The 57,096-nt window shown below is 73.7% G+C and carries 49 protein-coding genes (1 of these 49 only partly in view); 19 read left to right on the top strand and 30 right to left on the bottom strand.

Translation table 11 applies throughout. The features are described 5' to 3' along the window. The 8 genes from AB0D67_RS25335 to AB0D67_RS25300 all read left to right on the top strand — a co-directional run. A protein-coding gene (locus AB0D67_RS25335; RefSeq protein WP_362940560.1) for an MFS transporter crosses the window boundary here: on the top strand, nt 1-627 show its 3' end. 978 nt of this gene lie to the left of the window's left edge; only the last 627 of its 1,605 coding nucleotides appear in the window; its start codon lies off the left edge, out of view; its stop codon occupies nt 625-627. A 7-nt stretch (nt 628-634) separates the two neighbouring features. Then, nucleotides 635-1,255, top strand: a complete 621-nt coding sequence (locus tag AB0D67_RS25330; protein WP_362940557.1) for a TetR/AcrR family transcriptional regulator — start codon at nt 635-637, stop codon at nt 1,253-1,255. A gap of 69 nt (nt 1,256-1,324) precedes the next feature. Beyond that, nucleotides 1,325-3,322 (top strand): right-handed parallel beta-helix repeat-containing protein, encoded by a 1,998-nt coding sequence (locus tag AB0D67_RS25325; protein ID WP_362940554.1) that lies wholly within the window; start codon nt 1,325-1,327, stop codon nt 3,320-3,322. Then, on the top strand, nt 3,319-3,720 hold the full coding sequence (locus AB0D67_RS25320; RefSeq protein ID WP_362940551.1) for a hypothetical protein: 402 nt from the start codon (nt 3,319-3,321) through the stop codon (nt 3,718-3,720). The genes AB0D67_RS25325 and AB0D67_RS25320 overlap by 4 nt, the downstream gene beginning before the upstream one ends. After that, nucleotides 3,717-5,198: a hypothetical protein gene (locus AB0D67_RS25315; RefSeq protein ID WP_362940548.1), complete on the top strand. Its 1,482-nt coding sequence runs from the start codon at nt 3,717-3,719 to the stop codon at nt 5,196-5,198. The genes AB0D67_RS25320 and AB0D67_RS25315 overlap by 4 nt, the downstream gene beginning before the upstream one ends. Continuing rightward, nucleotides 5,198-5,770, top strand: a complete 573-nt coding sequence (locus AB0D67_RS25310; protein WP_362940650.1) for a TetR/AcrR family transcriptional regulator — start codon at nt 5,198-5,200, stop codon at nt 5,768-5,770. The genes AB0D67_RS25315 and AB0D67_RS25310 overlap by 1 nt, the downstream gene beginning before the upstream one ends. A gap of 235 nt (nt 5,771-6,005) precedes the next feature. Next, nucleotides 6,006-6,422 carry a prevent-host-death protein gene (locus tag AB0D67_RS25305; RefSeq protein ID WP_362940545.1) on the top strand — a complete coding sequence of 139 codons (417 nt, stop codon included), beginning with the start codon at nt 6,006-6,008 and terminating at the stop codon, nt 6,420-6,422. A 98-nt stretch (nt 6,423-6,520) separates the two neighbouring features. After that, nucleotides 6,521-6,844: a cytotoxic translational repressor of toxin-antitoxin stability system gene (locus tag AB0D67_RS25300; RefSeq protein WP_362940542.1), complete on the top strand. Its 324-nt coding sequence runs from the start codon at nt 6,521-6,523 to the stop codon at nt 6,842-6,844. Nucleotides 6,845-6,871: 27 nt separating this feature from the next. Here AB0D67_RS25300 and AB0D67_RS25295 read toward each other — a convergent pair whose 3' ends face one another. The 8 genes from AB0D67_RS25295 to AB0D67_RS25260 form a co-directional block, all read right to left on the bottom strand. Then, nucleotides 6,872-7,228, bottom strand: a complete 357-nt coding sequence (locus tag AB0D67_RS25295) for an MmcQ/YjbR family DNA-binding protein (RefSeq protein WP_362940539.1) — start codon at nt 7,226-7,228, stop codon at nt 6,872-6,874. Between the two features lie 130 nt (nt 7,229-7,358). After that, on the bottom strand, nt 7,359-7,583 hold the full coding sequence (locus AB0D67_RS25290; protein WP_362940536.1) for a DUF397 domain-containing protein: 225 nt from the start codon (nt 7,581-7,583) through the stop codon (nt 7,359-7,361). Next, entirely contained in the window at nt 7,568-7,909 is a 342-nt protein-coding gene (locus AB0D67_RS25285) for a Scr1 family TA system antitoxin-like transcriptional regulator (RefSeq protein WP_362940533.1), read from the bottom strand. Before AB0D67_RS25285 ends, AB0D67_RS25290 begins: the two co-directional genes overlap by 16 nt. Before the next feature lie 70 nt (nt 7,910-7,979). Then, nucleotides 7,980-9,764, bottom strand: coding sequence for an NAD+ synthase (locus AB0D67_RS25280; protein WP_362940530.1), 1,785 nt, complete (start codon nt 9,762-9,764; stop codon nt 7,980-7,982). 123 nt (nt 9,765-9,887) lie between these two features. Next, nucleotides 9,888-10,832 (bottom strand): hypothetical protein, encoded by a 945-nt coding sequence (locus tag AB0D67_RS25275; protein ID WP_362940527.1) that lies wholly within the window; start codon nt 10,830-10,832, stop codon nt 9,888-9,890. 156 nt (nt 10,833-10,988) lie between these two features. After that, nucleotides 10,989-13,127: a sensor histidine kinase gene (locus AB0D67_RS25270; protein ID WP_362940524.1), complete on the bottom strand. Its 2,139-nt coding sequence runs from the start codon at nt 13,125-13,127 to the stop codon at nt 10,989-10,991. Nucleotides 13,128-13,129: 2 nt separating this feature from the next. Further along, entirely contained in the window at nt 13,130-14,668 is a 1,539-nt protein-coding gene (locus AB0D67_RS25265) for a BTAD domain-containing putative transcriptional regulator (RefSeq protein WP_362940521.1), read from the bottom strand. Between the two features lie 468 nt (nt 14,669-15,136). Further along, nucleotides 15,137-16,558 (bottom strand): MFS transporter, encoded by a 1,422-nt coding sequence (locus tag AB0D67_RS25260; RefSeq protein WP_362940518.1) that lies wholly within the window; start codon nt 16,556-16,558, stop codon nt 15,137-15,139. Between the two features lie 47 nt (nt 16,559-16,605). On the opposite strand from AB0D67_RS25260, the gene AB0D67_RS25255 reads away from it, so the two are divergent. Beyond that, nucleotides 16,606-17,583: a DUF5937 family protein gene (locus AB0D67_RS25255; protein ID WP_362940515.1), complete on the top strand. Its 978-nt coding sequence runs from the start codon at nt 16,606-16,608 to the stop codon at nt 17,581-17,583. A 76-nt stretch (nt 17,584-17,659) separates the two neighbouring features. Here AB0D67_RS25255 and AB0D67_RS25250 read toward each other — a convergent pair whose 3' ends face one another. From AB0D67_RS25250 to AB0D67_RS25240, 3 genes are read right to left on the bottom strand one after another with little or no spacing between them, the layout of a single operon-like run. Then, on the bottom strand, nt 17,660-18,730 hold the full coding sequence (locus tag AB0D67_RS25250; protein ID WP_362940512.1) for a terpene synthase family protein: 1,071 nt from the start codon (nt 18,728-18,730) through the stop codon (nt 17,660-17,662). A 44-nt stretch (nt 18,731-18,774) separates the two neighbouring features. Then, nucleotides 18,775-19,314, bottom strand: coding sequence for a hypothetical protein (locus tag AB0D67_RS25245; RefSeq protein ID WP_362940509.1), 540 nt, complete (start codon nt 19,312-19,314; stop codon nt 18,775-18,777). 35 nt (nt 19,315-19,349) lie between these two features. Beyond that, nucleotides 19,350-20,270: a hypothetical protein gene (locus tag AB0D67_RS25240; RefSeq protein WP_362940506.1), complete on the bottom strand. Its 921-nt coding sequence runs from the start codon at nt 20,268-20,270 to the stop codon at nt 19,350-19,352. A 292-nt stretch (nt 20,271-20,562) separates the two neighbouring features. On the opposite strand from AB0D67_RS25240, the gene AB0D67_RS25235 reads away from it, so the two are divergent. Beyond that, on the top strand, nt 20,563-21,924 hold the full coding sequence (locus tag AB0D67_RS25235; RefSeq protein WP_362940503.1) for a glutamine synthetase family protein: 1,362 nt from the start codon (nt 20,563-20,565) through the stop codon (nt 21,922-21,924). A 153-nt stretch (nt 21,925-22,077) separates the two neighbouring features. On the opposite strand, the gene AB0D67_RS25230 is transcribed toward AB0D67_RS25235, so the two are convergent. Beyond that, on the bottom strand, nt 22,078-22,374 hold the full coding sequence (locus AB0D67_RS25230) for an STAS domain-containing protein (protein ID WP_362940500.1): 297 nt from the start codon (nt 22,372-22,374) through the stop codon (nt 22,078-22,080). Further along, entirely contained in the window at nt 22,374-26,543 is a 4,170-nt protein-coding gene (locus tag AB0D67_RS25225; RefSeq protein WP_362940497.1) for a SpoIIE family protein phosphatase, read from the bottom strand. Before AB0D67_RS25225 ends, AB0D67_RS25230 begins: the two co-directional genes overlap by 1 nt. Nucleotides 26,544-26,979: 436 nt before the next feature. On the opposite strand from AB0D67_RS25225, the gene AB0D67_RS25220 reads away from it, so the two are divergent. Continuing rightward, nucleotides 26,980-27,705, top strand: a complete 726-nt coding sequence (locus AB0D67_RS25220; protein WP_362940494.1) for a hotdog fold domain-containing protein — start codon at nt 26,980-26,982, stop codon at nt 27,703-27,705. Nucleotides 27,706-27,830: 125 nt separating this feature from the next. Here the strand turns inward: AB0D67_RS25220 and AB0D67_RS25215 are convergent, their stop codons facing one another. Beyond that, a complete protein-coding gene (locus AB0D67_RS25215; RefSeq protein WP_362940491.1) occupies nt 27,831-28,703 on the bottom strand; it encodes an alpha/beta hydrolase in 873 nt (290 codons plus the stop codon). A 301-nt stretch (nt 28,704-29,004) separates the two neighbouring features. Here AB0D67_RS25215 and AB0D67_RS25210 point away from each other — a divergent pair, with 301 nt between their 5' ends. Continuing rightward, the gene (locus AB0D67_RS25210) at nt 29,005-32,109 is read left to right on the top strand and encodes a bifunctional [glutamine synthetase] adenylyltransferase/[glutamine synthetase]-adenylyl-L-tyrosine phosphorylase (protein WP_362940647.1); all 3,105 of its coding nucleotides are present in this window, start codon (nt 29,005-29,007) and stop codon (nt 32,107-32,109) included. 216 nt (nt 32,110-32,325) lie between these two features. Next, entirely contained in the window at nt 32,326-33,525 is a 1,200-nt protein-coding gene (locus AB0D67_RS25205) for a hypothetical protein (RefSeq protein WP_362940488.1), read from the top strand. Nucleotides 33,526-33,551: 26 nt separating this feature from the next. Here AB0D67_RS25205 and AB0D67_RS25200 read toward each other — a convergent pair whose 3' ends face one another. The 5 genes from AB0D67_RS25200 to AB0D67_RS25180 all read right to left on the bottom strand — a co-directional run bounded on the left by AB0D67_RS25200 (nt 33,552) and on the right by AB0D67_RS25180 (nt 38,896). Beyond that, nucleotides 33,552-34,559, bottom strand: coding sequence for an LLM class flavin-dependent oxidoreductase (locus AB0D67_RS25200; protein WP_362940485.1), 1,008 nt, complete (start codon nt 34,557-34,559; stop codon nt 33,552-33,554). Nucleotides 34,560-34,565: 6 nt separating this feature from the next. Continuing rightward, complete coding sequence (locus tag AB0D67_RS25195; RefSeq protein WP_362940644.1) at nt 34,566-35,369, bottom strand: NlpC/P60 family protein; 804 nt, start codon at nt 35,367-35,369, stop codon at nt 34,566-34,568. A 101-nt stretch (nt 35,370-35,470) separates the two neighbouring features. Next, nucleotides 35,471-36,550 (bottom strand): sigma-70 family RNA polymerase sigma factor, encoded by a 1,080-nt coding sequence (locus AB0D67_RS25190; RefSeq protein WP_362940482.1) that lies wholly within the window; start codon nt 36,548-36,550, stop codon nt 35,471-35,473. 229 nt (nt 36,551-36,779) lie between these two features. Further along, complete coding sequence (locus AB0D67_RS25185; RefSeq protein WP_362940479.1) at nt 36,780-37,463, bottom strand: response regulator transcription factor; 684 nt, start codon at nt 37,461-37,463, stop codon at nt 36,780-36,782. Next, the gene (locus tag AB0D67_RS25180) at nt 37,460-38,896 is read right to left on the bottom strand and encodes a sensor histidine kinase (protein WP_362940476.1); all 1,437 of its coding nucleotides are present in this window, start codon (nt 38,894-38,896) and stop codon (nt 37,460-37,462) included. The genes AB0D67_RS25185 and AB0D67_RS25180 overlap by 4 nt, the downstream gene beginning before the upstream one ends. Nucleotides 38,897-39,194: 298 nt before the next feature. Here AB0D67_RS25180 and AB0D67_RS25175 point away from each other — a divergent pair, with 298 nt between their 5' ends. Continuing rightward, entirely contained in the window at nt 39,195-39,806 is a 612-nt protein-coding gene (locus AB0D67_RS25175; protein ID WP_362940473.1) for a hypothetical protein, read from the top strand. Nucleotides 39,807-40,166: 360 nt separating this feature from the next. Continuing rightward, on the top strand, nt 40,167-40,634 hold the full coding sequence (locus tag AB0D67_RS25170; RefSeq protein WP_362940470.1) for a hypothetical protein: 468 nt from the start codon (nt 40,167-40,169) through the stop codon (nt 40,632-40,634). A gap of 219 nt (nt 40,635-40,853) precedes the next feature. Here AB0D67_RS25170 and glnA read toward each other — a convergent pair whose 3' ends face one another. Further along, complete coding sequence (glnA, locus tag AB0D67_RS25165) at nt 40,854-42,278, bottom strand: type I glutamate--ammonia ligase (protein ID WP_362940467.1); 1,425 nt, start codon at nt 42,276-42,278, stop codon at nt 40,854-40,856. A gap of 475 nt (nt 42,279-42,753) precedes the next feature. Between glnA and AB0D67_RS25160 the strand changes: the two genes are divergently transcribed. Next, a complete protein-coding gene (locus tag AB0D67_RS25160; protein ID WP_362940464.1) occupies nt 42,754-43,215 on the top strand; it encodes an RDD family protein in 462 nt (153 codons plus the stop codon). Between the two features lie 187 nt (nt 43,216-43,402). Here AB0D67_RS25160 and AB0D67_RS25155 read toward each other — a convergent pair whose 3' ends face one another. The 9 genes from AB0D67_RS25155 to AB0D67_RS25115 form a co-directional block, all read right to left on the bottom strand. Beyond that, a complete protein-coding gene (locus AB0D67_RS25155; RefSeq protein ID WP_362940461.1) occupies nt 43,403-44,230 on the bottom strand; it encodes a class I SAM-dependent methyltransferase in 828 nt (275 codons plus the stop codon). Nucleotides 44,231-44,240: 10 nt separating this feature from the next. Beyond that, nucleotides 44,241-44,921: a DUF4191 domain-containing protein gene (locus AB0D67_RS25150; protein WP_362940458.1), complete on the bottom strand. Its 681-nt coding sequence runs from the start codon at nt 44,919-44,921 to the stop codon at nt 44,241-44,243. A gap of 163 nt (nt 44,922-45,084) precedes the next feature. Then, the gene (gene lipA / locus AB0D67_RS25145) at nt 45,085-46,014 is read right to left on the bottom strand and encodes a lipoyl synthase (protein ID WP_362940455.1); all 930 of its coding nucleotides are present in this window, start codon (nt 46,012-46,014) and stop codon (nt 45,085-45,087) included. A gap of 239 nt (nt 46,015-46,253) precedes the next feature. Further along, nucleotides 46,254-46,931, bottom strand: a complete 678-nt coding sequence (lipB, locus tag AB0D67_RS25140) for a lipoyl(octanoyl) transferase LipB (RefSeq protein WP_362940452.1) — start codon at nt 46,929-46,931, stop codon at nt 46,254-46,256. A gap of 28 nt (nt 46,932-46,959) precedes the next feature. Then, nucleotides 46,960-47,697, bottom strand: coding sequence for a peptidase E (locus AB0D67_RS25135; RefSeq protein WP_362940449.1), 738 nt, complete (start codon nt 47,695-47,697; stop codon nt 46,960-46,962). A gap of 66 nt (nt 47,698-47,763) precedes the next feature. Further along, nucleotides 47,764-48,657 carry a TIGR01777 family oxidoreductase gene (locus tag AB0D67_RS25130; RefSeq protein ID WP_362940446.1) on the bottom strand — a complete coding sequence of 298 codons (894 nt, stop codon included), beginning with the start codon at nt 48,655-48,657 and terminating at the stop codon, nt 47,764-47,766. Nucleotides 48,658-48,835: 178 nt separating this feature from the next. Continuing rightward, nucleotides 48,836-50,305, bottom strand: a complete 1,470-nt coding sequence (gene sucB / locus AB0D67_RS25125; protein ID WP_362940443.1) for a 2-oxoglutarate dehydrogenase, E2 component, dihydrolipoamide succinyltransferase — start codon at nt 50,303-50,305, stop codon at nt 48,836-48,838. 39 nt (nt 50,306-50,344) lie between these two features. Beyond that, on the bottom strand, nt 50,345-51,724 hold the full coding sequence (gene lpdA, locus AB0D67_RS25120) for a dihydrolipoyl dehydrogenase (protein WP_362940440.1): 1,380 nt from the start codon (nt 51,722-51,724) through the stop codon (nt 50,345-50,347). 218 nt (nt 51,725-51,942) lie between these two features. Further along, complete coding sequence (locus AB0D67_RS25115; RefSeq protein WP_362940437.1) at nt 51,943-53,430, bottom strand: leucyl aminopeptidase; 1,488 nt, start codon at nt 53,428-53,430, stop codon at nt 51,943-51,945. 128 nt (nt 53,431-53,558) lie between these two features. Between AB0D67_RS25115 and AB0D67_RS25110 the strand changes: the two genes are divergently transcribed. The 3 genes from AB0D67_RS25110 (at nt 53,559) to AB0D67_RS25100 (ending at nt 56,038) form a co-directional block, all read left to right on the top strand. Continuing rightward, complete coding sequence (locus AB0D67_RS25110) at nt 53,559-53,906, top strand: GntR family transcriptional regulator (protein ID WP_179818577.1); 348 nt, start codon at nt 53,559-53,561, stop codon at nt 53,904-53,906. Next, on the top strand, nt 53,903-54,880 hold the full coding sequence (locus AB0D67_RS25105; protein ID WP_362940434.1) for a hypothetical protein: 978 nt from the start codon (nt 53,903-53,905) through the stop codon (nt 54,878-54,880). Before AB0D67_RS25110 ends, AB0D67_RS25105 begins: the two co-directional genes overlap by 4 nt. 237 nt (nt 54,881-55,117) lie before the next feature. Next, nucleotides 55,118-56,038, top strand: a complete 921-nt coding sequence (locus tag AB0D67_RS25100; protein ID WP_362940431.1) for a CPBP family intramembrane glutamic endopeptidase — start codon at nt 55,118-55,120, stop codon at nt 56,036-56,038. A gap of 113 nt (nt 56,039-56,151) precedes the next feature. On the opposite strand, the gene AB0D67_RS25095 is transcribed toward AB0D67_RS25100, so the two are convergent. After that, nucleotides 56,152-56,976, bottom strand: coding sequence for an adenosylcobinamide-GDP ribazoletransferase (locus tag AB0D67_RS25095; protein ID WP_362940428.1), 825 nt, complete (start codon nt 56,974-56,976; stop codon nt 56,152-56,154). Nucleotides 56,977-57,096: the final 120 nt, after the last annotated feature.

Raw genomic sequence — 57,096 nt, 5'->3', positions numbered from 1 at the left:
ATGGTCCGCCGCTTCGGCGGCAAGCCGACCGCCACCCTGAGCATGCTCGTCGTGGCCGGCGTGCTGGCCTCCTACGCGCTGATGGACCAGAACACGCCGCTCGTGGTCATCGAGATCATCTTCTTCGTCCAGGGCGCGGCCATGGCCAACATCATGCCGCCGGCGACCACCGCGATCATGGAGGCTCTGCCCCGGGAGAAGGCCGGCGTCGGCTCGGCCATGAGCAACACCGTCCGGCAGGTCGCGGGCGCGCTCGGCGTGGCGCTGCTCGGCTCGGTGCTGTCGGCGACCTACCGCGACGAGATCGCCCCCGCGCTGGCCGGGCTGCCCGAGAGGCTCCGGGAGGTCGCGGGCGAGTCGCTGACGGCCACGATGGGCACGGCCCAGAGCCTCGGCGCGCGAGGCGCGGCCCTGGTGGACCCCGCCAAGGCGGCCTTCCTGGACGGCATGCACGTCACCGCGCTGGTCTCGGCGGCGATCGCGCTGATCGGCGCACTGGTGGCGCTCAGGTGGCTGCCGTCCGGCGACGGCGGCGCGACCGCCTCCCCCGCTCCCTCCGCTCCCTCCGCCGTCCCCGACTCCGCAATCGGGGAGGGGGATCTCGGCAGGAAACCGGCAGTAGTGTAGACGTGCGATGAGCACGACTGACGAGACGCGAGCGGCCCGCCCGGCGGGCCGTCCCCGCAGCGCCCGGGCGGAGCAGGCGATCATCGACGCCACCCTCGGCCTGATCGGCGAGGGCATGAACATCGCCGAGCTGTCGATCGAGGCGATCGCCGCCCGGGCCGGGGTCGGCAAGACCACCATCTACCGGCGCTGGGCCAACAAGGAAGACCTGTGCGTCGACGCCCTGGCCCGGCTCAAGTCGCCGCTGCCGGAGCTGCGGGGCGACTCGGTCCGCGAGGACCTCGTCGCCTACCTGGAGGTCGTCGTGCGCGACGCGTGCGACGCGCGCAGCCGGTGCGTGATGAGCATCGTGATGAACGACGCCGAGCGGCACCCGCGTCTCGTCGAGCGGATCCGCAAGGCCACGATCGAGCCGCGCCGGGAGGTGCTGGCCGGCGTGCTGCGACGGGGCATGGCCACCGGCGAGATCCGCGCCGACCTCGACCTGCCCGTCGCGATGGCGGCGCTGATCGGCACCGCCATGTGGTACATGCGGGACGCGAGGTCCGGCGGGCCCGAGGAGCCGGCGACCGGCATCGCCGAGCGGATCGTCGACCAGCACCTGGCCGGTCTGGCCCCCGCCGCCTGAGCCCGGCCCCGGACAGGGGCCGGAAAACGGGTCTGGGCAAAAGATGAACATTGTTCTACTCTCGCGGCCATGCGTCCGTTACGCGGGGCCGCGACCATCGTCGCGCTGGCCCTCGTCCTGTTGCTTCCCGCCTCCGCGGCCCTCGCCCACGAGGAACGCCCCGTGAAGCTCCCCGACGGCACGGGCAGCGTCCCGGTGCACCGTACCGGGGAACCCGACCTGTTGGTCTGCAAGAGCGACCGCGCCGACTTCGAGAGGCGGATCGCGGACTTCCCGGCCGACCTCAGGCGGCGCAACCTGGAACTGTTCGACCGCTGCCAGAAGCAGGGGTACCGCCACCTTCAGGAGGCGGTGGACAAGGTCGACCGGCCCGGGACGGACATCGCGATCCTGCCCGGCGTCTACCTGGAGGAGCCCAGCCTGCCGGAACCCACCGGCGCCTGCGCCCGCCTGCCCGCCCGCTGGTCGGCCTGGGGCTACCAGATCCTCTCCTACGAGCAGCAGCGGCAGTGCCCGCACAACCAGAACCTGGTCGCCATCCTCGGGATCAAGGACCTGCAGATCGAGGGCACCGGCGCGAAGCCGACGGATGTGATCATCGACGCCCAGTACCGGAAGCTCAACGCGATCCGCGCCGACACGGCCAACGGGATCTACTTCCGCAACTTCACCGCCCAGCGGACCACGTTCAACTCGATCTACATCCTGGCCGCCGACGGCTTCGTCATCGACACGATGCTCACCCGCTGGAACGACGAGTACGGCTTCCTGACCTTCGCCAGCGACCACGGCCTCTACACCGACTGCGAGTCGCACGGCAACGGCGACTCCGGGCTCTACCCGGGCAGCGCCTCGGACATCAACGACGGCCGGGGCCACGACGTGCCGCGCCACTCCATCGAGATCCGGCGCTGCAGGAGCCACGACAACATGGTCGGCTACTCAGGAACCGCGGGCGACTCGGTGTACGTCCACGACAACGAGTTCTACGACAACATGGGCGGCGCCTCGATGGACAGCGCGTTCGCCGGGCACCCGGGCCTGCCGCAGAACCACGCCCGCTTCGAGCGCAACCGGATCCACGACAACAACCGGGACTACTACCGGTACGTCGCCGACGGCACCTGCGCCAGGCCCGCGGCCGAACGCGGCTACGAGCGGGGCGTCGTCTGCCCGCAGATCGGCATGCCCCGGGGCACCGGGATCATCACCGCGGGCGGCAACTGGAACGTCTTCCGCGACAACTGGATCTGGGGCCACGAGTCCGCGGCCTTCGACCTCCTCGCGGTGCCCGCCTTCATCCGCGGGGAAGGCGCCCTGGGCAAGCAGTTCGACACCTCCCACCACAACCTCTACGAGGACAACCACCTCGGCGTCACCCCCGAAGGCGCGAGCCGCCCCAACGGAGCCGGCGTCTCGTGGGACGGGCAGGGGACCGGCAACTGCTGGCAGGACGACGCCGGCCCCTCCACCCCGTGGGCACTGCCCGCCTGCGGCTCCGCCGGGCCGTCCCGGATCCTCGGCGAACCGGTCAAGGTCGCCAAGAGCTACCTGTGCAACGACTACAGCATCCGCGAGCGGCGGCTCCCGGCGGGCTGCGAGTGGTACGGCGCGGCGGGCCCGGCCAGGGTCGAGGTGCAGCTCGCCCTCGCCGGCTCCCTCGCGCTCGGCCTGGTCGCAGTCCTGCTCCGGCGCCGCGCGCTGCGCTCCCGGGCCGGCCTGGCCGTCACGGTCGCCGGGATCGCGGGCCTGACCCTGGACGTCCTCGGCGCGGCCTACGGATACACCCTCCTGCCCGCCGCCGCCCTGGCGCTGATGGGAGCGTGGTGGACGGGTGCGGGCCTGCTGTGGACCGGCAGCCGGGGGTTCGGCCGGTTCACGGTCGTGCTCGGAGTCCTCGCCCTGGCGGACGCCTTCGACAAGGCGGTCATGATGATCCCGCTCCTGCCGGTCGGCCCCGGCTGGATCCGCGGACTGCTGTGCGGGGTCTGGATCCTCTGGGCCGTCGTCCTGCTCGCACGCAGACCGGGCCGTACGGCGATCCCCGCCGGAGAGGCGCCCGCGTGAGGCGGTGGGCGGCGGCGGCCGTGGGCGCCTGCCTGCTGCTGGCCGCCTGCAACGTCTCCACCGGCCACCACAACCCCGGCACCGACCACAGCGTGGCCACCGCGCCCCCGCCGTACGACGCCTACGGCGCCCCCGAGGGGCCGACCGTCGAGATCAGGGTCGCCGGCGGCCGGGTGACCCCGCCGCCGGGCCGCGTCGAGGCCGCCAGGGGCCAGGCGATCCGCCTGGTCGTCACCTCCGACGTCGCCGACGAGCTCCACGTCCACGGCTTCGACCTCACCCGCCGCCTGGAGCCGGGCCGGCCCGTCACCCTCGACGTCGTCGCCGACCGCATCGGGCTGTTCGAGGTCGAGACCCACGAGTCCGGCCTCGTCCTGACCCAGCTCGTCATCCGATGACGGGGATCCTCGCCCACGTCACGGCCGGGCCGCCGATCAACCATGCCGACGGGGTCCTCGCCCATGCCGTGGCCCTGCCGCCGGCCCGCCACGCTGCCGCCGGGATCCTCGCCCACGGCGTGGGAAGCCGGCACGACCTGCCGATCCCGCTGTTCTACGCCTTCGCCGGGGCGTTCGCGGCATTATTCGTGTCGTTCCTCGGGCTCGCCCTGCTCTGGGCCGACTCCCGCTTCCGCGGCGGGACGGCCGGGCGGCCGGTACGGCTCCCCGAGGGGGCCCGGACCCGATGGGCGCTGCGGATCATCGGGCTGGCGGGGGCCGCCTTCACCGCGGCCTGGATGCTCCTCGGACCCGGCGACCCCGGCCGGAACCCGGCCGCCCACCTGGTCTACGTCGTCCTCTGGACGGGACTGATCCCGGCGTCGCTGCTGCTCGGCCCCGTCTGGCGGCTCCTCAACCCACTGCGCACGATCCACCTGCTGCTCGGCGGCAGGGACAGGGGGCCCGCGCCGTTCGGCTACCGGCCCGCCGCGCTCGGCCTGACCGCCTTCGCCTGGATGGAACTGGTCTCGCCCGCCCCCGCCGCACCGGCCACGCCGGCCGTCTTCCTCACCCTGTACGGCGCCGCCCACCTGGCCGCGGCCTTCCGGTACGGGACACGGTGGTTCGACCGGGCCGACGCCTTCGAGGTCTACTCCGCCCTGATCGGCCGCCTGTCACCCCTGGGCCGCAGGGACGACGGCAGGCTGGTCCTGCGCAACCCCCTCGACGGGCTCGACGGCCTGCGCCCGGCCCCGGGACTGGTCGCCGTCGTGTGCGTGCTGCTCGGCACCACCGGATACGACGGATTCTCCGACTCCCCGTGGTGGGTGAACCTCCTGCAGACCGGGCCGCTGGGCCGTACGGTCACCGGGACGCTCGGCCTGCTCACCGCGATCGGCCTCGTGGCGGCCCTCTACCGGGCCTGCACCGCCGCGGCCGGCCTGATCGGGCGGGCCGGACGGGTCAGGAACGGAGCCGCCGTACCCGTGCCGTCCGGAGGAGCGGGAGACGCGGCGGGCGGCGGGGACGGAGCGACCGGCAGGAACGGAGCGACCGGAGGAGAGGATGCGGCCGGGGGAGTCGGGGTGACCGGGGGGCGCGGCATGGCCCGTATGTTCGCCCACTCGCTGGTACCCGTCGCCGTCGGCTACCTGATCGCCCACTACTTCTCGCTCCTCGTCATCGAGGGCCAGCGGGCGGTCATCCTCTCGTTCGGCCTGGACCGGACCGTGGATCCGGACGTGGTGGGTCCCGGCGCGATCGCCTCCGTCCAGGTACTGGCCATCGTGATCGGCCACGTACTCGGCGTGGTCACCGCCCACGACCGCTCCGTACGGCTCTTCCCCCCGGACAGAGCGGTCGCCGGGCAGATACCGCTGCTGGTCCTGATGGTCTGCTACACCGTCGGGGGGCTCATCCTGCTGTTCGCGGCATGATGGACGCCGTGGGATCCTCCGTACGCAGAAACCCGGTCCAGCAGCGCAGTGTGGAGCGGGTGAACCAGATGCTCGACGCGGCGGCGGCCCTGCTCGACGAGGGCGGCTACGACGCGCTGAGCACCCGGGCGGTGGCGGCCCGCGCCGAGGTGCCGATCGGCTCGATCTACCGCTTCTTCCGCGACAAGCGCGGCCTGGCCGACGCCCTGGCCCGGCGCAACCTGGAACGTTTCCTGGCCCGGATCGAGCGGCGGCTCACGGGGACGGTGGACCGGCTCGACATGGTGGACCTGGTAGTGGACGAGTACGTCGAGATGAAGCGCACGGTCCCGGGCTTCGCGGTCATCGACTTCGGCGAGAACCGCGCGGTGGCCGAGTCCCTCGCCGGCTACCTCGCCGGCCGGTCCCTCCCCGGCGCGGGCGACCTGAACCGCACCCTCCTCATCGCCGTCGAGGCCGCCGACGCGCTCCTCAAGCTCGCCTTCCGCGAGTCCCCCGGCGGAGACCCCTCCTACATCGCCGAGACCAAGCTCCTCCTCCGCGCCTACCTGGAACGCGCCCTGCCTCACTGACGGAGCCCGCCGGAGAACGGCAGTCTCGTCTTCTCCGGTGAACTCGAGACGTGGTGAACCAGGCGATGCATAGTGCTCCTGAGGTGCTTCACAAGACGTGGATGTGCGATCACCGTGAGGCCGGGCGCACTTGATGGGATATCCCGCGAAGCGCCTAGAGAGAACATAAGTACTTGACGTACTTGACGTACTTGACGTACTTGATATTCCAAGGGAGGATCGGATGGGAGGTTCAATGACGACCCTGCACTACGACACCTATACCGAGGCGCGCGCTCATCTGAAGGATCTTCTGGATGCGGCCGAGCGTGGGCAGACCGCCACCCTCCGTCGGGACGCGGTCAGAGCTGCCGTTGTGGATGCAGAGCGTCTGCGGAATTTCCTGGCCACGGTGACCCCGTCCCGTGCTGAGGTGGTGTCCGAAGATGATGGTTGGTCTGTTTTCATTCCCGGACTTCCGGTGGCGGCGGATGGCGCTGACTTCAATACGGCGATCAACGAGATGATCGATGCTCTCCGCGAGTACGCCGAAGACTGGCAAGATCATCTTCTTGATGCGCCCAATCACCGGGACAACTGGGGACTGGTCCAGTTGATCGCCCTTAGCGATGACGATGAACTCCGTCGCTGGCTGACAGGGCAGGCGGCGTGATCTGGCCTTCGGCTACCAGGGAAGATCACGAGAAGTTCTGTCTGGCAGAGGGATGGACCAGTGTCCGTGACGCGCGGGGCCGTTCGGGAACCCACCACGTGACCTATGAACTTCGCCTTCCGGACGGCCGGATCCTGCGGACCAGGATCTCTCATCCGCCTGATCGCACTTCCTATGGCCGCAACCTCTGGGCACACATCCTTCGTGACCAGCTCAACGTTTCCGAGGAGGAGTTCTGGAGATGCGTCAGGGAAGGGGAGAGTCCGGACCGCGGTATACCTGCCGCACCGGCGGAGACGCTTCCCGCCGATCTCGTCCACTTGCTGATCGCGCGGGTCGGTCTTACCGAGGCGGAGATCATGAAGATGACCAGGGAAGAGGCCATCGCCAGGCTGCACACCTTCTGGGCCGATGGAACGTGACATTTAGGTACTGAGCCATCTCCACGCTCACTCCAGGAGAGCAGTCAGGCGCTTGGGGGCGACGATCCGGTAAGCGTCGATGATGATCTCGGCGATCTCCGCCCAGTCCTGCGGGACGTCGAGATAGACGCCGAGCCAGCCCCGGTGGCCGACGTACGGCGGGCGGAAGAAGCGCCCGGGGTCCTGCGTGATCAGGACCTCCTGCATGCCGGGAGGGGCGGCGCACCAGAAGGCGAGCCGATCGCCGTGGTGGTGGTCGGCGTACATCACGAACGTCTTCTTGTCCCGGATGAACCAGGTCGGCTCGCCGTGGCTGAGCCGTTCGGTGGTCTCGGGCAGCGCCAGGCAGAGCCGGCGCAGGGACTCCAGCGGATCGTCATCCATGATCGGACGGTACTTCACCGGGGGAGAGGGCGCGGCTTCCGGTACTTCGTCTCAGAAGGGCACGTGCCGCTTCCCTCCGGCGAGACCGGTCGGGGAGGCGCGCGGTGGAGCGCTGATGACCGACCAAGGGTCAGAGGTCGAGCTCGCCGAGTTTGACGCCGCCGACGAAGGCGTCCCAGCCGGCCCGGGTGAGGAAGAGCTTGGGGCCGTCGGGGCCCTTGGAGTCACGGACGACGTGGAGGGGACCGGCACCGGACTCGGGGGTGTCCACGACGGTCACCTCCACGCAGTTCCCACCGCTGGAGCCGCTGAGGGAGGACTTGCGCCAGGCGGCGCCGGTCAGGTCTGCTGCCACTTCGTCATCACCTTCGCGATCAGGTCGGCGCTGGCCTGCGCGGGCAGGGCCACCGAGCGGATTGCCTCGTATCTCTTGCAGATCACCGCCACGTCACGCGGGTGGTCCGTCACATGTCCCACGGCGGCGGACTCCACGAAAACACTATCCAGGCTTCCTTCGACCCCCGCAATGAAGAAACCTCCCTCCATACCGGCGATCGCGCCTCCGGTCGCGCCCGCGCCCTCCGGCACGACCTGGATGGAGACGTGCTTGCGCTCGGCCACGGCGAGCAGCGCCGCGAGCTGGTCGCGCCCGGTCGTCCACCCACATGGCGGGGCGCCCATGCGGCCGGCCACCCACACGGCCAGACGTCCACCCGTTACCCCGGCCACCCGCCCGCCGCCGGGCTTCCGGTCAGCGGGCCTGTTCGCGCCAGGCGTTGGTGATGGGGAGGCGGCGGTCGCGGCCGAAGTTCTTCGGGGTGATCTTCGGACCCGGCGGGTACTGGCGGCGCTTGTACTCGGCGACGTCCACCAGGTGGATGACCCTGGCCACCAGCTCCGGGTCGTGGCCGACCGCGACGAGCTGGGCCGAGCCCATGTCGTTCTCGACGTAGTCGCCGAGCAGCCGGTCGAGCACGTCGTACGGCGGCAGGGAGTCGGTGTCGCGCTGGCCGGGCCGCAGTTCGGCGCTCGGCTCCTTGGAGATGGAGTTCTCCGGGATCGGCGGCCGGTCGAAGCCGTACAGGAAGTCGCCGGAGGTGCCCGCCTGGGCGTTGCGCCAGCGGGACAGCTCCCAGACCTGGGTCTTGAGCACGTCCTTGATGGGAGCGAAGCCGCCGGCGGAGTCGCCGTAGAGGGTGGAGTAGCCGACCGCCAGCTCGCTCTTGTTGCCGGTGGTGAGCACCAGGTGGCCGTGCTCGTTGGACAGGCCCATCAGGATCATGCCGCGCACCCGGGCCTGGAGGTTCTCCGAGGCCAGGCCGGACAGCTCGATCTCCTTCTCGAACGCCTCGACGATGTCGGCGATCGGCACCTCCCGGGCGTTGATCCCCTGCCGGTCCACCAGCTCCCGGGCGTCGCTCAGCGAGTGCTCGGAGGAGTAGCGCGAGGGCAGCATGATCGCGTGGACCCGGTCGGGGCCGACGGCGTCGGAGGCGATCGTGGCGGTCAGCGCCGAGTCGATCCCGCCGGACAGGCCCAGGATGACCGACCGGAAGCCGTTCTTGGCGACGTAGTCGCGAAGCCCCAGCACAAGGGCCGAGTAGATCTCGGCGAGGTCGTCCAGGCGCGGCGCCACGGAGGGGGGCTGCGGCGCGTAGGGCTCGACGGGGAACGCGGCCAGCTCCACCCGCTCCACCGTGATCACCGTGCCGTCGTGGGCGTCCACCTGGAACGTCCCCAGCCCGCCGTACCGGGCCTCCGGCAGTTCCAGGTCGGTGATCAGGAGCTCCTCGGAGAACTGCGCGGCCCGCGCGACGAGCTCGCCGGAGGCCGAGACGATGATCGAGTCGCCGTCGAAGACCAGCTCGTCCTGCCCGCCGACCTGGTTGGCGTAGGCGAGGGCGCAGCCCGCCTCCCGCGCCCGCCTCGCGACCAGCTCCAGCCGGACGTCGTCCTTCTCCTTCTCGTACGGCGAGGCGTTCGGCACCACCAGCAGCCCGGCTCCGGCCTCGGCCACGACCGAGACGGGCCCGCCGTCCTGCCAGAGGTCCTCGCAGACGGCGATCGCCACGTCCACCCCGTGCAGGCGGAAGATCGGCAGGCGGTCGCCCCGCACGAAGTAGCGGTACTCGTCGAAGACACCGTAGTTCGGCAGGTGGTGCTTGGCGGTCCTGGTGACGACCCGGCCGCGGTGCAGCAGCGCGGCGGCGTCCAGCGGGGCGCCCTTGGGCTGTCCGATCCGGGGCGCCAGGTCGGCCCGGTCGACGTAGCCCACGACCACCGGGATCTCGCCGAGGCCCTCGTCGGCCAGCCGCCGGGCGGCGTCCTCGACCGCGGCGATCGACGCCTCCACGAACGAGCTGCGCAGCACGAGGTCCTCGGCCGGGTAGCCGGTCAGGAACATCTCGGTGAAGACCACCAGGTGCGCGCCCCGGTCGGCGGCGCGCCTCGTCCACTCGACGAGCCTGTCCGCGTTGCCGGCGAGGTCGCCGACGACGGGGTCGGTCTGGGCGAGGGCGATACGGAGTTGAGCCACGTCCCCACCCTATTCCCGGGCCTCGCGGGAGATGGTGACGGGCCGTCCGGGGAAGGCGATGGGGCGCCCGGGCCGTCAGGGGAAGGGGGCGGGCCGCCCGGGGAAGGGGGCGGCCCGTACCCGTCAGCCGGTGACGCCGAGCAGGCCGAGCCTCCGCGCGGTGGCGGGCTCGGTGACGCGCCGGACCTCCTTCCCCGAGCGGTCGAGGACGACGATCGTGTTGGCCGAGGCGCCCTTCACCCGGACGGCCAGGCGGCCGTCGCGCAGGTAGTGGGCGCTCAGCGCACTGCCCTTCACCGGGATGGCGATCTTCTTGCCGGTCATCGTGTCGTAGATCGACGGGCTGTACCAGACGGGCCAGGAGCCGTCGCCGCCCGGGGCGTCCGCGGAGATCGTCCGCACCACGACCCGCCGCCCGTCGGGCGAGACGCTCCCCACGTGGTTGGCGAGCCTGATGCCGGGCGCCTTGCGGGAGCGGTGGGTGCGGGTGTCGAGCAGGTGGACGCCGACGGTGTCCCCGGCGTAGCCGGCGAGCGTCCCGCCGTCGGCCGACCAGGCCAGGTGGCAGACGCCGAGGGTGCGGCCGAGGACGGTGACCCGCCCGCCGGAGGCGCCGACCGCGGCCACCGTCGCGGCCTCCGAGTCGCCCCTCCTGGGGAAGGCGATGCGCCTGCCGTCGGCGCTCCAGGCGGGCGTCATGCACGGCCCGCCGTAGGCCGCGCCGGTGGCGACGACCTTGTCCCCGGCGGCCGACCTGACGTGCAGCCGGCCCTTGGCGTCGATCCAGGCGACGCGCCCGCCGTCCGGCGACGCGGAGAACTGGCCGACGAAGGAACCGTCGCCCGACGGGATGGTCACCGCCCGCCCGCCGGGCCCGGCCGTCACCCGGACGCCACCGTCCTTGTAGTCGAAGTAGACGCCGCGTACGGTGGCCGCGGCCGGGGCCGCCGCGGGACCCGCCGCGGAGGCGGTGGTCGCGGTCGTCCCGGCGGACGCCTGGGCGGTCGCGGAGAGAGCGGGGGCGGTCACGACGAGCGCGGCGCCGGCGACCAGGGTCCGGTATTTCACAACGATCTCCTTGGAACGGTTCGTCTGCTGGTTGTTAGAGCGCCGAGCGGTATGGAAGGTTCACATCCGCCCGGAAGCGGAGCCGAAAGGCCGTGCCCGCCAGGCCGGGGCGCCGAAGGCTCCGTCCGGCCGGGAAGGCCCGCTCCGGCGGAGGGTTCACGCCCGCCCGGCCGGCGCCGGGGGCTCGCGGCCCGCCGGGAGCGGCAGGACGGCCTCCACGACGGTGCCGCCACCCGCCGCCACGCCGACCACGCACGTCCCGCCCAGCTCGGCGGCGCGCTCGCGCATCGACAGCAGGCCCACGCCGGAGCGCGCCGTCTCCGGGAGCCCCTTGCCGTCGTCCCGCACCCGCACCGTCAGCGACTCCCCGCGGGCCAGCGAGACCGTCGCGGTCCGGGCCCCGGCGTGCTTGCGGATGTTGGTCAGCGCCTCCTGGGCGATCCGGTAGGCGGCCACCTCGGCGGCGGCGGGCAGGTCGGACAGGTCGCCCGCCGTCTCCACGGACACCTCGGGGTCCCCCTCGGCGGCCAGCGCCCGCACGGCTCCGGCCAGGCCCAGCTCGTCCAGGGTCGGCGGGCGCAGGCCGTACACCAGCTCCCTGACCTCCCGGCTGACCGTGTCCATGGCGCCGCGCAGCTCGCCCAGCAGCAGGTCGGCCGAGTCGGGGGAGGTGCGCAGGGTGATCCTGGCCATGTTGATCGACATGGCCATGTCGGTCAGCGCGTGCCCGAGCCCGTCGTGCAGGTCGCGGCGCAGGCGGCGGCGTTCCTCCTCGCGGGCGCTCAGGATGCGCTCGCGGGAGCGACGCAGGTCGGCGGTCATCCGTACGGCGTGCACGACGTCCGCGACGTACGGCGTGGCCGCCGCGATGAGCCGGTCGTTGTGCGCGGCGGCGAACCGGCGGGGGCCGGGGGAGCCCAGCAGCAGCCGCCCGACCGGCTCACCGTGCCAGATCAGCGGCACCGCCCGGGGGGCCGGGCCGAGCAGCCCGATCTCCGCCGGTCTGCCCTCCGCGCCGTCCACCTCGACCGCGACCCCGGTGACGCTCAGCACGTCACGGATCACCGCGGCCATGGCGGCGAGCGCGTTCACCGGCTCCGTCTGGGCGGCCTCCGCGGCCAGCCGCGCGGTCAGCGCGCGGGGGTCGCCGCGCGTGCCGTACAGGAGCCGGTCGGCCCACAGCCGCAGCACGCGGCGGAGCGGGTGGAAGACCGCGCCGGCGAACAGCGCCGCGATCGCCCCGCCAACCGGGGCGTAGTCGGACAGGAACAGCCCGGCCACGGCGCCCGCGCCGAAGTAGACCACGCTGACCGCGGCGATCAGCCCGGCGGCCACGAAGGCGCGGCTCGCGACGGTTTCTATGCCGTAGAGCCGGTAGCGCAGCACGGCGAAGGCGATGGAGACCGGGATCAGCCCGGTGAGGACGGTCGCCGGCAGCCACCAGGAGGGGCCGCCGAGCAGGACCACCACGTACAGGCCGAACGTGCTCAGCGGCCAGGCGATCTGGCGGCGCAGCACCGGGTCGCCGCTCCGGAACCGGACGGCCAGGGAGGCCAGGGCCAGGACGGCCATGACGTTGATCGCCCAGGTCGAGGCCAGGAGCATCCACTCCAGGTGGGGCGCCAGCGCCTCGACGGCGAACGGGTTCGGGACGATCCTCGGCAGCGGGTAGTTCCGGAGCGGCGGGGTCGGGCGGGTGATCGAGCGGAACGCCTCCGCCGCCATGACGGTGAACGCCAGCGCCGCCACCGGGCGCCAGCGCCGCGAGGGCAGCCGCCCGTCGGGGGAGTACAGCGGCAGCACGGTGGCCAGCAGGATGCCGCCGAAGATCCAGCCGATCCCGGAGGCGTGGCGGTAGTACCCGGCGGCCTCCATCGCGCCGTCGGCGCCCGAGCGCAGCATCATGGCGCCGGCGAAGGCGCTGACCGCGCAGCCGAACCCGCCCAGGCACATCAGCCAGGCGGTGGGCGGGCGGGAGCGGTGGGCCAGCAGGAACGCCCCGACCAGGGGGAAGGTCACGCCGACCGACATCTCCGGGGTGGCGGGCACGTCCCCGGCCCAGCCCGGGGGGAGCTGCCGGTAGGTGACGTATCCGGCGACGGTGAGCGTGACGGACACGACGGCCGACACGACGGCGACGATCCGCCGGGCGGAGACGGGCAGCGCCCGCCGGGCGGGCCGCCCGGTCCCCGGACCGGCCCCCGAACCGCCCGCCGGACCGGCCGCCGGTCCGGAGGCGTCCGCCAGGCCGGCGCCGTCGTCCGGCCCTCCGCCGGGCCGGGTGCGCCCGGCCACCGCTACCTGCCCGGCCCGCCGGGGTTGACCAGCCCCGACTCGTACGCCGCGACGACGAGCTGGGCGCGGTCGTGCAGCCCGAGGTGGTCCAGGAGCCTGGTCACCGACTGCGCCACCGAGGGCTCGGGAACCGACAGGGTCGCGGCGATCTGGCGGTTGGTGAGCCCGCGGGCGACCAGCTTCATCAGGTCCAGTTCGGCGTCGCCGAGACCGGCGAGGGCGGGCGGGGCGGAGGGGTCGGTCCGCCCCGCGAAGGCGGCGATCAGCCGGGTGGTGACGGCGGGGTCGATCAGCGCGTCCCCGGCCTGCGCGGCCCGCATCGCGCCGATGAGCTGCTCGGGGGCGGAGGTCTTGAGCACGAAGCCGCTCACCCCGGCCCGCAGCGCCGCGTACAGGTTGTCGTCCGTGCCGAACGTGGTCATCATGATCACCTTCGGTGGCGCGTCGTCGGCCAGGATGCGCCGCGCGGCGGTCAGGCCGTCCAGCCGGGGCATCTGGATGTCCATCAGCACCAGGTCGGGGGAGGTCTCGCGGACGGCCGTGATCGCCCGTTCGCCGTCCTCGGCCTCGGCGACCAGCTGGAAGCCGGGCTCGCTGTCCAGCACGACCCGCAGGCCGGTGCGGACCAGCGCCTGGTCGTCGGCCACCACCACGCGCAGCACCCGCGGACCGTCCGCCTCCGCCGGGGCCGTCGCGGAGACCGGCGCCTCCCGGCCTTCCCGGGCCTCACCGGGGCCCGGTGACCCTCCGGCAGCGGGCGATCCGCCTGTGGCGGGCGGTGCGGGCGGCAGGTCCAGGTGGGGGGCCTGCGACAGCATGTCGGACTCCAGCCGCTGCAGGGCCGGGCCGAGGTCCAGGCCCAGCTCGTCACGGAGCAGCGTGCGGGCGCGCCGGAGGGCGCCCAGCGCGTCCCCCTGCCGGCCGCTGCGGTAGAGCGCCAGCGCGAGCAGCCGCCAGGCCTCCTCCCGCAGCGGGTGGGCGGAGGCGTGGGCCTCCAGGTCGGCCACCAGCGCACCGGACGGCCCGAGCCGCAGGCCCGCGTCGGCGCGGCGCTCCACCGCGACCAGCCGCAGCTCCTCCAGCCTGCCCGCCTCGGTCACCGCCCACTGCAGGTCGGAGAACTCGGCCAGGGCCGGTCCCCGCCACAGCGCGAGGGCCCGGCCCAGACGCTCCCACACCTCGGCGGGCCCGCCCGTCGCCTCCTTCACCGCGCGCTCGAACGTCCAGGCGTCCACCTGCTCGGGGACGGCGCGCAGCGCGTAACCGGGCGGGGCGGAGACCAGGACCTCCGCCTCCTCCCGGGGGGCGCGGCCGGGCTCCAGGGCGCGCCGCAGGCGCGAGACGTATCCCTGGACGGTGGACAGGGCCTGGGCGGGGGGCTCACCGGGCCACAGCTCGTCGATGAGCATGCTCACCGGTACGGCGCGGCCGCCCGCGACGAGCAGCCGGGCCAGCACGGCCCTCTGGCGCTGCCCGCCGAGATCGACGTGGTCCCCGTCATGGCGTGCCTGGAACGGTCCCAGGGCCCGAAACGTCAGCATCTCAGGCGTAAGCGTAGAGCCACCGCGTCCAAGGTCATACCTGCCCCACCTGCCATCGTTCGCCGACTGAAGAGAATCATCGGTAGTCGAAACCGCACATTCAAGGTGGGTGGCTGCACCACTTCGGTCACAGATCTTCGCCCGGAAAGCGGAAAATCCCCCTAAGGGTGAAATAACCAAATATGTGGTGCTATGTCCCGACCCTCCATTCCGTGACGGGGGGACCGTACCGCGCGGGAACAGCAATCGGATCAACAACGGTTCAACGCGCTCCGGGGCGGGCCCGGTGTTCCCGGGACCGTACGGCGGCCCGCCACCTGCCCCGGAGCGCGAGGGAGACGCGGGACCGGTTCCGCGACGGGTCCGGCGCCCCGGGCCGGCTCCGGCGTCACCCCTCCGGCGTCACCCCTCCGGCGTCACCCCTCCGGCGTCACCTCTCCGGCTCTGCTCACGCCTCCGGCTCCGCCGTCACGCCTCCGGCGAGGCCGCGCGGCGGCGCAGCGCCGGACGGATCGCGAACAGGCCCGCCGCCGCGACCAGGTTGACCCCGCCGACGGTCAGCCACAGCGTGACGGGACCGGCTTCGAGCAGGCGGGTTCCGGCCAGCGGGGCGAGCATGGCCCCGCCCGACATGGCCAGGCCGTACACGCCGGCGTATCGTCCGCGCAGGTGGGTCGGGGCGAGGACCGCCACGATCGCGCCCGGCAGTCCCGCGGTGAGGATCTCGCCCAGCGTCCAGACGACCACGCCCGCCGCGTACCCGGCGACGCTGGAGACGAAGGCGGTCAGCGCGAAGCCCGCGCTGATGACGATCAGGCCGGTGGCGAAAACGGTGCCGGGGTCGCGCCTGCCGAGCCAGTCGCCGGTCAGCGGCTGCAGGATCACGATCAGCACGCCGTTCACCGCGATCACCAGGCCGTAGTCGACCGTGGAGAAGCCCGAGTGGCTCATCGCCACCGGCAGGGTGGTGAACGCCTGGGTGTAGGCCATGCTGTACAGCAGGGAGATCAGGCAGTAGACGATCATCAGCCGGTCGCCGAGCAGCGCGGCGAGCCCGCCGCTCCGCGTCCCGGCGCGATCCCCGGCCGGAGTCCCGCCGTCCCGGAGCCGGTCGCCCTCGCCCTGGAGTCCGCCGCCGTCCGAGGGCCCGCCGTCCGAGGGCCCGCCGTTCCCGCCCATGGACCCGGTGCGGCCCCGCTCGGATCCGGCGCGGCCCGCGCGCCGGGGCAGCGTCTCGGGCACCGCCCGCCACACCAGCAGGCCGAAGGCCACCGAGGTGAGGGCGTTGACGGCGAACATCCACCCGTACCCGGCGCGGGCGAGCCAGCCTCCGGCGACCATCGCCACCGAGAAGCCCAGGTTCAGCGCCCAGAAGAGCAGGCCGTAGGCGCGCGGCCGGTCGGCGGGGGAGACGAGGTCCGCCACCAGCGCGCTGGAGGCCGGCCGGTAGGCGTCGATCGCCAGGCCCAGCACGAACATCGACGCCACGATCGCCGGGAACGAGCTGCTCGCGCCCAGCGCCGCCATGGCGGCGGCGGTCGCCGTCATGCCGCCGGCCAGCGTGATCCGCCTGCCGTACCGGTCGGCCAGCCAGCCCGCGGGGACCTGGGAGATCAGCGAACCGGCCCCGAACACCGTCATCACCGTGCCGGCCGCGGTCAGGGACATGCCGCGGGACTCGATCAGGTAGACGCCGATGAACGGCTGGACCATCATGCCCACGCGGTTCACCAGCGTGCCGGCCCACAGGGCCCAGAACGGCCGGGGCAGACCGCCCAGCTTCGACCGCAGGAAACCGAAAGAACCGGACGGCCCGCCGGAGCCGGGGGAGCCGGGGGAGCCGGGGGAGCCGGGCGGCGAGCCGGGTCCGGCGACGGTCGTGCTCGTCATGACGGCATGATTGGACAGGCGGACGGCCGGACGCGAATCTTTTAGCCGTGCCTGAAAAGTCCTGCCATGTCGAGTGGATCTTCGCCCCCGAGGACGTCGCGCGGATCCGCTTCGCGTTCTCCCCGCTCTGGGAGCTGGTGGCCAGCCTGCGGGTGATCCGCGACCCGGCCCGGCACTCCCTGCACCTGCCGTGGGTGCGCGCCGTACGCGACCGGGTGGCCGCGCTCGACATGGCGGAGCTGTTCGCGCTGGTCCCGCTCCGCGGCTACCTCGCCGACTTCCTCACGCCCGTCCCCGACACCCCGCTGCCCGACCTCGCCACCGAGCTGGACCGGGTACGGCGCACGCCCCCGGCGCGGGCGGCCGAGGAGGCCGGGTGGGTGCAGGGGGCCGATCCCCGGATCGTCGCGCGGTTCACCGCCGACCCGGAGGCGGGGGTGGCGCGCGTCGCCGACGCCCTGGAGCGCTACTGGGGGGTGGCGCTCGCCGGGTTCTGGCCGCGCGTCCACGGCCTGCTGGAGGCCGACGTGCTGCGCCGCTCCCGCAGGCTCGCCGCGGGCGGGGCCCGGGACCTCTTCGCGGACCTGCACCCGAACGTGAGCTGGCGCGGCGACCGGCTCGCCATCGTCCGGAGCTGGGAGTACTCGGCGCCGATCGGCGGCGACGGCCTGGTCCTCGTGCCGACCGCCTTCTACTGGCCCGACACCGCCGCGATGGTCGAGCCGTACCAGCCGATGCTCGTCTACCCGGCGATGGGCGTCGGCACGCTGTGGACCGACGGCCCGCCGCCCGCCCCCGACGCCCTCGCCGCGCTGATCGGCCGCACCCGGGCCCGGATCCTCACCGCCCTGGCCGAGCCCGCGACCACCTCGGCGCTCGCCCGGCGGATGGGCCTCACCCCCGGGGCGGTCAGCCAGCACCTCACCGTCCTGGCCGGCGGGGGGCTGGTGACCCGCCGCCGCCTCGGACGCGAGGTCGTCTACCGCCGCAGCCCGGTGGGCGACTCCCTCGCCTGCGTCTCCTGAACCGGCGGGATCGCCGCGCCGGTCCGGGGCGCGCCGGTCCGGGGGGGCGGAACCCTCCGGCCCCAGGCCGCCGGGCCTACCCGCTCTGGGCCGCCGGGCCGTATCCGTCCCGGGCCGCCGGGGCGGCCGCGCCGTACCGGCTGGACTCCAGGAGCCACTCCAGTTGCGCCCGCGGCGCGGCCAGGAAGGCGCACGCGACCTTGCTGACGTCCCTGGCCTGGGCCGGCGACAGCGCGAACCGGTCGAACAGGCGGGGCAGCCGCCGGGCCGCGGCGCGCTGGTCCTCGGCACGCTCGGCGATCCGGTCGCTGACCCAGGCGACGGCCTCCGCCTCCGAGAACCCGAACGCGCCGGCGGCGACCGTCACGTAGTTGTGCACGTCGCCGTTGGCCCGCTCCTTGGGATACGACGCCACGTCGTTGCACCAGGCCGTCACGTCGTTGCAGGCGTCCACCAGCGTCCGCCAGGTCACGCTCTCCCGCAGCCCCGGCGGCACCTCCACCCCCAGGCACGGCTCGACCAGGTCGAACAGGTACGGCCCCGCGGTGCCCCGGCGCAGCGCCGGGTACTCCGCGGCCGAGGGCACCCGCCCGGCGCACCGGTTCTCCGCCTCCGCGCGGCAGGCCGCCCCCTGGGCCACCAGCCCCCGCGCGAACCGCTGCCGCCACCGGGCGCTCATCCGCCCGGCCGTGGCCCGCCACAGGCCGGCGAACGACGCCTCAACGGGAGGGCGCTCCCCGGTCGCGGACGCGCCGGACCCGCCGGTGGAAACCGGCAGGAACGGCGAAGCCCGGGTCATGACGCCGAGGCGGGTGAAGGCGGCGTCGACGGTCTCGGCCACCCGCCCGGCCGGTTTCTCGTCCCACTCGTCGTCGAAGCAGAACAGCCAGGTCAGCCACTTGGCGAACAGCAGCGCCGCGTCCTCGCCGGCGTCGGCGAGCGCGCGGCCCGCCATCCGCTCGAACCGCGCCCCCGGGGGCGGCTCCAGGCCCGTCCCCCGGGCCCACTCGGCGAGCGACGCCCCGATCCGGTCGATGGCGGGGTGCATGCGGCAGGGCGCGCCCATCGCCGGTACCCGTTCGACGAGGGGCAGGAGCAGGGACGCGGCCGTGACGGGGGTGCGGGCCAGGGACGGCCACCGTTCCATCTCGTCCATCTCGCGGGGCGCCGCCCCGCATGTCCTGGCGAGCACTACAGCGGCCCGAAGAGCCAGTTGCCGGCCACGTTCGGGTCGGTGCTCGTGTAGTACTGCCGGGCCGCCTCGACCAGCTCGCCGACCGCGATGACCCCGTCCCGGTCGCGGTCGAGCCGGTCGAACGCCACGTCCACGTCGTCGTGGGCGGTGCCGAAGGCGATCAGCGCGATCCGCAGGCCGTCCGGCCGGACCGAGCCGTCCCCGTCGGTGTCGCAGAGCCGCGCGACCGCCTCGGCGGCGGGCCGGAACACCGGATCGAACCGGCCGCCCTCCACGAACGCCGAGATCATGCCCGCCCGGAAGTCCTCCGGGGAGATCACGCCGTCGCCGCCGGCCGCGGCCGACAGCGTCGCCCAGATCGCCTCCAGCCCGCCGACGAGCCGGTTGCCCGCCGGAGAGGTCGGTGACTCTCCGAATCCGACCAGGATCCTGGCGCCCAGCCCGAGCATGTCGTCCCGTACGGCCCGGCCGTCGCCGTCGACGTCCAGGTGCCCGAAGGCACGGTCTAATTTGTGCTTGAGAAGTTCGGTGCTCACGGTAGACCCCCGTGTTACGTGAATGGCGCGAACGATTACGCTAGGTGACGATAGCGAGGTGATTCCAAGAGCCATTCCAGGTAGGCCCTGGGAATGGTCAAGAAAGCGCACGTGACCTGGATCACCTCCCGGGCGGCGGCGGTGTCGAGGCCGCGCCGCTCCACCACCTGCGGGATCATGCGGGCGGCCGTCCACAGGTCGTCCATCCGCTCGACCAACCGGTCGGTGACCCACGCCACGGGGTCCCCGCCTGCGCCGGGGCTCGCGGCCGCCAGGTAGCCGCCCCCGGACACCAGGTCCGCGCACCACGCGACCACGTCGCAGCCCGCCTCGACGACCGCCGCCCAGTGCGGGCTCCGCCGTACGGCCGCGGGCGCCTCCACCCCGGCGCACGGCTCCACCAGGTCGAACAGGTAGCGGCCGAAGCGGTCCCTGCCGAACGGCGGGTAGTCCCCGGCGGCCGGCGCCGCGGCGCGGAGCAGCGCCGCGCGCTGGGCGTCCAGCCCGGCCAGGAACCCCTCGCGCCAGCCGTCGCTCATCCGCGGCGCGCAGACCCGCCACAGGTCGGCGAACGCCCGCTCCACCGCCGCCGGGCCCGGCTCGTCCCCGCGCGCCACCGCCGGAACCCCGGCCAGCGCCGCGGGATCCTCCCTCGCGGCGGACATCCAGATCAGCCAGCGGGCGAACATCGTGGCCGCGTCCGTGCCGTAGCGGGCGAACGCCCTCCCGGCCAGCAGGTGCGCGCCCCCGCCGGGGTCGGCCCGCAGGCCGTGCCGGCGAGACCAGGCGATGGCCGCCGCCTCGATCCGGTGCACCGACGGGTGCACCGGGCACGGTACGGCCAGCGCCGCGAGTCTCTCGGTGAGCGGGAGGGGCGGCGCGGCGGGCGTGGCGCCGCCCGCCGGTCCGTACGGCGTGGCGCCGCCCGCCGGTCCGTGCCGCAGTCCGGTGCGCATCGTCTTCCTCCCCGGGAGAACATTCGGTCCGCTCCTGCCGGGCACGAGCGACCGCCCTGACCCGGTCAGAGGGGTTTTAGCCGCTTTGACCTGGGCAAACTCGGTTCCGGTTGCTGGGAGTCTCGCATCACCGGTCACGCCGGACGGCCGGGACGCGCCAGTCGCCGAGCCCGAGGGCGGTGCGGCCGATGCGCCTTTCCGCCGTTCTTCTCGTAACGTGTGCGAAACACGAAGCGGGCAGACTTGTACGCGGCCAGGAGTGTCGCACCCGGTCGGTAATGGAGGAGGAGCCGTGGACCGCCAGCAGGAGTTCGTTCTCCGCACCCTTGAGGAACGCGACATCCGGTTCATCCGGCTGTGGTTCACCGACGTGCTGGGCTTCCTGAAGTCGGTGGCCATCGCGCCCGCCGAGCTGGAGGGGGCCTTCGCCGAGGGCATGGGCTTCGACGGCTCGTCGATCCAGGGCTTCGCCCGGGTCTACGAGGCGGACATGCTCGCCAAGCCCGACCCCTCGACCTTCCAGATCCTGCCCTGGCGCAGCGAGATGCCGGGCGCGGCCAGGATGTTCTGCGACATCCTCATGCCGGACGGGTCGCCCTCCCACGCCGACCCGCGCTGGGTGCTCAAGCGCACCCTGGCCAAGGCCTCCGACATGGGGTTCAGCTTCTACACCCACCCCGAGATCGAGTTCTTCCTGCTGAAGGAACGGCCGGAGAAGGGCGCCCGTCCCGAGCCGATCGACGACGGCGGCTACTTCGACCACACCCCGCACAGCTCAGGCCACGACTTCCGCCGCAACGCGATCATGATGCTGGAGTCGATGGGCATCTCCGTCGAGTACAGCCACCACGAGGGCGGCCCCGGCCAGCAGGAGATCGACCTGCGCTACGCCGACGCGCTGACCACCGCCGACAACATCATGACGTTCCGCCTGGTCATGAAGGAGGTCGCGCTGGAGCAGGGCATCTGGGCGAGCTTCATGCCCAAGCCCTTCACCGAGCAGCCGGGCTCCGGCATGCACACCCACATGTCGCTGTTCGAGGGGGACCGCAACGCCTTCTACGAGCCCGGCGCGGAGTACCAGCTCTCCAAGATCGGCCGCTCGTTCATCGGCGGTCTGCTCGCGCACGCCGCGGAGATCACCGCCGTGTGCAACCAGTGGGTCAACTCCTACAAGCGGCTGTGGGGCGGCGCCGAGGCGATCGCCGGGGCCGGCGGCGAGGCGCCCAGCTACATCTCCTGGGGCCACAACAACCGCTCGGCCCTGGTGCGGGTGCCGATGTACAAGCCGCACAAGGGCGGCTCGACCCGCATCGAGTTCCGCTCCCTGGACTCGGCCTGCAACCCCTATCTCGCCTTCGCGGTGATCCTGGCCGCCGGCCTGAAGGGCATCGAAGACGGCTACGAGATGCCTCCCGGCGCCGAGGACGACGTCTGGGCGCTGACCTCGGCCGAGCGCCGGGCGCTGGGCATCCGCCCGCTGCCGCAGTCGCTGGACGAGGCCATCTCGGTCATGGAGCACAGCGAGCTGGTCGCCGAGACCCTCGGCGAGCACGTCTTCGACTACTTCCTGCGCAACAAGCGCGCCGAGTGGCGCGACTACCGCCGCCAGGTCACCGAGTTCGAGCTGGGCCGCTACCTGCCGGTGCTCTGACCCGCCGGGCTCCCCGCTCCGGAAGACCGCGAACCGCCCCGCGTGAGCCCGGCCGGCAGTGCCCGGCCGGGACCCCTCCCACGCGTACCCGGACCTCTCGTACGGCGCCGGCCGGGCCCCCTCACACGTGTCCGCCCGAGCCTCCTCGGACGTCTACCCGGGCTCCCCGTCGTGGACGGTGGCGAGCTCGGCGAGCCCCGAGATGGTCAGGACGGGCGACAGCAGGTCGTTGGCGATGACCGTGATGCGGTCGGCGTGGGTGAACAGGACGCTCAGGCCCGCGCTGTCGAGATACTCGACGTCGGTCAGGTCGAGGACCAGCGGGCCCGGGGCGCTGTCGAGGGCGGCGGCGAGGACGTCGGTGTTGCTCATGTCGATCTCACCGGCGACGGTCAGGAGCGCGACCCCGTCCGGGCGGTGTCCGGGGGTGAGGGTAAGGGGCGTGGTCATCAGGCGATCCTCATGAGCATGTCGACGGTGGTGCCGGAGGGGCCGGGCGTGATGGTGACCTGCTGCATCATGGCGCGCATCAGAGCGACGCCGCGGCCGCGATGGGCGTTCGCCTCGGGCCGAGGGAGTTTCCATCGGCCGCTGTCGGCGACGGTGAGGCGCAGGTTGTCGACGAACGCCTCGGCCCGCAGCCGGACGATGTCGCCGGGGGCGTGGCGGTGGCCGTGCTCGATGGCGTTGGCGCACGCCTCACCGGCGGCGACCAGGACGTTCTGGATGGTCTGGGCCGGCAGGTCGCACTGGGTGAGCCAGTTCCGCAGAGCCCTGCGGACGGGGGCGAGCTGGGACGACTCGGCGGGGAAGGTCATCTCCAGCGGAGTGGGATGGCGGTAGAGCAGCAGGGCGACGTCGTCGTTGTAGCCGCCGGCGGGCGCCAGGTGGCTCATCACCTGCGTGGCGAGGTCGTCGACGGCGACGTCCCGGCCGTCCTGGACGGCCCGGCTGGCCCGGTCGATGCCCGCGTCCAGCGGGTGGCGGCGACGCTCGACCAGGCCGTCGGTGTACAGCATGAGCGTGGCCCGCGCCGGGATGACCGTCTCGCTTTCGGGGCGGGTCCTGCCCGGCCGGGCGGCCAGGGGGATGGAGCGCCCGCCGTCGAGCAGATGGGTGGTGCCGTCGGGGTGGGCGAGGATGCCCGGCGGGTGCCCGGCGCTGGAGTAGGTCAGGAGCCCCGTCTCGGGGTCGAGGACGCCGCAGAAGGCGGTGGTGCACCTCGCACCGGGGACGCCTGCGGCGAAGTGGTCCAGGGCCATGAGGGTGCGGGCCGGGCTGGCGTCCTGCAGGAGCAGCGCGCGGCACGCGCTCCGCAGCTGCCCCATGACGGCGGCGGCCTCCACGCCGTGCCCGACGCAGTCGCCGACGACGATGCCGATGCGCCCGTCGGGCAGGGTGATGGTGTCGTACCAGTCGCCGCCGACCTCCAGGGGGCGGCTGGCGGGCTCGTAGCGGACGGCGAACCCCTCGGGAAGCCGGGCCGGGCCGAGGATGGCGCGCTGCAGCGCGATCGCCGTCTCGCGTTGCTGGTCGATCTGGTGGGCGCGGACGAGTCCCTGGGCGAGATACCCGGCCAGCAGCGACAGCAGCAGCTGGTCCTCGCCGGTGAAGGGCCGGTGGCCGCCCAGGTCGACCCAGAGCGCCAGCGGGCCGTCGGGATGCTCCAGCAGGACGCCCATCCCGGTGCGGTCGGCGACGGGGGCCAGGGGGGACCGCTCCCGCAGGCCGGTGAGCGCCCGGCGGTACTCGGCGGAGAGCCCGTGCCAGCTCAGCGACTCGTCGGTGGCGGTCAGGACGGGCTCGTCGCCGACGAAGACGGCGGCCAGCACGCACCGGGCACGCCACAGGTCGTGCAGTTCCCGCAGGGCGCCGGCCAGCGCCTCGGGCAGGCTCACGGCCCGGGACAGGGCCGTGCTCAGGGAGGCGAGGGCGCTCTCCCGCTGGATGGCGTAGTGCTCGGCGGTGACGTCGCGGAACGTGCCGACGACGACGCGGCGCCCGGTGTCGGGGTCCTGCGCGTGGTTGAAGCTGGCGCTGACCCACACCCGGTGCCCGTCACGGTGGATGACGGGGATGGTGTAGCCGCCCTTGTCGTGACCGAGGAGGTCGGAGAAGGCCTCGGCCACCTGCCGGTGGGCCTCCGGGTCGGCGTCGGCGTCGGGCCACCACGGGTGGACGGCCGCGTAGGGCAGGTCCTCCGGGCCGTAGCCGAGGACGTCGGTGAACGCGTTGTTGATCTCGACGACGGCGCCGTCCTCGTCGCAGACGAAGAACGCCTCCTGCAGGGAGTCCACCAGCGCGGTGCGCCAGCGGGCCTGGTGCTGGCGCAGGCGCGCCATCTCCATGTTGGCCCGCACCCGGGCGAGCAGCTCCGCGGCGGCGAACGGCTTGACCAGGTAGTCGTCGGCCCCGGCCTGCAGGCCCTCGATGGACTCCTCCTGGCCCGCCCGCGCCGACAGCAGCAGCACGGGGACGGCCGCGGTGCGCGGGTCGCTCCGCAGCGCCGAGACGAGGGCCAGGCCGTCCAGGCGGGGCATCATCACGTCGCTGACCACGAGGTCGGGGGCGTCGGCCCGGATGGCGTCCAGGGCCTCCATCCCGTCGCCCGCGGTGCTGACGAGATATCCGGCGCCCCTGAGGAGGCGGACGAGATAGCCGCGCATGTCGGCGTTGTCGTCGGCGACCAGCACGCGCGCCGGGACGGCCGGGCCCGCGGCGGGGGCGGCGTAGGAGTCCTGGGGCGACGCGTCCGCGGTGTCCCCGGCGAGCGCGGCGTCGTCCTCCGGCAGCCAGCGCAGCGCCTCCTGGACGTAGGGGTCGGCGGCGGCGGAGCCCGCGGCGGCGGGGTCGGCGACCGTCCCGATCGTCTCCGGGGACAGGTGCGCCGAGCCGAACGGCAGGCGGATGGTGAAGCGGGTGCCCTCACCCTCGGTGCTGTCGGCGACGATGGTGCCGCCGTGCAGGCCGACCAGTTCCTGGACGAGGGCCAGCCCGATGCCGCTCCCCTCGTTGGACCGCGACCGGGCGTTCTCGATGCGGTGGAACCGCTCGAACAGCCGCGGCACCTCCTCGGCCGGGACGCCGATGCCCGTGTCGGCGACGGTCACCACCGCGTGGCCGTCCTCCTCGCGCACCGTGACGCCGATCGACCCCTCGAAGGTGAACTTCAGGGCGTTGCTGAGGAGGTTGAGGACCACCTTCTCCCACATGCCGCGGTCGATGTACACCGGCTCGTCCATGGGGGCGCAGTCGACCCGGAACGAAAGGGCCGCCCTGTCCACGGCGGAACGGAAGAGGCTGGCCAGCTCGGCGGTGACCGCGGCCAGGTCGACGGGCTCGTAGCGGGCCTGCATCCGGCCCGCCTCGATGCGGGAGAAGTCCAGGAGGGTGTTGACCAGCTTGCCCAGCCGCAGGCCGTTGCGGCGGATGGCCTCCAGCTCCTCGCGCACCTGCGCGTCGGCTCCCTGCAGGCTGGTACGCAGCTCCTCCACCGGCCCCATGATCAGTGTCAGGGGCGTGCGGAACTCGTGGCTGATGTTGGAGAAGAAGACGGTCTTCGCCCGGTCGAGTTCGGCCAGCTCCTCGGCCCGCCGCTGCTGGGCCTGGTAGCTGCGGGCGCTCGCGATCCCCGCCGCGACGTGTCCCGCGGCCAGCTCGATGAACCCGCGGTAGGCGTCGTCCAGGGGCCGGTACCGGTTGAGTGCGGCCACCACGAATCCGTACGGCGCGCCGCCCTGCTGCAGCAGCGGCACCACCAGCGCGTGCGTGGGCGGATCCGGCCAGCCCCCGGAGGGAAGGCCGGTGAACGGGTCGCCGTCGAGCGCCACGAGCGCCGGCTCCCCCCGGGTCGGCGCCGCCGTGGGCCACACCCCCTGAGGATCGCCGACCGGCAGGGTCTCCGGGGCGGCGGGGTGCCCGGCGGGGATCCCGGTCGTCCCCGCCAGCCGCGCGCGGTCGTCGTCGAGCAGGTAGGTCAGCGTGAAGGGAAGGTCGTGCGGGTTGCGGCCGAGCTGGCGGCAGGCGAAGGCCAGCATCTCCTGCTCGGTGCGGACCACGCTGGGGTCGGAGCCGAGGTCCCGCAGCGTCGCCATCCGCCGCTCGCCGATGACCCGCTCGGTGTCCTCGCTGACGACGCACAGCATGCCGACCACCGCGCCGGCGTCGTCCCTGAGGGGGCTGTAGGAGAACGTGTGGTAGGTCTCCTCCGGATAGCCGTCCCGTTCCAGGAACAGCAGCAGGGACTCGTCCCAGGTCGACTTCCCCGTGGCCAGCACGGTGTCGATCCGCGGGCCGATGTCGCCCCAGATCTCCGCCCACACCTCGCCGGCCGGCCGGCCCAGCGCCCACGGATACTTCCGGCCCAGGGTGTCGCGGCGGTAGGCGGCGTTGCAGAAGAACGTCAGCCGCGGTCCCCACGCCATCCACATGGGGAACCGGGACGACAGCAGGATGCTCACCGCCGTCTGCAGGCTCTGCGGCCACCCCCCCGGCGGCCCGAGGGGCGTCGCCTGCCAGTCCACCACCGCGAGGTCCTTGCCGACCTCGTCGTCGGCGGTGAACACCCGGGCGCCGGACGCTCTCACCGGCCCGCGCTCAGCGTCGTCGCAGTGCGCCATCTGACACCCTTTCCTCACGCCGGGCCCAGCTTTTGCGCGCCGGACTCGTCACCGTGCCGCCGTCGCGTGACCGGCGCCGTCCCCGTCCGCGGGAACCGGTGACACGACCCGCGGGATCAGCCGGCCGCCTGCCGGACTAACCGGTACAAACCAGGGCATGGGGAGGCGACGGTGACGGGCAGCATATCTTACCGAAGCGCGGAATCCGGCCGCGGGAAAGCCCCGCGGTGCCCTATCCTTACCGTCCCGCGCCGCCGCGATCCGCGTCTTCCGGACGAGGCCGGCCGGTCGCCCCGCGGCCGGGGCTCCCGTGACCGGCGGGACGTCGCGGACCCCTGATTCGGCAGGTGCGCGATGACTCCGGTAAAATCGGTCGGTCCGTTTAAAACGATTTGTTAACGAACCAATCGCCGTGAAGGCGACTAGGAGGTGCGGCATGACGACGGCTGCCGAGCTGCAGACCGTGCTGACCGTTCCGGCGCGTTTCCGCGGGCCGGAGGGCACCGCGAACGGCGGATGGATCGCGGGTACGGTCACCGAGGCGTCGTACGGCGCCCGGCACGACTCGGCCGTCGAGGTCACGCTGCACGCGCCCACCCCGCTCGACACCGAGCTGGAGCTGCGTCACCTGGCCGGCACCGCCACCCTCACCCGCGACGGCGCCCTCCTGGTGGAGGCCATCTCCGTCGCCGAGGAGCTCGACGCCCCGGACTTCGTGCCGTTCAACAAGGCGGCCCTCGCCGAGACCGGCTTCGCCGGCTTCACCGCCCACGCCTTCCCCGGGTGCTTCTCCTGCGGCCTGCGCACTCCCGGCGACGGCCTGCGGATCTTCCCCGGCCCGGTGGCCGGAACCGGCCTGGTGGCCGCGGGCTGGCGGGTGCCGATGACCGTCGCCGACACCGACGGCTCCGTCCCCGACGCGGTCATCTGGGCCGCGCTCGACTGCGCCACCGGCTGGGCGCATTTCAAGCCCGGTGAGTTCGCCCTGCTCGGCCGCCTCACCGCCCGGGTCCACCGCCGCGTCTACCCCGGCGGCACCTACTCCGTGGTGGCCCGCGCCACCGGTCGCGAGGGCCGCAAGCTCTTCGGCGAGAGCGCCGTGTACGAGGTGGACGGCACCCTGGTCGCCTCCGCCAAGGCCACCTGGATCGCTCCCGCCTGACCCGCCCGCTGTAACGCCCGGCCTCCCGGACCGGCCGACCCTCCGTACCGCCTGGTTCTCCGGGCCGTCCGGTTCTCCGGGCCGGCCGCCCGCCGTCCGCCGTCGCGGCGGGCGGCCGGCGGCGGTCAGCCGGTGAGCCTGTCGGCGACCAGCGAGGCGCAGCGGTCGTCGAACAGGATCGTGTAGTGGTTGCAGTCGTCGACCACCTCGTCGCGCAGTCCGGGCAGCCGCCCGGCCCAGACGGCCGCGACCTCCTCGGGCAGCATGCCGACCGGCTGGTCCAGCAGCCCGCGCGGCGCCCGCAGCAGTGACAGCGGCGACCGCACCGCGCGCAGCGCGTCGCCGATCGCCCCGCCCTCGGTGAGCAGCCACCGACCGTCCTGACGGACCGGTTCCGCCCGGACCCGTGAGCGCACGGCCCCCTCCGGGCCGGTCGCGTCGTAGCGGACGTACTCCTCCACCTCCGGCCGCCAGGCGCCGGCGAAGGCCGGGTGGGCGCGGAAGAAGTCCACGTACGCCTCGACGCTCGGGAAGGTCTGCTCCAGCCGGGCGAGGGCCGGGCCGAGCGTGGCGGCGAGCACCGCGTCGGGGTCGGCGCCCGGGGCCTGCGGCAGCGGCAGCCCGCCGTCGATCAGCACGACCTTCGCGTAGTCGCGACCGGCCGCGGCGAGGGCGGCGACGTAGGCGCCCATCGAATGGCCGGTCAGCACGATGTCCCGTGCCGCGCCCACCGAGTCGGCCACCAGGTTCACGTCCTCGGCGTGGCGGCGCAGGCCGTACGGGCCCGGCAGTCCGGCGCTGTGGCCGCGGCCGCGCAGATCCATCGCGACGAGCGACCAGTCGGCCGGCAGCCGCCGGGCGACGGCGCCCCAGGACATGAGGGAGGCGGTGATGCCGTGCACCGCCACGATCACGCGTGGCCCGGTGCCGAACCGCGCGACGCGCAGCGCGCCGCCGGGGACCGCGACCTCGCCGAAGACGGGACTGACAGGGCTCACCGGCTCACCACGCTCTCCTCGGCCTTTCGGGGTTCCGGCCAGTGTGCCACCCCGGTCATCGCCCGGCCATCACGGGTCGTCGGGAAAACGGCATCGGAGACCCGCCGCGCCGCGCCGTAGGATCCGGTCATGAGGTCCTGAAGGCCACCGCCGCGCGTCTCCGGCCGCCGGAGCGGGCCGACAGGGCGTCACCCGCGCCCGTGACCGTGAAGACGACTCATGCCCGTGAAGACGACCCGTGACCGTGATAGACGACTCGTGACCGTGAGACGACGGAGGGTCGGTGGAGACCGTGCCCCGCATGCAGACGACCGCCGGGCGGCTGGCCCGGCTCGGCTTCGCCGACGGAGCCAGGGCCGAGCGGCTGCTCGCCGAGCTGGGTCCCGAGGCGGCCGGTGACCTGGAGCTGCTCGACGCCCTGGTCGGCACGGCCGACCCCGACCTGGCCCTGACCTCCCTCACCCGGCTCGTCGAGCGGTACCCCGGCGACCTCGCCGAGCCGGGCGGCCCCGGTGATCCCGGTGATCCCGGTGATCCCGGCGGTCCGGGAGGCTCCGCAGGTCCCGGCGGTCCGCGCGGCCCGGGAGGCCCCGGCGGTTCCGGCGGTCCGGGCGTCCTCGGCGCGCTCCGCGCCGACCCAGGCCTGCGCGCGCGGCTGCTCGGCGTCCTCGGCGTCAGCGCCGCCCTCGGCGACCACCTGGTCAGGCACCCCGAGCACCTCGCCCTCCTCGCCGACGAGCGGGCCGTACGGCGCCCCGCCTCCCGGGACCTGCGGGCCGGGCTGCTGCGCGCGGTCGGCGCCGACCCCGGCGATCCCCGGCCCCGCGCCGACGGGCACGGCACCGAGACGCTGTCGGCGCTGCGCGTCGCCTACCGCGGCCGGCTGCTCCATCTGGCCGCCCGGGACGTCACCGGTGCCGCCTCCCTCGCGGAGGTCACCTCCGAGCTGTCCGACCTGGCCGGGGCCGCGCTGGAGGCGGGCCTCGCCGTCGCGCGGGCCGAGCACCCCGGCGCGGACGCGGTACGGCTGGCCGTCATCGGGATGGGCAAGTGCGGCGCCCGCGAACTGAACTACATCAGCGACGTCGACGTCGTCTTCGTCGCAGAACCGGCCGAGGAGGGCGGCGACGAGACCGAGGCGCTCCGGCTCGCCACCCGCCTGGCCCAGGGCATGATGCGGGCCTGCTCGACCACCACCCCCGAGGGCGCGCTGTGGGAGGTGGACGCCGCGCTGCGCCCCGAGGGCAAGGCCGGCCCGCTGGTCCGCACCCTCGCCAGCCATCTGGCCTACTACCGGCGCTGGGCCAAGACCTGGGAGTTCCAGGCACTGCTGAAGGCCCGGCCGGTCGCCGGCGACACCGAGCTCGGCGAGCGGTACGTCGGAGCGGCGAACGAGATGGTCTGGCAGGCCGCCACCCGCGAGAAGTTCGTCGAGGACGTGCAGTCCATGCGCCGCCGGGTCGAGGACCACGTCCGCAGGGACACCGGCGAGGCCGCCGAACGCCAGATCAAGCTGGGGCCCGGGGGGCTGCGCGACATCGAGTTCGCCGTCCAGCTCCTCCAGCTCGTCCACGGCCGCCTGGACCCGCTGCTGCGCCGGCGCGCCACGCTCCCCGCGCTCGCCGCCCTGTCGCGCGGCGGCTACGTCGGCCGCGACGACGCCAAGGCCCTCGCCGAGGCGTACGCGTTCCTGCGCCGGGTCGAGCACCTTCTCCAGCTCCATCGGCTGCGCCGTACCCACGTGGTGCCCGCGGACCCCGCCGACCTGCGGCGGCTGGGCCGGGCACTGGGTATGACGGGCGACCCGGTGGAGGCGTTCACCGCCCGCTGGCGGCGGCACGCCATGGAGGCGCGGCGGCTGCACGAGAAGCTGTTCTACCGGCCGCTGCTGCCGGCCGTGGCCCGGCTGCCCGAGTCCGAGGCCCGGCTGTCGGCCGCCGCGGCCCAGGCGAGACTGGAGGCGCTCGGCTACACCGACCCCGCCGGGGCGCTGCGCCACATCAGCGCCCTCACCAGCGGCGTCTCCCGCCGCGCGGCGATCCAGCGGACCCTGCTTCCGGTCATGCTCGGCTGGTTCGCCGACGCCCCCGACCCCGACGCCGGGCTCCTGGGCTTCCGGCAGGTCTCCGACGAACTCGGCACCACCCCGTGGTACCTGCGGCTGCTGCGCGACGAGACCGCGGTGGCCGAACGGCTCGCCCGGCTGCTGGGCACCAGCCGCTACGCCACCGGACTGCTGCTGAACGCCCCCGAGGCGGTGGCGATGCTCGGCTCGGACGCCGAACTGGCCCCCCGCCCCCCGGAGGCGCTGCTGTCGGAGGCGCGGGCCACGGCGGGCCGCCAGGCGACGGCCGAGAACGCGGTCGCCGCGGTGCGCGGGCTGCGCCGCCGCGAGCTGTTCCGCACGGCCGTCGCCGACCTCACCGGTCACCTCGACGTCGAACGGGTCGGCCACGCGCTGTCGGCGCTGAACGACGCCACCCTCCAGTCCGCGCTGGACGCCGCGATCGACAAGGTCGGGATGGAACGGCGCGCCCCGCTGGGCACGGCGTTCACGGTGATCGCCATGGGCCGCCTCGGCGGCGCCGAGCCCTCCTACGGCAGCGACGCGGACGTGATGTTCGTCCACTCTCCCCTGGAAGGCGTCGCCGAGCGGGACGCCGCCGACGCCGCCCACGCGGTGGCCAACGAGCTGCGCCGCCTGCTGGCGCTGCCCGCCCCCGACCCGCCGCTGATCGTCGACCCCGACCTCCGCCCCGAGGGCCGCCAGGGACCGCTGGTGCGCACCCTCGCCTCCTACGCCGCCTACTACCGGCGCTGGTCGTCGCCGTGGGAGTCGCAGGCGCTGCTGCGGGCCAGGTTCTCGGCCGGCGACGCGTCGCTCGGCGAGGCGTTCCTGGAGCTGGCCGACCCGCTGCGCTACCCGGCCGGCGGCATCCCCGACACCGCCGTGCTGGAGATCCGCAGGCTCAAGGCCCGCATGGAGGCCGAGCGGCTGCCGCGCGGCACCGACCCGGCCCTGCACACCAAACTCGGTCCGGGCGGGCTGTCCGACGTGGAGTGGGTGGCCCAGCTCCTCCAGCTCCGCCACGCCGGGCGGCTGCCGTCGTTGCGGACCACCCGCACCCTGGAGACGCTGCGCGCCGCCGTCGCCGAGGATCTGCTGGCGGCCGACGACGAGGCCGCGCTCGCCGAGGCGTGGCGGTTCGCCTCGCGCGTCCGCAACGCCATCGTCCTGGTCAGGGGCAGGGCCGCCGACTCCATCCCGGTGGACGGCCGGGAGCGCGCGCTCATCTCCCAGGCCCTGGGCTATCCGCCGGACGGCACCCAGGACTTCATGGAGGACTACCGCCGCGTCACCCGCCGCGCCCGGCGCGTCATGGAACGGGCCTTCTACGAGGACTGACCGGCGCCGCCGGGCACCGGGACCTCAGTCCGCAGATCCCGGACCCCCGGACCCCGGCTCGTGGCTCGTGGGCCGTGGAATCTGGGCCGCGGGCCGCTCCGGGAGGGCGTCGTGGCGCGGGGGTCCGTCATGCCCGTCCCCGTCTCTTTCGCCGATCCCGTTGCGCCCGATGGGACGGGCGTGTATCAACGGTGCGGGTGATCCATATTGATATCGGTGTACATCGACCTGGCCATCGGCCTGGTGCTTGCCTTCCTGTTCCTCTCGCTCATGGTGAGCGGGGCCAACGAGGCCCTCGTCCGGCTTTTCGGCATCCGTAGCAAGTTCCTGTGGGCCTATCTCCGCGACACCCTGGACGGCGCCCGGGGAGACGGCCGGTCGTGGGTTCCGGCGAAGGTGACGGACGTCTTCGCCCGGCTGCCGTTCTCCGGTTCCGACCCGCGCCCCCGCCACGAGGCGGAGCCCGCGCCGCCGGTGGTCGAGCCGGTGCCCGCCGACCCCGGGTCCACGGCCGCCCCCGCGCCCGACGGCCTCATGCCCGCCGGCGTCGCATCCGCCGGTGTCCCGTCCGACGACCTCACGTCCGACGGTCCCGCGTCCGCCACCGGTGCCGTCCCCGCCGGCGATCCGGCGTCCGACGCCGATCCCGTGCCCGCCCCGCGGGTGGACATGACCGAGCGCCTGTACGAGCGGCTGCGCGAGATCGACCACCCCAAGGGGGAGCGGACCAGCATCTCCGACATCCCGCCGGAGCGGTTCTCCGGCGCGGTGATGGAGCTGGTCGCCGCCGAGGAGGGCGGGGTCGAGGGCCTGCTCGCCAAGCTGGAGGCCATCGGCAGCCCGCTCGCCGGCCACCTGCGGGGCGTCTGGGAGAGCGCCCAGCGCGACCTCGGCAGGTTCCGCAAGGGCGTGGAGAACTGGTTCGACGGCGAGATGGAACGGCTGTCCGGGCTGTACCGCCGCTACGTCAAATGGGTGATCTTCGTCCTCGCGCTGGCGCTGACGCTGGTGTTCGGCATGGACTCCCTGGAGTACGGCAAGACCCTGCTGCGCGACAACGCCTACCGGGCCGGGGTGGCCGCCATCGCCGGGGGCGGCGGCGAGGGCCTCGCGGCGCTGCGGGAGAAGTGCGCCGTGTCCGGCACCGCCGAGCCGTACGACTGCGTGACCGAGGCGTTCAGCTCGCCGGCGCTGGTCAAGATCTTCGATCACTCCCTGGTGAGCGTGACGATCCCCCCGGACGGCGAGCGCGACCCCTCCTTCAACTGGAACGGCGCCTCGTGGTGGGACCGGCTGATCAGCCCCGGCCACTGGCCCGGATACCTGATCACCGTGATCGCCCTGCTGTTCGGCGCGTCCTTCTGGTGGGACGTCCTGCGCCGCCTGACCGGCCTGCGCGACCGCCGCTCCGGGTAGGGCCGGCACGGCCGGAGCCGGGCGGGTCAGCCGTCGCGCAGCGCCGCCAGGATCCGGTCGACGTGAAGGAGCGGTTCGTCGCCGACCGGGCGGAGCACCACCGTGCCGGCCCCCGCCGCCCACAGCGCCCTGACGTGCGCGGCGGCCGTCTTCGCCGTGCCTGCGGCCATCGGCACCTCGTCCGGGGCGACTCCCAGGAACGACCCCGTCTCCACGGCGGAGGGCCGGACGGCCTCGCGGACCCGGGCGGGGTCGTCGTCGACGTACAGGTGGGTGAACACCGCCACCTCGTGGCCGCCGTCCGGGCCGTGGCCGCCGTCCGGGCCACCGGCCGATCCGCGCTCGCCGTCCGGGCCGCCGGGAGCCGACCCGCCTCCACCGGGCGCCGACACGCCGCAGCCCGGGGCGGGGAGGGCCCGCCCGCGCCCGCCGGCGCCGATCAGCTCGCGGGCCCCGGCGATCCGCTCGGGGCCGAACCCCTCCGGCAGGATCGTGCCCTGCGCCACCCGCCCGGACAGCTCCAGCGAGCGCGGTCCCAGCACCCCGGCGAGCACCGGAGGAGGCACCGCCGGCGGGTGCACCAGCCGTACCCCGTCGAGCCGTACGGCCCGGCCCCGCGTGGTGACCGTCTCCCCGCGCAGCAGCGCCCGGACCGCCACGATGGTCTCCTCCAGCAACGCCAGCGGCGAGGGAGCCGCCGCGCCCGCCCGACGCATCCAGTCCTGGACGCCGTGGCCGATCCCGGCGGCGAGCCGGTCCGGATGCATGCGCGCCAGGTTGCCCAGCTCCATGGCCAGCAGGACCGGGTTGCGCAGCGGGGCCGGGGTGATCCCGATGCCGACCCGGACCCGCGAGGTCACGGCGAGCGCGGTGGCGGCCGAGGAGATCGCCCCCGTCCAGCCGAGGTCCTCCACCACCCAGACGTCGTCCACCTCCGTGGCGTCGAGGTGGCGGCAGAAGGGGATGAGCGACTCCGGGGGGAGATCGCGGTCGAACATGACGCCGAGGCGCATGGGGGCTCCTGAGATCTTCACGGACCCTCACCGTAGCGAGAGGACGTCCGGACGGTCATGGCGGGCGGAACGGTCCACGGCGGCGGCCTGGGGGATCGCCTCGGGGCCCAAGGCCGGAAGGTACCGGAAGTAGCCGGCGAAGTCCTTGACGGCGCTGACCGGGTCGATCCGCACCTCGGTGCCGGTCCGGAGCGCGTTCACCATCTCGCCGCCGCCGATGTAGACGCCGACGTGGTGCGTCTTCACCGTACGCTTGCCGATCTTGCCGTAGAACACCAGGTCACCGGGGCGGGCCTGGCCGGCCGGCACCTTGGTGAGCCGTCTGACGTGATCGTCGGTGTTGCCCGGCCCCAGGACGTCGCGGCCGTAGGCCAGGTGGTAGACCCACCGGGCCAGCCCGGAGCAGTCGAGGCCCAGGGTGGCGGTGGCCGGGCAGGGCCGGATCCGGCCGGTGTAGCCCTGGCAGGTGCCGTAGGAGGGACCGGGGGCGGTGTCGTGGCCGCCGCCCCAGGAGTAGGGGATCGAGCCGCCGGACCAGCCCGGCTGGTGACCTCCGGCCTCGATCGCGAAGGCGATGGCCGTCACCCGGTTCAGGGCCGCCGGCAGGAGCGGCGCGGAGCCGCCGGCGACCACCAGGACCCCCGCGAGCACGGCCGCGCCCGCCGTGACCGCCCGCCTGCGGCTCCGGTCCGGGCCGCTCCCGGTCCTCGGGCCCTCCGAGGCCGCCGGGTCGCGGCGGCCGGTGCCGTCCCCGGACCGTGCCGTGTCCCCAGCGTCCCCAGCGTCCCCGATGGCCCGGCTCTCCGGGTCGTTCCGCGAGACCCGTGCCATCCCGCTCACCCCCGCTCCTCGGCGCAAGTCAGGTCAATTCTGCCTAATTCACCCGCCGATCGCGCTCGGTCCTCGCCTTCACCGGCCTGCCGGGACCGGGCTCACCGGCCCGTCGTAACCGGGGAAGGAGGCGCGGAGCGCGGGGGAGAGACCGGCGGGGGAGGAACCGGCGGGGTCGCGGGCAGGCGCGGTGGCAGGCCGAACGTCGTGAAGAGCCGGAGACCGAAGAACACGGCCACGTGCGCGACACCGGACGCGGTGGGGGTGAGCACCTGGATGCCGAACGGCCGGTACCCGCCGTCGTCCCGCAGGTACATCGCGAACCCCGGCTGGCCGTTCGCCCCGACCGGCAGCAGCCGGAGGTCTCCGGGGCCGGCCGGGCACCGCGTCGCCAGATGCCGGGCGATGGCCGCGCGCCCGCGGTACCACGCGGTGAAGGGCGGCATCTCCCAGACGGCCTCGGCGGTGAGCAGCTCCACGATGGCCGGGACGTCCTTGGCCTGGAACGCCGCGACGTAACGGTCGAGCAGCTCGCGCTCGTCCGGCTCGGCCGGCTCGGTGGTCCCGCCCTCGGACGGCGCCACCTGACCGAGCCGCTCACGGGCACGCTGCAGGGCGCTGTTGACCGCCGCCGTCGTCGTGCCGAGTGTCTCGGCGGCCTCGGCCGCCCGCCAGCTCAGTACGTCGCGCAGGATCAGCACGGCCCGCTGCCGGGGCGGCAGGTGCTGGAGGGCGGCGACGAACGCCAGCCGGACGCTCTCGCGCGAGGTCACGACCGCGGCGGGATCGGCCGGGGCCGCGCCCGCCGGGACGCGGGCCCCGACGCCCGCCGGGACACCGGCCAGGGCGTCGGGCACCGGCTCCAGCCACGGCACCTCCGGCCGCCGCACGAGGGCGTCACCGGGATCGGCGGGGCCGCCCAGGCCGGTGGGCAGCGGCCGGCGGTTCCGGCTCTCCAGGGCGTCCAGGCAGGCGTTGGAGGCGATCCGGTGCAGCCAGGTGCGCAGCGACGATCGCCCCTCGAAGCGGTCGTAGGAGCGCCACGCCCGGAGGTAGGTCTCCTGGACCAGGTCCTCGGCGTCGTGCACCGAGCCGAGCATGCGGTAGCAGTGCGCCAGCAGCTCGCGCCGGAACGGAGCGGCCTGGCGGAGGAAGTCGTCGCCGTCCGGGTCACCTGACATGTCGTGAGCCTTTCGTTCCTCTCCGGGAGGCGTGGTCCGACCCCTCTCCGGCAGACGGGGTCCGAAACCCGCGCCCGGATCCCGGATCCGGGTCCCGCGTCCGGGAGCCCGCATCCCAGGTCCCGTATCCCGGGCCTCGTGCGGAGTGCGGACACCGGACCAGTACAGCCGACGGGACCGACAAAAGCCGATGGGAACCGGCAGCCGGCGGGGACCGGCCCGCGCACCGTCAGGACGGGAGGGCACCCCGGCGGGGCCGCACCAGGCCCGACTCGTAGGCCGCCACCACGAGCTGGGCGCGGTCCCGCAGGCCGAGCTTGCCCAGCACGCGGCTCACGTGGGTCTTGGCGGTCAGCGGGCGCATGTCCAGCCGCTGCGCGATCTCATCGTTGGACAGTCCCCCCGCGACCAGCGCGAGGACCTCACGTTCCCGGCCGGTGAGCACCCGCAGATCGTCCGGGGAGGCGTCGGCCTCCGGATGCTCACGGACCCGCGCGAACATGGCCACCAGCCGGCGGGTCACCCCGGGCGACAGCAGCGCGTCGCCGCGCGCCACCACCCGGATCGCGTGCACCAGCTCCTCGGGCTCGGCATCCTTGGCGAGGAAGCCGCTCGCCCCGGCGCGCAGCGCGGCGAAGATGTTGGCGTCCTCCACGTACGTCGTCAGGATCACGACGCGGACCCCGCCGAGCGCGGGATCGCCGGCGATCCGCCGGGTGGCGGTCAGGCCGTCCACCTCGGGCATGCGGATGTCCATCAGCATCACGTCGGGGCGCAGCTCCCCGGCCAGCGCCACGGCCGCGCCGCCGTCCCCGGCCTCGCCGACGACCTCGATGCCCGGCTCGGTGCCGAGAAGGGCGCGGAACCCGGACCGCACCAGCGCCTGGTCGTCGGCGATCCCGACCCGGATCATCCGGCCTCCCCGCCGTTTCTCCCGCGGTTCCTCACGCCGCTCTCCCCGCCGTTCATCCCAGCGTTCTTCCCGCCGTTCCTCCCGCGGCCCCTCCCGCCGTCTCCTCCGCCGCCTCCCCCGGCGTCCCGTACGGCGGGCGCCGCGGGGACGGGCAGGCTCGCCGACACCCTGAACCCCCCGCCGGGCGCCGGACCGGCATCCACCGAACCGCCCACCGCCTCGGCCCGTTCGCGCATCCCGGCGAGGCCGTGCCCGCCGTACCCGGTGTCACCGCCGTACCCGTCGTGACCGTCCCGCCCGCCGTGGCCGCCGTGGCCGCCGTGGCCGCCGTGCCCGGTCCGCTCGCCGGCCTGGCCCCGGCCGTCGTCGGTCACCTCCAGGCGCAGCCCGGCCGGGCCGTACTCCACCCGGACCGTCGCGGCGGCGTCCGGCCCGGCATGGCGCAGGACGTTGGTGAGCGACTCCTGCAGGATCCGGTAGGCGGCGTGGCCGACCTGCGGCGGCAGCGGCGCCTCGGGCCCGATCCGGTGGAGGTCCACCGGGACGCCCGCGTTGCGCACGGCCGTCACGAGGGCGTCGAGCCGGTCCAGCCCCCGCGCGGCCGGTCCCGCGGCGTCGCCGGCGTCACCGGCGTCCCCTGGGCCACCGTCGCGCAGCGTGCCCACGGTGGCCCGCAACTCCGCCAGTGCGTCCTTGCTGGCCTTGCGGATCTCCATCAGCGAGGCACGCACCTCGGGAGGGGGGTCGCCGAGCATCCGCAGGACCGCGGAGGACTGCACGGCGATGCCGGCCATGCTGTGCGCGACCACATCGTGCAGCTCCCGGGCGATGCGCAGCCGCTCCTCGCCGACCCGGCGCTCCGCCTCGCGTTCCGCCGCCGCGTTCCGCGCCTCCGCGGCCGCCCGCCGCTGGCCGATCACCTCGCCCAGCAGCACCGCGCCACCGAAGACCGCGACCAGGAAGGCGTAGAGCCCGGTGAGCGCGCCGGCGGCTCGGCCGGCGTCGCCGTACAGGCCGACGATCCGGGGGGTCAGCCGGATCGCCCCGGCGGCGACGACCGCGGCGAGAACCGAAGCCACCGCCGGCCGGTGCCGCAGCGACAGGGCCACGGTGAACAGACAGATCATGACCGGCAGCACCATCGGCCCGAGGGGATGGCCGGCGGCCGCGTAGACGACGAACAGGCCGGCGGTGACGGTGAGCGCCGTGATCGGCCGCCGGCCGCGGACCCACAGCGCCAGCGCCGACAGCACCACCACGGCGTGGGCGAACCAGCCGACCGCGCTGCTCCTCAGCTCGACCGGCGTGCCGCCGGCGTCGAGCACGTAGACCGGTCCCGAGACGAGGTGCACGCCGACGACCTGGACGGGGACCATGAACAGGGCGAGCAGCGGGTCCAGCGCCTTGCGGGAGAGCGGCGGGCGGGGGAGCATCACCCCAGCTTAGAACCCGGATCCGCGGACCCCCGCGAGTGCGGGGAACGGGCGCGGGGCCGCCGATCCGCGGGGGAGAGCCGCTCCGCCGGTGGGCCCGTCCGCCGAAACCGCCGCTCCGCCGGTGGGCCCGTACGGCCGGAGCAGCGGGTCCGTCCGGCCGGACCCGCTGCTCCGCCAGCGGGACCGTCCGCCGGAACCACTGCTCCCCCGGAGGTAGCGTGCTCCCCGGGGAGCAGGACGGGAACCGTCCTCGCGGCCGAGGTACGGCCCGCGCCGCGCCGCCAGGATCGAATGCATGACACCGAACGACACCCGCCCCGTCCACCCTGGAGAGCACCGCGCGCCCGCCCGGCGGGCGGAGGGCCCCGAGGTCCGTGCGGTCCGTGAGGTCCGTTTCGGGCAGGTGCAGCGCTGGGCGCGGTGGGTCACCCACCTGTCGGTGCTGGCGCCGCTGCCGTCCACCCTGTGGCGCGTCGCCATGCTGACGGGGTTCCCGCTCGGCCTGAGCGAGGGCGTCAAGCGCTACGTGGCCGAGGAGATGGGCACGGGCGAGAAGCTGTACATACTCTCCCTGTGCGTCGTGTCCGAGGGCTTCGCCCTGCTGGCGCTCGGGCTCATCCGCCCGTGGGGGGAGGTCGTCCCCCGGTGGGTTCCCTGGCTCGGAGGGCGGACGCTGCCGCCGCGCGCCGTGCTCATCCCCGCCTGGGCGGGCACGGTGCTGGCGACGCTGCTGGGCGTCGTCATGGTGAACAGGCTCGTGATGACGCCGGCGGACCACCCGCTGCTCGCCCCCGGCGGGCCGGGGCTGCCGGTCCTGGTCGTGTGCTACGCGCCCCTGGTCGCCTGGGGGCCGCTGCTGGCCGCGGCCGTCGTGGCCTACCGGCGGCGCAGGGCGGGCGCCCGCTGACGCCCCGGCGATCCGCTCGCCGGGGCCTCGCGCGGGGCCCCGGGCCCCGCGACCGGCCAGACGCCGTAGATCCGACCGGCTAGCCGCCCTGACCTGCGACAGCCGTCTCATCATGCCTGTGAGCAGCACTTTCACTGCTCACAGGCTCTCATCGTCCTGCGCCGCCTCTCGCACTCGTGTGCCCTGAGTTGTGCCCTGCCCTCGCAGATCCGGGTGATCTCCGATGCCTGATCAGGCACCTGGGAAAACATCTCGATCATGTGGATGAGCGGGGATTACGCTTGCCGGTGTCCCGCGTCACTTCTCGCTGCTTCCGGTGCTCCCACGGAACAGCGACGGAACGGAAGCCTGGAGGCGCCCGTGGCGATGCCCAGGAAGGGCTCACGGCTCATCGACGTCGACGGCACCGCCTTCCGCTGGCGCATCCGGCACAAGCCCACCTACTGCCGAGGCAACGGCTGGAGTCCCCTCACCGTCACCGTTGAGCGGACCGTGGAGCCGGGGCGTGTCCTCGTGGTGTCGCTTCCCTGTGCCCGGCCGGACAACCGGCTCGGAGAACGGACGATCGCGGTCCGCCCCGCCCTCGTCGCCGGATGCATCCGGCGAGCCGTCGAACAGGGATGGAACCCCGGGCGGCCGGGTGTGACGTTCACCCTCACCGTCACCGAGGACGAGCTGACCGTCCTCCTGGGCGAACCGCCTCGGTACCTGATCCCCTTCCTTTGGGGTTTGATCCCTGAAGGCGGGGGCATCGAAGACCTCCCTCGATGCACCGAAATCTGGAGCCGGGACAGAGGAGACACCGGCCGGACGCCTTCTGACCCGTAGCGAGGTCAGGGCTGTCCGCGTTCCTCGGCCACGAGGGCCCCGGGTTCACGCTGCTGACCCGCACGCACTTCATGCCGTCGGGGGAGGAGCGCATGCGGAAGGCCGTCGAGCGTGCCCTCGATGGCGGGACGGTCGACGGCCTTCCGCGGGAGGCATGAGTGCCCTGTGTGCCCTGGCGGCTTGACCGCCGGTGTTCACGCGGGCCGGAGGCTCAGGGGCTCAGACGTCGTAGTAGAGCTCGAACTCGTGCGGGTGCGGGCGCAGGCGCAGCGGGTCGATCTCGTTCTCCCGCTTGTAGGCGATCCAGGTCTCGATCAGGTCCGGCGTGAACACGCCGCCCTCCAGCAGGTACTCGTGGTCGGCCTCCAGCGCGGCCAGCACCTCCGGCAGCGACCCCGGCACCTGCGGGATGTCACGGGCCTCCTCCGGCGGAAGCTCGTACAGGTCCTTGTCGACCGGCTCGACCGGCTCGATCTTGTTGCGGATGCCGTCGATACCGGCCATGAGCTGGGCGGCGAAGGCGAAGTACGGGTTGCAGGACGGGTCCGGCACCCGGAACTCGATGCGCTTGGCCTTGGGGTTGGACCCGGTGATCGGGATACGGATGCACGCCGAGCGGTTGCGCTGCGAGTAGACCAGGTTGACCGGGGCCTCGTAGCCCGGGACCAGGCGGTGGTAGGAGTTGATCGTCGGGTTGGTGAAGGCCAGCAGCGACGGGGCGTGCTTGAGCAGGCCGCCGATGTAGTAGCGGGCGGTGTCCGACAGGCCGGCGTAGCCCACCTCGTCGTAGAACAGCGGCTCGCCGTCCTTCCACAGCGACTGGTGGCAGTGCATGCCGGAGCCGTTGTCCCCGAAGATCGGCTTGGGCATGAACGTGACCGTGTGGCCGTACTCCTGCGCCGTGCTCTTGACGATGTACTTGTACAGCATCATCGTGTCGGCGGCCTTGAGCAGGGTGTCGAAGCGGAAGTCGATCTCCGCCTGGCCGGCGGTGCCGACCTCGTGGTGCTGCATCTCCACCTCGACGCCGGCGTCGATGAGGCGGCGCACCATCTCCGAGCGCAGGTCGGTGAAGTGGTCCATCGGAGGCACCGGGAAGTAGCCGCCCTTGAAACGCGGCTTGTAGCCGAGGTTGCCGCCGTCCTGGGCCTTGCCGGTGTTCCAGGCGCCCTCGATGGAGTCGATGTGGTAGAAGCTCGAGTGGGCGCTCGTCTCGAACCGCACGTCGTCGAAGATGTAGAACTCGGCCTCGGGGCCGAAGTAGACCGTGTCGGCGATGCCGGTGCCCTTGAGATACTCCTCCGCCTTGCGGGCCACATTGCGCGGGTCGCGGCTGTAGGCCTCACCCGTCAGCGGGTCGTGCACGAAGAAGTTGATGTTGAGCGTCTTGTGCTGCCGGAAGGGGTCCAGGACCGCGGTGGACGGGTCGGGCAGCAGCAGCATGTCCGACTCGTGGATGGCCTGGAAGCCGCGGATGGACGAGCCGTCGAACATCAGACCGTCGGTGAAGACGCCGGCCCCGAAGTTCTCCGCGGGGAAGGTGAAGTGATGCGTCGTCCCCGGCAGGTCGGTGAACCTGACGTCGACGAACTGCACGCCTTCGTCCCTGATGAAATTCAGGACGTCGTCGGCGGAGTTGAACACGCGAACCTCCCAAGGGACACGGGCTGACAGTGCCGAAGGTAGGACTGTGCCGTTACTGCCCCGTGTCTCGACTGTTTCACTCGTGTTAAGCACGGCCTCCGTCCACGGTAGCCGCCCGGATACGCCCGGTTGCGCGGATGCGTCGACCTTTGCCGGAGTTTCACGTCCCGGAGCGTCGCGTCCGGTGTCTCATGGGCCGGCGTCCGGTGTCTCATGGGCCGGCGTCCGGCGCCGAGAACCATTCCGGGACGGCGAGGCGGACCCGCTCCACGACGTCGGGCCGGTGGACCGCCAGCGCTCCGCCGCCGGCCAGGCGGCGAAGCGCTCGTCGACGTCGTCCATGTCGGACACTGGGGGCTCCGGGGGGTGAGCGCTCGGCGGAAGTGATCATCCAATGATGGCGGGTCACCGTACGGTCCCGGTAACCGGCGCGGGCGGATTCGGGGGCGGCGGCGCGGGCGGATACCGTTGGGCCATGAACAGCAGGCAACCCCGCTGGACCCAGACGTGGCTCGGCGGCGTCCGGTCGGCGGGCGTCGACCTCGGTTACCCGGGGGAGCGGCTCGGTCTGCCCGAGCACGGCGGCGGATCGGTCGCCGGATTCGGACGCAGGCTCGGCGCGCTGGTGATCGACTGGCTGATCTGCGCCTGGGCCATCACCCAGGGGCTGCTGCGGATCGACCCCGTCCGGGGGAGCTGGGTCCCGCTCCTGGTCCTGGCGGCCGAGTACATCCTCCTGGTCGGCACCACCGGCATGACCCTCGGCATGCGCCTGCTCAACATCCGGGTCGCCACGCTCGGCGGCGGGCGGCCGCCCTTCCTCCCCGTGGTGGTGCGGACCGTGCTGCTCTGCCTGGCCGTACCGGCCCTGATCTGGGACCGCGACCAGCGCGGCCTGCACGACCGCGCGGCCGGCACCGTGGTCGTGCGCATCTGAGACCCGCATCCGCGACCCGCGCCTGAGATCGCCCGGGACCCGAGCCCGAGCCCAGGGCCCGAGCCCGGGACCCGAGCCTGAGATCCGCGCCGCCGCGAGGCCGGCGGCCTTCTGAGGGCGGGTACGGCGCGCGACGCCGAAGGAGCGCCGGCGGGGACGGCGCGCCGGAAGGGGGTACGGCGCGCGGTCAGGCGGGCCGGGCGCAGCTGAAGATCGCGGTCCCCGGCAGGTGGCGGCCGCGCAGCGGGCTCCAGCCTCCCCACTCGCGCTCGTGGCCGTCCGGCCACTCCGGCTCCACCAGGCCCTCCAGGACCAGCCCTGAGGCGACGACGTGCCCGACCCAGTCGGCCATCGTGCGGTGGTGCTCGACGTAGGACGGCCGCCCGTCCTCGCCGACCTCCACGTAGGGGGAGCGGTCGAAGTAGGACCGGTCGGCGGTCAGGCCGCGCGGGCCCGGGTCGTCGGGGAAGGCCCAGCGGACCGGGTGGCTGACCGAGAAGACCAGGCGTCCCCCGGGCCGCAGCACCCGGCGGGCCTCGCGGAGCACCGCCCCGGCGTCGGCCACGAACGGCAGCGCGCCGTACGCCGAGCACGCCAGGTCGAACGACTCGTCGGCGAACGGCATGGCCTCGGCGTCGGCCTGGACCACCGGCAGCGGCTCGCCGCCGTCGCCGGGGTCACCGCCGTCGTCGCCGGCCAGGTCGATCCGGCGGGAGTGCTGGAGCTGGCGGAAGGACAGATCGAAGGCGGCGACCCTGGCGCCCTGCGCGGCCAGCCACCGGCCGCACTGCCCGGCGCCGCAGCCGATCTCCAGGACGTCCCTGCCCGCGACGTCGCCCAGCAGGCGCGCGTCGGCCTCGTCCAGGCCCTCCGGACACCAGACGAAGCCCGCGTCGCGCAGGAACCCGCCGTGCTCGGCCTGGTAGTCGTCGGCGGCGGAGTCCCACCAGCCGCGGTTGGCCCGGGAGGTGCCGACGGCGTCCACCCGGCGCCGCGCCACCCCTGCGAGGTCCATCGGCCCGCCGTCAGCGCATCTTCGGGCGGGGCATCCGGCCGCCGCGCGGCAGCGGGCCCTTGGGCATCGGCAGCGTCTGCGGGAGCGCCTTCAGCCGGTTGTTGACCTCGTAGACGGCGGGCTTCTTGAGGTTGCGCGGCAGCTTCATCAGGTGCCGCTGCAGCTTGGCGATGGGGATCTGCCCCTCGCCGTCACCGGACTGGATGTCGTAGACGGGGACGTCGAGCGCGACCCGCTGGACGCGCTTCTTCTCCGCGACGAGCATCCGCTGCACCCGCGTGCCCGGTCCCTCGGAGATCAGGACGATGCCGGGGTAGCCGACCGCGCGGTGCACGATGTCCTGGTCGCGGTTGACCGCGACGGCCGGGGTCACCTCCCAGTTGCCGCGCATGCTCTGCAGGACCGCCGCGGCCGCGCCCGGCTGGCCCTGCAGCATGGAGTACTGCGCCCGCTGGGCGAGCTGGCCGAAGACGACCAGCCCGACGATGAGGGCGGCCATCACCCCGATGAGGATGAGGTACAGCAGCCAGCCCGTGACCAGCCCGAGCACGACGAACAGCACAAGCGTGCCGAGCGCCGACGCGTAGACGATCGGCATCCCCTTGGGGTTGGCCTGCTTGATGATCTGAGCGATCATGCGGAGCTGCTTGACGCGCCCCGGGCGCTCTTGGTCTTCGGGCTTCTTCGCCATAGTCATGAAGGATACAAATCGAGTGGGCAAGAGATGAAAACGTGACCTGACCGTGGACCGATCCGGCCCCCGTCCGCGCCGCCGCGGACGCGGCGACGCGGGCGCACGGCGGGCCGTGCGGTGTGGCGGGCACACCGGCCGTACGGCGGGCCGTACGGCGGCCTCAGGCGTGCTGACGGGCCTCGATGGCCTGCTGGTACAGGCGGCCGGCGCGGTAGGAGGAGCGGACCAGCGGGCCGGACAGGACCCCGGCGAAGCCGATGGCCTCGGCCTCCTTCTGCAGCTCGACGAACTCCTCCGGCTTCACCCAGCGGTCCACCGGGTGGTGGCGCGGGGTGGGGCGGAGGTACTGGGTGACGGTCAGCAGGTCGCACCCGGCCTCGTGGAGGTCGCGCATGGCCTGCAGGACCTCCTCGCGCTCCTCGCCCATGCCGAGGATCAGGTTGGACTTGGTCACCAGACCGGCACGCCGGGCCTTGGTGATCACTTCCAGGGATCGCTCGTAGCGGAACGCGGGACGGATGCGCTTGAAGATCCGCGGCACGGTCTCGATGTTGTGGGCGAACACCTCGGGCCGGGCGGAGAAGACCTCCTCCAGCTGGGCCTGGTCGCCGTTGAAGTCGGGCACCAGCAGCTCGACGCCGCAGCCGGGCACCATCGCGTGGATCCGCCGGGCGGTCTCGGCGTACAGCCACGCGCCGCCGTCGGGCAGGTCGTCGCGGGCGACGCCGGTCACGGTGGCGTAGCGCAGGCCCATCTGCTGGACCGACTCGGCGACCCTGCGCGGCTCGTCGGTGTCGTACTCGGCGGGTTTGCCGGTGTCGATCTGGCAGAAGTCGCAGCGCCGCGTGCACTGGTCGCCGCCGATGAGGAACGTGGCCTCGCGGTCCTCCCAGCACTCGTAGATGTTAGGACAGCCGGCCTCTTCGCAAACCGTGTGCAGACCCTCGCGTCTCACCAGCGACTTCAGCTCGGTGTACTCAGGGCCCGTCTTCATCCGGGTCTTGATCCACGGGGGCTTGCGCTCGATGGGGGTCTGGCTGTTGCGAACCTCCAGGCGGAGGAGCTTTCGGCCTTCAGGAGCAACGGTCACGTCATTCAGCTTATGTCCCCGGCGGACAGCGGACGCACCCGGCACCCCGCGGCGACCTGCGCCGCCACGTCCGCCCGGTGACCCGCCCGCCACGCGCGCCCGGCGGCCCCCCCACCGCGCCCGTCCGGCGGCCCGCCCCGCCCGCCGTATCCACCCGGTGGGCCGCGCCCTCGGATCCCGCCCCGGTCCGGGGGCCTCACGGGCCCGCCTCCCGGGCCGCCCCCGGCACGCCCGGGAGCCTAGGGGCGGAAGAGGTCCTCCTCGTACAGCTCGAAGGCGCGCGCGCCGAGCGCCTCCGCCAGGCGCTTCTCGGCGTACGGCGTGACCTCGTCCACCACGATCCGGCGGCCGGTCTCGGCGGACAGCGAGGAGACCCCGGCGTCGCTGATCCCGCACGGAATGATCCGGTTGTACCAGCTCGGGTCGTTGGCGCAGTCGAGCGAGAACCCGTGCATCGTCACGCCCCGCGACACCCGGATGCCCACCGCGCCGACCCGGCGGTCCGGCAGGCCGTGCGAGGGGTCACCGGCCACCCAGGCGCCGCTGCGCCCGGGCACCGGCACGGCGGGCACCCCGAAGTCGGCGCAGACGCCGAGCAGGGTCTCCTCCAGCAGCCGGACGTAGGAGGCGACGTCGAGCGGCCCGCCGAGCCTGACGATGGGGTAGCCGACGAGCTGGCCGGGACCGTGCCAGGTGATCCGGCCGCCCCGGTCGACGTCGATGACCGGGGTGCCGTCCGCGGGCCGTTCGCCGGGGGCGGTGCGCTTGCCGGCCGTGTAGACCGGCGCGTGTTCGAGCAGCAGACAGGTGTCGGGGATCTCATCGGCCACCCGGCGGGCGTGGAGCCGCCGCTGAAGATCCCATGCCTGTTCGTAGGGGAAATCGACACCGAGACGGACTATCGCCAGGTCACTCACGTACCAAGAGTAGTTGACCCGGCCCCGCTCATGCGGTGAGAAGCCGGGGCTCGACGCGGAGCTCTTTGACCCCGCCTGCGCCGTCGTGCTCGACCCGGTAGGCGTAGCCGTTCGGGGAGACGGTGACGGCCTGGATGAACTCGGTGCCGACGTAGTGCAGCCCGACGCCCTCGTCGGCGGCGAAACCGCCCGGCAGCTCTCCCGAGGCCACCGACCGGTGCAGCAGCTCGCGGCGCTGCGGGTCGGAGTCGTAGTGCACGCCGCAGGAGTAGGGGAGCAGCCCGAGACCGTCGGACCACGCCCGGAGCTCGGGGCCGAAGGAGTCGGTGTTGCCGCCCACGTGCCAGCAGAGCGCGCCGGCGCTCTGCCCGGACAGCACCACGCCCGCCCGCCACGCCTCGGCGAACGCCTCGTCCAGACCGTGCAGCCGCCACAGCGCCGCGAGGTTGGCCACGCTGCCGCCGCTGACATAGATCGCGTCCTGGCTGAGGATCCACTCGCGCGGGTCGGCGACGTTGGGCATCGGGAACACGGTCAGGTGGCTGACCTCGACGTCCCAGTCGCGGAACGCGCCGTACATCTTCAGCAGCCAGTCGGCGTCGTCACCCGTGGCGGTGGCCAGCAGGCCCAGCCTGGGGCGGTCCTGCCCGGTCAGGTCGAGGGCGTAGCGCAGCAGCGGGCTCGCCTCGATGAACCCGTGGCGCTCGGTCTGACGGAAGGACCCGCCCCCGATGGCGAGGATGTGCGACTGCCCGGACCTGCCCATATGTCGATCTCCAGGTGACTTCGGCGGAAAGGGGCCCCGGAGAAACGGACCCCGGGGAAACGGACCTTAGAGTACGGCGGCGAGCGCGTCGTCGAGGCGGATATGCCGGAAGGCGTGGCCCGCCTCCAGCAGCCGCCGCGGCAGCACCCGCTGGCCGATCAGCACGCCCTCCTCGGCGAACTCCCCGAGGACGGCGCGCAGCATGAAACCGGGTACGGCCACCGGCATCGTCGGCCGGTGCACGGCCTGCCCGAGCTCCCTGGTGAACCGCTCGTTGGTCACCGGCTCCGGCGCGGTGAGGTTGACCGGCCCCGACATCTCCGGATCGTCCAGGACGCGTCGCACGGCCCCCACCCAGTCGTCGAGGGAGATCCACGACATGTACTGCCGGCCCGACCCCAGCGGGGCGCCCATCCCGGAGCGGAAGAGGGGCAGGATCCTGGCCAGCAGACCCCCGTCGCGGCTCAGCACCAGCCCGGTGCGCAGCAGCGCCACCCGGACGCCCGCCTCGGCGGCGGGCCGGGTGGCGGCCTCCCAGGGCACCACCACGTCCCGGGCGAGGAAGCCGGAGCCCGCCGGGGACGTCTCGTCCACCTCGCGGTCGCCGGTGTCGCCGTAGAAGCCGGTCGCCGAGGCCGACAGCAGCGCCGGAGCGGCCGGCAGCTCCGCCAGGGCCCGGGCGACGGTCGCGGTCCCCTCCACCCGGCTGCGGACGATCTCGCGCTTGTACTCCTCGTTCCAGCGCCGGTCGCCGATGCCCGCTCCGGCGAGGTGGACCACGGCCCGGGCGCCCTCCAGCACGGCAGGATCGAGAGTGCCCCCCGCCGGGTCCCAGAACGCCTCGTCCGGGCCTCGCGGCGCCCGCCGTACGAGTGCGACCACCCGTGTGCCGTCGGCGCGCAGGGAGCGGACCAGGGCGGATCCCAGCAGGCCCGACGAGCCGGTCACGATGATCGTCATATCGTCCAATGTAATCGACCTCCCCTCCGGTCTTCGGGAGGCGGAGGCCACCGGATTCACCCGGGCGCGGCCCGCCGGCGCGGTGACCGTGACCCCGGCGGGCCGCCGGGGTCCCCCGGGAAACGGACCGGGCCGGCCCGCGTGACGCGGACCGGCCCGGAACGGGGAACCGGAGAGACTAGGCGTTCAGGCCCAGCTGGTTCTCGAACCGGCCCTCCTCCAGGCGACGCTTGATCGTCGTCAGGAAGCGGGCGGCGTCGGCGCCGTCGACCAGGCGGTGGTCGTAGCTGAGCGCGAGGTACACCATCGAGCGGACGGCGATGACCTCGCCCTCGGGGGTGTCCACGACGACCGGGCGCTTGACGACCGCGCCGGTGCCCAGCATGCCGACCTGCGGCTGGTTGAGGATCGGCGTGTCGAACAGCGCGCCGCGGCTGCCGGTGTTGGTCAGCGTGAACGTGCCGCCGGTCAGCTCGTCCGGGCTCACCTTGTTGGTGCGGGTGCGCTCGGCCAGGTCGGCGATCTTGCGGGCCAGGCCCGCGATGTTGAGGTCACCGGCGTCCTTGATCACCGGGACGATCAGGCCGCGCTCGGTGTCGGTCGCGAAGGCCAGGTGCTCGGCGTCGAAGTAGGTGACCTCGTTGGTCTCGCTGTTGATCGTGGCGTTCAGCTTCGGGTGCTGCTTGAGCGCCTCGACGGTGGCGAGGGCGAAGAACGGCATGAACGACAGCTTCACGCCCTCGCGCCGCTGGAACTCGGCCTTCGCCCGGTCGCGCAGCCGCGCGATCTTGGTGACGTCGACCTCGACCACGGTGGTGAGCTGCGCCGAGACCTGCAGCGACTCCACCATGCGCTTGGCGATGGTCTGGCGCAGCCGCGACATCTTCTCGGTACGGCCGCGCAGCGTGGTGTCCACCGCGACCGGCTCGGGAGCCGGGGCGGCGGCCTGCTGAGGCTGCTGAGCCTGCGGGGCGGCGGCCTGCGGCGCGGGAGCCTGGGCGGCCTGGGCCTGCTCGCGCTGGCTGCGGGCCGCCTCCAGGACGTCCTGCTTGCGGATGCGGCCGCCGACGCCGGTCCCGTTCAGCGACTCCAGGTCGACGTTGTGCTCACTGGCGAGCTTGCGCACCAGCGGGGTGACGTACGGGCTCTCACCGGCTGGAGCCTGCTGCGCCTGCGCGGCGGGAGCCTGCTGCGGGGCCGGGGCCGGGGCCTGCGGCGCGGGGGCCGGAGCCGGCGTGGGCGCCGGGGCGGGAGCCTGGGCCTGCGGCTGCGGGGCCGGGGCGGGCGCCTGCTGCGGAGCGGGCTGCGGGATCGACGAGATCGGCTGGGCCGGCTCGGGCTCGGGCTCGGGCTGCGGCTCCGGCTCGGCGGCCGGGGCGGCCTCCTCGGCCGGGGCCGCGGCGGCCGTGCCGCCCTCGTCGATGATCGCCAGCTCGGCGCCGACCTCGACGGTCTCGTCCTCAGCGACGACGATCTTGCTGAGGACGCCCGAAGCAGGGGAGGGGATCTCGGTGTCGACCTTGTCGGTCGAGACTTCGAGGAGCGGCTCGTCGGCCTCGACGCGCTCGCCTTCCTTCTTCAGCCAGCGGGTGACGGTGCCCTCGGTGACGCTCTCGCCGAGCTGGGGCATCTGTACGGACTTCGGCATTGGTGTCTTCTCTCGTGTCTTCCGAGCGAGGGCCGGTGGTTAGTTGTGGACGTGCAGCGGCTTGCCGGCCAGGGCCAGCATGGCCTCGCCGACGGCCTCGGACTGGGTGGGGTGGGCGTGGATCAGCTGCGCGACCTCGGAGGGCAGGGCCTCCCAGTTGTAGATCAGCTGACCTTCCGTCACCAGCTCGCCGACGCGGCGGCCGACCATGTGCACGCCGAGCACCGGGCCGTCCTTCTCGCTGATGACCTTGACCGCGCCCTGCGTCTGCAGGATCTGGCTCTTGGGGTTGCCCGCGAGGTCGTAGGTGAACTCCACGATCTCGTGGCCGCGCTCCCGGGCCTGGGCGGAGGTGATGCCGACCGAGGCGACCTCGGGGTCGGAGTAGGTGATGCGCGGCACGCCGTCGTAGTCGATCGGCACCGGGTTCAGCCCGGCGATGTGCTCGGCCACCAGGATGCCCTCGGCGAAACCGGCGTGGGCGAGCTGCAGGGTGGGGATGAGGTCGCCCACCGCGTAGACGCCCGGCACGCTGGTCTGGCAGTACTCGTTCACCACGACGGTGCCGCGCTCGATCGCGATCCCGGCCTCCTCGAAGCCCATGCCCGAGGAGACGGCGCCGCGGCCGACGGCGACGAGCAGCAGCTCGGCGTCGAGGGTCTTGCCGCCGGCGAGCGTGACGACCACGCCGGTGTCGGTGGTCTTGACGCTCTCGAAGAAGACGCCGAGCTCCTGCTTGATGCCGCGGCGGCGGAAGGCCCGCTCCAGCAGCTTGGAGCTGGACTCCTCCTCCAGGGGCAGCAGGTGCGGCAGCGCCTCGACGATCGTCACCTCGGCGCCGAAGGAACGCCAGACGCTGGCGAACTCCACGCCGATGACGCCGCCGCCCAGGACGACCACCGAGCTCGGCACGCGGTCCAGCCGGAGGGCGTGCTCGCTGGTGATGACCCGCTCGCCGTCGATCTCCAGGCCGGGCAGCGTCCGGGGCGCCGAGCCGGTGGCGAGCACGATGTCGCGGCCCTCGTAGACCTCCGAGCCGACGGCCACGCGGTTCGGGCCCGCCAGACGGCCCTCACCCTCGACGATCGTGATGCCCTTGCTCTTGAGCAGGCCCTGCACGCCCTTCCAGGCGCGGTTGACGATCTTGTCCTTGAACGCGTGGACGCCGTCCATGTCGATGCCCTCGAAACGGGCCCGGACGCCGAACGCCGCGCTCTCCCGGGTCTCGTCGGCCACTTCCGCCGAGTGCAGGAGGGTCTTGGTGGGGATGCACCCCCGGTGCAGGCAGGTGCCGCCGATCTTGTCCTTCTCGATCAGCGCGACGCTCTTGCCCAGCTCGGCGGCCCGCAGAGCGCAGGCATACCCCCCGCTGCCGCCCCCCAGGACGACGATGTCGTAGGGGCCGCTGCCATCAGCCACAGGAAAGCTCCTTGTCGGATCGAAATACCGTCTTCACGGTCGCGCCCGGCCCGCCCCGCGAACGGCGCGGGTGCGCCGCGCGCGTCCGCCCCGCGGGGTGCGGATCGCCGCTCGCGCCGGGGCCGGCCCGTCGGCCGGGCCCCGGCGACCGCATCTTTTCATTTGTCCGCCCCGCGCGCCGCCCGCTCGGGGACGCCGCCCGGGGCGGGATGGATCGGTCAGCCCGCGTAGCGCTCGGCGATGCCCACGAGGGTCCGGGTGATCGCCCCGGTGCCGCCCTTGGGGGTGTAACCGTGCGGCTCGCCCTTGTTGAAGGCGGGACCGGCCATGTCGATGTGCGCCCAGCTCACCCCGGCGGGCACGAACTCCCGCAGGAAGATGGCCGCGGTCAGCATCCCGCCGAAGCGCTCGGGGTGCAGGTTGGCGATGTCGGCGACGGGGGAGTCCAGACCCTTGCGGAGCTCCTCCGGCAGGGGCATGCCCCAGGCGGCCTCACCCTGCTCGCCGGCGACCTCGACGACGGTCGCGCGCAGCTCGTCGTCGTTGGCCATGACGCCGGCCGTACGCCAGCCGAGCGCCACGATCTGGGCGCCGGTGAGCGTGGCGACGTCCACGATCACGTCGGGCTCGTCCTCGGCGGCGCGGGCGATGCCGTCGATCAGGACCAGGCGACCCTCGGCGTCGGTGTCGAGGACCTCGACGGTCTTGCCGGCGTAGCTGGTGAAGACGTCGGAGGGGCGCTGGGCGGTGCCGCTCGGCATGTTCTCCGCGAGGCACAGGTAGCCGACCGCGTTGACCTTCAGGCCGAGCCCGGCGATCGCGACGAGCGCGCCGAAGACCGCGCCCGCGCCGCCCATGTCGGACTTCATCCAGTCCATCGAGGCGGTGGGCTTGAGGGACAGGCCGCCGGAGTCGAAGGTGATGCCCTTGCCGACGAAGGCGACCCGCTTTCCGGCCTCGGGGTGGCTGTAGGCGAGGCGGACCAGACGCGGCGGGTTGGCCGAGCCCTGGCCGACGGCGACGATGCCGCCGAACCCGGCCTCCTTGAGCTCCTTCTCGTCGAGGACCTCCACCGACAGGCCCGCCTGCGCGCCGATCTCCTGGGCGATCTCGGCGAAGCGGGCCGGCCACAGGTCGGAGGGCGGGGTGTTGACCAGGTCACGGACGAGGGAGACCGACCCGGCCACGGTGACGGCGCGGTCGACCGCGGCCTGGGCGCCCTCGGCGCGGCTCAGGACGGTCAGCTCGCCGACCGGGGCGACCGGCTCGCCGCCGGTCCGGTACTTGGTGAAGGAGTACGCGCCGAGCAGGGCGCCCAGCGCGACGGCCCCGGCTCGCTCGGCGTCGGCGGCGGGCAGGGCGAGCGCGACCCGGGCGGTCCCGGCCAGCGCGCGGGTCGCGGCGCCGGCGGCGCGGCGCAGCGCCTCGGGGTCGTGGTCGCCCTCGGGGGCGTCGCCGAGGCCGGCGACGACCAGGAGGGGGGCGCTCAGCGCGCCGAAGGTCGGAACCTTCGCGATCTCGCCCGCCTTGCCCTTGACGCCCATGGCGCCGAGGGTCGCGGCCAGCCGGCCGCCGAGCGCGTCGTCGAGGCCCTCGGCCCCCGGAGCGGGGACGGGACCGTCGGGGCTGCTGTGGACGCCGACGACCAGGGCATCGGTATCAAACGAGACAGCGTTGTCAGTTGAGTTCAGCCGCACAGTGGTCACGTCGCCCGATGCTAGTCGTGCTTGGGAGCAACGCGTAAACGCGGGTTCGTCCTACGAATCGGCGGGAGCCCGGATGAAACCATCATGGTTAGCACCATCAAGGTCATGGTGCTACTGTAGATATCACCATGCTGCTCACTTTGGACTTGAACGATCCCCGCCCCCTGCACGATCAGGTGGCCGGGTCGATCCGGCGGGCAATCGCCGAGGGCTCCTATGCCCCGGGCGACCGCCTCCCGCCCGCCCGGGATCTGGCGGGCGCGCTCGGGATAAACGTCAACACGGTCCTGCGGGCACTGCGCGAGCTGCGGGACGAGGGGCTGCTGGAGTTCCGTCGCGGGCGCGGCGTCAGCGTGCTCAGCAGGCCCGACGCGCGCGCGGCGCTGCAGGAGGCGGCGCGCGAGCTGCTCGCCGAGGCCGACAGGTACGGCTACGGCCCCGAAGAGGTCATCCACATCATCCGGGAGCTTTCATGAAACGGACCGCCGTCACCGTCGCGCTCGTCTGGGGCACGCTCGTCTGCGCGGCCCTGGTCGCCATCCCCCTCGCGCTGCGCGACCGCCTGCCCGACCCCGTCGCCACGCACTGGAGCATGACCGCCCCCGACGGGAACATGTCCCTCACCACGAGCATCGTGGCGGGCCTGGGCCTCTGGGTCGCCCTCTGGGCGTTCCTCCTCGTCTCGGCCGCGCGCGGCCGGCTGCTGGGCACCCGGGGCGGACGGGCGAACTGGTGGGGCTTCCTGTTCGGCGGGTCGGTGTTCGTCCTGGCCGTGTCGGGCTCCACCTTCCTCGTCAACCTCGACGTCGCCGACTGGCGTCAGGCCGTGATGCCCGGCTGGACGGTCCCCGCCGTGCTCGGCGCGGCCTTCGGAACCGGCCTGCTCGCCGCGTATCTCGGCCGGGGCGAGGCCGACAGGCCCACCGACCCCGAGGACGCGCCGGCCATGCGGTTGCGGCCGGGGCAGCGGGCGGTCTGGGCGGGCCGCGCCACCAACCCCTGGCTGTCGAGCCTGTCGGTGGCGATGCTGCTGGCGGGCATGGTCTCCGTCGGATTCCTCGTCCTGGGGACGCCGGTCGGGGAGGCCGTCTGGGCCGTCCTGCTGCCGCTGCTGCCCCTGGCGCTGATCGTGTCCCTGGTGAGCGACATCCGGGTCCGTGTCAGCCCGGACGGGCTGCGGGTCGGCTTCGGCCCGTTCTCCTGGCCCGCCTTCCGGGTCCCCGCCGAGAAGATCGCGTGGGCCGCCGCCGAGCGGCACAACCCCCTGGAGGTCGGCGGCTGGGGCGTGCGGGGCCTGCCCGGCACCGGGCGGCTCGCGGTCATGGTGCGCGGCGGCGAGTGCCTGGTCGTCCGGCGGGCCGACGGCGGGCGGCTCATCGTCTCCGTCGACGACGCCGAGCGCGCCGCGGCCCTGCTGAACGCCTACGCCGCCGAGACGGCCGCCGCGTGACCCGCCGGGACGGCGCGGCCCCGACGGAGACGTTTCCCGCGCCGCCCCGGATCTCCCGTTCCCCGGTACCCGTCCCGACTCCCCGGTCGAACCTCCGTCCCTTGACGGCCTTCGACGGCACACTCCCCGGCCCCTCGACCGGTTCCGCGGTCCGGACCGCGCCGGTGGACGGGCCGGGCCTCCCTCCTCCGCGGAAGTCACGGAAGCCTCCCCGCGAGAATCCCGAAAGGTGATGTCATGCCACGCCGGTCCGCAGACCTCCCACTGTTCCTGATCACCGCGTTCGCCCTGTCCTGGGTGGCCGCGCTGCCCATCTGGCTGGCCGACGCCCCCATCGGCTCCCCGCTCTTCACCGTGGCCGGCCTCGTGATGATGTTCACCCCGACGTTCGGGGTCCTGGTCGTGTGGCTGTACGGCAGGAGCCGCGGGGAGCCAGGGACCTCCGCGCGCGAGTGGGCCCGCCGCACCGGCCTCACCCTCGGCGAGCGCCGGGGCCGCACCCTGGGGCTGCTCGCGGCGGCCTGGTTCGGCGTCCCCGTCCTCGTCGCCGCGGCGATCGCGCTGAGCGCCGCCTTCGGGCTGCTCTCCGTCGACCTGTACGGCCTCAGCCTGTTCCGTCAGGGCCTGCCCCGCACCGGTCAGGGACAGGTCGCGCCCGACCCCACGATCACGGCGCTCATCCAGGTCGTCTCGATCTTCCTGATCGTCCCGCTGATCAACTCGATCGCCACCTTCGGCGAGGAGTGGGGCTGGCGCGGCTGGCTCCTGCCCCGGCTCATGCCGATGGGCACCTGGCGGGCGCTGCTGGTCTCCGGGGTGATCTGGGGCGCCTGGCACGCCCCGCTCACCCTGCGCGGCTACAACTACCCCGAGCTCGGAGCGTGGGCCGCGCCCATGTTCGTCGTCTTCTGCGTGGCCTTCGGCGCCCTGCTCGGCTGGCTGCGCCTGCGCTCCGGCAGCATCTGGCCGGCGGTCATCGGCCACGCGTCGCTGAACGGCTCGGGCGGCCTCATCATGCTGGTCGGCGACGCCGCCGCGCCGCCCCACCTGGCCGTCGCCGGGATCACCGGTCTGGTCGGCTCGGCTCTGATCGCCGTACTGACCGCCGCGCTGTTCCGGTTCCGCCCGGTCACCGCGCCCGCCCCGGCCGCCGTCTGAGCCGCCGTCCGAACCGTCGCCCAGGCAGGCGTCTGAGCCGTCTTCCGAGGTGACGCCGGACGTGCCCGGTGCGCGGCCCAGGCAGGTCGGGGCGGGGTCCGGGCCGTCCGGGGTCAGCGGTTCCCGGCGATCACCGCGCACACCAGCAGCGCGGCGGTCGCCGCGACCTCCACGAGCGCGCCGAGCACGTCGCCGGTGACCCCGCCCAGCCGCCGCACGGCCCTGCGCCGCAGCGCCCGGGCGGCGAGCAGCCCGGCGAGCACGGCCGCCGCGAACCCCCAGGGCACGGCGTACGGCCCCCGCCCCGCGACGCCGTACGCCAGGGCCGTCACCCCGGCGAGCACCGGAGCCGTCACCGCGAGCGCGGCGCCGCGCCGTACGGTGCCCGCGACCGTCGCGCCGAGGCCGTCCGGGCGGGCCGGCGGGACGGACGGCAGGCAGGCCCAGGTGAGCGCCAGCCGCCCCGCCGCGCAGGCCGTCACCAGTGAGACCGGCCCCAGCCCCGCCGAGGCCGCCTCCTCCAGTGCCGCCACCTGGAGCAGCAGGGTGAGGACCAGCGTCACGACGCCGAACGGGCCGATGTCGGACCGCTTCATGATCTCCAGCGCGCGGTCCGCGGGCCTGCCGCTGCCCAGGCCGTCGGCGAGGTCGGCCAGGCCGTCCAGGTGCAGGCCCCGGGTCAGCAGCGCCAGGGAGCCCACGGCCAGAACCGAGGCCGGAAGCGGCGAGATCCCCGCCCACAGCGCCGCCCCGAGCACGGCCGCGCCGACCGCCCCGAGCAGCGCGCCCACGAACGGCGCGGCCGTCATCGCGACCCCGGCGGCCCGGCGGTCGACCACCTCCGGCGACCGGACCGGCAGGACGCTCAGCGTGCCGACCGCCAGGCGGAGCCCGTCGGCGAACGTGGACGGGCGGGGCGGGGAGGGGCCTGCGGACATGACCGCCGATCGTAGCCGCCCGTCATCCGCCTTCCGTCGGCGGGCGACCGGGGACCGAGGACCGGGGTCTCCAGGCGGTCGGTGGCGGCCCGCCAGTCGGCCTCGGCGACCACGCCGCCG

This window comes from Streptosporangium sp. NPDC048047, assembly GCF_040653115.1.
GTDB lineage: Bacteria > Actinomycetota > Actinomycetes > Streptosporangiales > Streptosporangiaceae > Streptosporangium.
This window is presented reverse-complemented; position numbering and strand designations above follow the sequence as displayed.

Coding starts and splice junctions, on each gene's coding strand:
- AB0D67_RS25325 (WP_362940554.1), top strand. CDS start 1,325: ATGCGTCCGTTACGCGGGGCCGCGACCATCGTCGCGCTGGCCCTCGTC.
- AB0D67_RS25130 (WP_362940446.1), bottom strand. CDS start 48,657: ATGACGATCATCGTGACCGGCTCGTCGGGCCTGCTGGGATCCGCCCTG.
- AB0D67_RS25220 (WP_362940494.1), top strand. CDS start 26,980: ATGACGACGGCTGCCGAGCTGCAGACCGTGCTGACCGTTCCGGCGCGT.
- AB0D67_RS25225 (WP_362940497.1), bottom strand. CDS start 26,543: ATGGCGCACTGCGACGACGCTGAGCGCGGGCCGGTGAGAGCGTCCGGC.
- AB0D67_RS25260 (WP_362940518.1), bottom strand. CDS start 16,558: ATGACGAGCACGACCGTCGCCGGACCCGGCTCGCCGCCCGGCTCCCCC.
- AB0D67_RS25285 (WP_362940533.1), bottom strand. CDS start 7,909: ATGGGCGCCCCGCCATGTGGGTGGACGACCGGGCGCGACCAGCTCGCG.
- AB0D67_RS25185 (WP_362940479.1), bottom strand. CDS start 37,463: ATGATCCGGGTCGGGATCGCCGACGACCAGGCGCTGGTGCGGTCCGGG.
- AB0D67_RS25150 (WP_362940458.1), bottom strand. CDS start 44,921: ATGGCGAAGAAGCCCGAAGACCAAGAGCGCCCGGGGCGCGTCAAGCAG.
- AB0D67_RS25155 (WP_362940461.1), bottom strand. CDS start 44,230: ATGGACCTCGCAGGGGTGGCGCGGCGCCGGGTGGACGCCGTCGGCACC.
- AB0D67_RS25160 (WP_362940464.1), top strand. CDS start 42,754: ATGAACAGCAGGCAACCCCGCTGGACCCAGACGTGGCTCGGCGGCGTC.
- AB0D67_RS25175 (WP_362940473.1), top strand. CDS start 39,195: ATGACACCGAACGACACCCGCCCCGTCCACCCTGGAGAGCACCGCGCG.
- AB0D67_RS25210 (WP_362940647.1), top strand. CDS start 29,005: ATGCAGACGACCGCCGGGCGGCTGGCCCGGCTCGGCTTCGCCGACGGA.
- sucB (WP_362940443.1), bottom strand. CDS start 50,305: ATGCCGAAGTCCGTACAGATGCCCCAGCTCGGCGAGAGCGTCACCGAG.
- AB0D67_RS25295 (WP_362940539.1), bottom strand. CDS start 7,228: ATGGATGACGATCCGCTGGAGTCCCTGCGCCGGCTCTGCCTGGCGCTG.
- AB0D67_RS25105 (WP_362940434.1), top strand. CDS start 53,903: ATGAAACGGACCGCCGTCACCGTCGCGCTCGTCTGGGGCACGCTCGTC.
- AB0D67_RS25180 (WP_362940476.1), bottom strand. CDS start 38,896: ATGCTCCCCCGCCCGCCGCTCTCCCGCAAGGCGCTGGACCCGCTGCTC.
- AB0D67_RS25310 (WP_362940650.1), top strand. CDS start 5,198: ATGGACGCCGTGGGATCCTCCGTACGCAGAAACCCGGTCCAGCAGCGC.
- AB0D67_RS25100 (WP_362940431.1), top strand. CDS start 55,118: ATGCCACGCCGGTCCGCAGACCTCCCACTGTTCCTGATCACCGCGTTC.
- AB0D67_RS25195 (WP_362940644.1), bottom strand. CDS start 35,369: ATGGCACGGGTCTCGCGGAACGACCCGGAGAGCCGGGCCATCGGGGAC.
- AB0D67_RS25230 (WP_362940500.1), bottom strand. CDS start 22,374: ATGACCACGCCCCTTACCCTCACCCCCGGACACCGCCCGGACGGGGTC.
- AB0D67_RS25315 (WP_362940548.1), top strand. CDS start 3,717: ATGACGGGGATCCTCGCCCACGTCACGGCCGGGCCGCCGATCAACCAT.
- AB0D67_RS25250 (WP_362940512.1), bottom strand. CDS start 18,730: ATGGAACGGTGGCCGTCCCTGGCCCGCACCCCCGTCACGGCCGCGTCC.
- AB0D67_RS25135 (WP_362940449.1), bottom strand. CDS start 47,697: ATGGGCAGGTCCGGGCAGTCGCACATCCTCGCCATCGGGGGCGGGTCC.
- AB0D67_RS25330 (WP_362940557.1), top strand. CDS start 635: ATGAGCACGACTGACGAGACGCGAGCGGCCCGCCCGGCGGGCCGTCCC.
- AB0D67_RS25240 (WP_362940506.1), bottom strand. CDS start 20,270: ATGCGCACCGGACTGCGGCACGGACCGGCGGGCGGCGCCACGCCGTAC.
- AB0D67_RS25095 (WP_362940428.1), bottom strand. CDS start 56,976: ATGTCCGCAGGCCCCTCCCCGCCCCGCCCGTCCACGTTCGCCGACGGG.
- AB0D67_RS25305 (WP_362940545.1), top strand. CDS start 6,006: ATGACGACCCTGCACTACGACACCTATACCGAGGCGCGCGCTCATCTG.
- AB0D67_RS25265 (WP_362940521.1), bottom strand. CDS start 14,668: ATGCTGACGTTTCGGGCCCTGGGACCGTTCCAGGCACGCCATGACGGG.
- AB0D67_RS25190 (WP_362940482.1), bottom strand. CDS start 36,550: ATGTCAGGTGACCCGGACGGCGACGACTTCCTCCGCCAGGCCGCTCCG.
- AB0D67_RS25110 (WP_179818577.1), top strand. CDS start 53,559: ATGCTGCTCACTTTGGACTTGAACGATCCCCGCCCCCTGCACGATCAG.